30 protein-coding genes are annotated in these 41,700 nt (G+C 61.0%); 8 read left to right on the plus strand and 22 right to left on the minus strand.

Annotated elements, in window-relative coordinates; all coding sequences use genetic code 11:
- From rfbB to B0G75_RS37830, 5 genes are all read right to left on the minus strand, one after another.
- Nucleotides 1-770, minus strand: a 770-nt coding sequence (gene rfbB, locus B0G75_RS37805) for a dTDP-glucose 4,6-dehydratase (protein ID WP_106314780.1), incomplete at its 3' end; no start/stop codon positions are given.
- 1,100 nt (nt 771-1,870) lie between these two features.
- Entirely contained in the window at nt 1,871-2,983 is a 1,113-nt protein-coding gene (locus B0G75_RS37810) for an acyltransferase (RefSeq protein ID WP_106314754.1), read from the minus strand.
- A 125-nt stretch (nt 2,984-3,108) separates the two neighbouring features.
- Nucleotides 3,109-3,843 (minus strand): Crp/Fnr family transcriptional regulator, encoded by a 735-nt coding sequence (locus B0G75_RS37815; protein ID WP_106314781.1) that lies wholly within the window; start codon nt 3,841-3,843, stop codon nt 3,109-3,111.
- Nucleotides 3,844-4,312: 469 nt separating this feature from the next.
- Nucleotides 4,313-5,800 carry a hypothetical protein gene (locus B0G75_RS37825; protein WP_106314756.1) on the minus strand — a complete coding sequence of 496 codons (1,488 nt, stop codon included), beginning with the start codon at nt 5,798-5,800 and terminating at the stop codon, nt 4,313-4,315.
- Between the two features lie 388 nt (nt 5,801-6,188).
- Entirely contained in the window at nt 6,189-7,736 is a 1,548-nt protein-coding gene (locus B0G75_RS37830) for a methyl-accepting chemotaxis protein (protein WP_106314757.1), read from the minus strand.
- Between the two features lie 268 nt (nt 7,737-8,004).
- Here B0G75_RS37830 and B0G75_RS37835 point away from each other — a divergent pair, with 268 nt between their 5' ends.
- Nucleotides 8,005-9,105 (plus strand): glycosyltransferase, encoded by a 1,101-nt coding sequence (locus tag B0G75_RS37835; RefSeq protein WP_012431955.1) that lies wholly within the window; start codon nt 8,005-8,007, stop codon nt 9,103-9,105.
- 114 nt (nt 9,106-9,219) lie between these two features.
- On the opposite strand, the gene B0G75_RS37840 is transcribed toward B0G75_RS37835, so the two are convergent.
- The 4 genes from B0G75_RS37840 to B0G75_RS37855 are packed head-to-tail and all read right to left on the minus strand — an operon-like array spanning nt 9,220 to nt 13,940.
- Complete coding sequence (locus B0G75_RS37840) at nt 9,220-11,097, minus strand: nucleoside-diphosphate sugar epimerase/dehydratase (RefSeq protein ID WP_106314758.1); 1,878 nt, start codon at nt 11,095-11,097, stop codon at nt 9,220-9,222.
- Nucleotides 11,098-11,102: 5 nt separating this feature from the next.
- Nucleotides 11,103-12,134, minus strand: a complete 1,032-nt coding sequence (locus tag B0G75_RS37845) for a glycosyltransferase family 4 protein (protein WP_106314759.1) — start codon at nt 12,132-12,134, stop codon at nt 11,103-11,105.
- Nucleotides 12,135-12,141: 7 nt separating this feature from the next.
- Nucleotides 12,142-13,098 carry an SDR family oxidoreductase gene (locus B0G75_RS37850; protein ID WP_106314760.1) on the minus strand — a complete coding sequence of 319 codons (957 nt, stop codon included), beginning with the start codon at nt 13,096-13,098 and terminating at the stop codon, nt 12,142-12,144.
- On the minus strand, nt 13,095-13,940 hold the full coding sequence (locus B0G75_RS37855; RefSeq protein ID WP_106314761.1) for a glycosyltransferase family 2 protein: 846 nt from the start codon (nt 13,938-13,940) through the stop codon (nt 13,095-13,097). The genes B0G75_RS37850 and B0G75_RS37855 overlap by 4 nt, the downstream gene beginning before the upstream one ends.
- Nucleotides 13,941-14,317: 377 nt before the next feature.
- Between B0G75_RS37855 and B0G75_RS37860 the strand changes: the two genes are divergently transcribed.
- The 7 genes from B0G75_RS37860 to B0G75_RS37890 all read left to right on the plus strand — a co-directional run bounded on the left by B0G75_RS37860 (nt 14,318) and on the right by B0G75_RS37890 (nt 22,303).
- Nucleotides 14,318-15,742, plus strand: a complete 1,425-nt coding sequence (locus tag B0G75_RS37860) for a UbiA family prenyltransferase (RefSeq protein WP_106314762.1) — start codon at nt 14,318-14,320, stop codon at nt 15,740-15,742.
- Nucleotides 15,743-15,745: 3 nt separating this feature from the next.
- Nucleotides 15,746-17,062, plus strand: coding sequence for an FAD-binding oxidoreductase (locus B0G75_RS37865; protein WP_106314763.1), 1,317 nt, complete (start codon nt 15,746-15,748; stop codon nt 17,060-17,062).
- Nucleotides 17,059-17,799, plus strand: coding sequence for an SDR family oxidoreductase (locus B0G75_RS37870; protein WP_106314764.1), 741 nt, complete (start codon nt 17,059-17,061; stop codon nt 17,797-17,799). Before B0G75_RS37865 ends, B0G75_RS37870 begins: the two co-directional genes overlap by 4 nt.
- Before the next feature lie 15 nt (nt 17,800-17,814).
- Nucleotides 17,815-19,530 carry a hypothetical protein gene (locus B0G75_RS37875; protein WP_106314765.1) on the plus strand — a complete coding sequence of 572 codons (1,716 nt, stop codon included), beginning with the start codon at nt 17,815-17,817 and terminating at the stop codon, nt 19,528-19,530.
- 115 nt (nt 19,531-19,645) lie between these two features.
- A complete protein-coding gene (locus tag B0G75_RS37880) occupies nt 19,646-20,584 on the plus strand; it encodes an NAD(P)-dependent oxidoreductase (RefSeq protein WP_106314766.1) in 939 nt (312 codons plus the stop codon).
- 13 nt (nt 20,585-20,597) lie between these two features.
- Nucleotides 20,598-21,881, plus strand: a complete 1,284-nt coding sequence (locus tag B0G75_RS37885; protein WP_106314767.1) for an NAD(P)/FAD-dependent oxidoreductase — start codon at nt 20,598-20,600, stop codon at nt 21,879-21,881.
- Nucleotides 21,878-22,303 carry a GtrA family protein gene (locus B0G75_RS37890; RefSeq protein WP_106314768.1) on the plus strand — a complete coding sequence of 142 codons (426 nt, stop codon included), beginning with the start codon at nt 21,878-21,880 and terminating at the stop codon, nt 22,301-22,303. The genes B0G75_RS37885 and B0G75_RS37890 overlap by 4 nt, the downstream gene beginning before the upstream one ends.
- 39 nt (nt 22,304-22,342) lie before the next feature.
- Here the strand turns inward: B0G75_RS37890 and B0G75_RS37895 are convergent, their stop codons facing one another.
- The 13 genes from B0G75_RS37895 to B0G75_RS37955 form a co-directional block, all read right to left on the minus strand.
- On the minus strand, nt 22,343-23,485 hold the full coding sequence (locus B0G75_RS37895) for a hypothetical protein (RefSeq protein WP_146142589.1): 1,143 nt from the start codon (nt 23,483-23,485) through the stop codon (nt 22,343-22,345).
- Nucleotides 23,486-23,604: 119 nt separating this feature from the next.
- Nucleotides 23,605-24,768 carry an acyltransferase gene (locus tag B0G75_RS37900; protein WP_106314770.1) on the minus strand — a complete coding sequence of 388 codons (1,164 nt, stop codon included), beginning with the start codon at nt 24,766-24,768 and terminating at the stop codon, nt 23,605-23,607.
- A 197-nt stretch (nt 24,769-24,965) separates the two neighbouring features.
- Complete coding sequence (locus B0G75_RS37905; protein ID WP_106314771.1) at nt 24,966-26,267, minus strand: hypothetical protein; 1,302 nt, start codon at nt 26,265-26,267, stop codon at nt 24,966-24,968.
- Nucleotides 26,268-26,388: 121 nt separating this feature from the next.
- On the minus strand, nt 26,389-27,525 hold the full coding sequence (gene wecB / locus B0G75_RS37910; RefSeq protein WP_106314772.1) for a non-hydrolyzing UDP-N-acetylglucosamine 2-epimerase: 1,137 nt from the start codon (nt 27,523-27,525) through the stop codon (nt 26,389-26,391).
- Nucleotides 27,526-27,552: 27 nt separating this feature from the next.
- The gene (locus B0G75_RS37915) at nt 27,553-31,647 is read right to left on the minus strand and encodes a glycosyltransferase (protein ID WP_106314773.1); all 4,095 of its coding nucleotides are present in this window, start codon (nt 31,645-31,647) and stop codon (nt 27,553-27,555) included.
- Between the two features lie 85 nt (nt 31,648-31,732).
- Nucleotides 31,733-33,208 (minus strand): ABC transporter ATP-binding protein, encoded by a 1,476-nt coding sequence (locus tag B0G75_RS37920; protein WP_374956953.1) that lies wholly within the window; start codon nt 33,206-33,208, stop codon nt 31,733-31,735.
- Between the two features lie 89 nt (nt 33,209-33,297).
- The gene (locus B0G75_RS37925) at nt 33,298-35,751 is read right to left on the minus strand and encodes a glycosyltransferase (RefSeq protein ID WP_106314774.1); all 2,454 of its coding nucleotides are present in this window, start codon (nt 35,749-35,751) and stop codon (nt 33,298-33,300) included.
- 56 nt (nt 35,752-35,807) lie between these two features.
- Entirely contained in the window at nt 35,808-36,695 is an 888-nt protein-coding gene (locus B0G75_RS37930; protein ID WP_106314775.1) for an ABC transporter permease, read from the minus strand.
- A gap of 125 nt (nt 36,696-36,820) precedes the next feature.
- Nucleotides 36,821-38,992, minus strand: a complete 2,172-nt coding sequence (locus tag B0G75_RS37935; protein ID WP_106314776.1) for a glycosyltransferase — start codon at nt 38,990-38,992, stop codon at nt 36,821-36,823.
- An 83-nt stretch (nt 38,993-39,075) separates the two neighbouring features.
- Nucleotides 39,076-39,972 carry a glycosyltransferase family 2 protein gene (locus B0G75_RS37940; protein WP_181309438.1) on the minus strand — a complete coding sequence of 299 codons (897 nt, stop codon included), beginning with the start codon at nt 39,970-39,972 and terminating at the stop codon, nt 39,076-39,078.
- Complete coding sequence (gene rfbD, locus B0G75_RS37945) at nt 39,969-40,865, minus strand: dTDP-4-dehydrorhamnose reductase (protein WP_106314778.1); 897 nt, start codon at nt 40,863-40,865, stop codon at nt 39,969-39,971. Before rfbD ends, B0G75_RS37940 begins: the two co-directional genes overlap by 4 nt.
- 9 nt (nt 40,866-40,874) lie before the next feature.
- Nucleotides 40,875-41,426 carry a dTDP-4-dehydrorhamnose 3,5-epimerase gene (rfbC, locus tag B0G75_RS37950; RefSeq protein WP_106314779.1) on the minus strand — a complete coding sequence of 184 codons (552 nt, stop codon included), beginning with the start codon at nt 41,424-41,426 and terminating at the stop codon, nt 40,875-40,877.
- On the minus strand, nt 41,411-41,700 hold a 290-nt coding region (locus B0G75_RS37955; protein WP_374956954.1), incomplete at its 5' end, for a sugar phosphate nucleotidyltransferase. The genes rfbC and B0G75_RS37955, both read right to left, overlap by 16 nt.

Below are 41,700 nucleotides of genomic sequence, written 5' to 3' on the forward strand. Positions count from 1 at the left end.
TTCTTCTTCTCGTTCCAGCCGCCAATGTTGTACGTCTCGCCCGGCGTGCCGCGCGCGAGCACTTCGCGGATCGCGCTGCAGTGGTCGCCGACGTACAGCCAGTCGCGCACGTTCTGACCGTCGCCATATACCGGCAGAGCCTTGCCGCCGAGCGCGTTGGCGATCATCAGCGGAATCAGTTTCTCAGGGAACTGGTACGGACCGTAGTTGTTCGAGCAGTTCGTGGTGAGCACCGGCAGGCCGTACGTATGATGGTAAGCGCGCACCAGATGGTCGGAACCTGCCTTGGTGGCCGAGTAAGGACTGTTCGGCGCGTACGGCGTGGTCTCGGAGAATTGCGGATCGGTAGCGGAGAGCGAGCCGAATACTTCGTCGGTCGACACGTGCAGGAAGCGAAATTCCGCTTTAGCGGCGTCGTTCAACTTGCTCCAGTACAAACGCGTCGCTTCTAGTAGCGTGAAGGTACCCACGACATTGGTCAGTACGAACTTCTCCGGCCCGTAAATAGACCGGTCGACGTGAGTCTCCGCCGCCAGATGGATGATTGCACGTGGCTTGTATTCGGCGAGCAATTCGTCCATCGCGGCGCGATCGCAGATGTCGGCGCATACGAAAATATGCAGCGGATTGTGCTGCAGGGATTTCAGCGTGCGCAGATTGCCCGCATAGGTGAGCTTATCGACATTCACCACGGCTTCATCGTAGATTTGCAGCCAGTCAAGCACGAAGTTGGCGCCAATAAAACCGGCGCTGCCTGTCACCAAGATCATGGAAGTCCTTTGGAAGCCGCCTTCATGCAGTTGCGCGGAAGGTCGATTGGAGTGTGGCTTACATCCGCGGAACGATTCGGCCGCGAGACATCGGTAAGCAGCTTTCGTATAGCTTTCCATCGCGACTTCCATCGCCGCGAACGGATACAACCCGCTTAGTGTAAGGTTCTAGAGACAGTGTTTCAGTGCGGAAAGCAACATACGCGCTGTCGCCTGGGCTAACGGGGGTGAGGAAGGGAGCTTCGCGCGGCCGGGCAAAACTTGCAGTGTTCCCGTTGCCCGTGTCTCGACCGCATACGATTGATGTTGTCCGGCCGATCGCCTTCGGCCGGATATTTTTTGCTTAGAGCCGCGCCTGCGTCGTCGCAATGACGGCTGCGGCCTTGATGGTTCGCGGCGAACAGAGGAACCAATGCGCCTCAGGACGACGCCCGCTTACGCGCCCCGACGAAAGAATCATTCATCGTCCCGTGGCGTTCGAGAACGTGCGACACATAATGCGCATACGAAAACGCCTGTGACCACGCCGCATACGAAACATAACAAATGTGTCAAAACGCTCGACATTTACCTGGTCCTTTGAATTGAGGCGAGATTAGATTTATAACGATTCACCTCTTCCGCGATTTACCGAAACCGCCGCGCGACGCCCGCTAGGCCAATTGCCAAAAAGACAGAGAGCCAGCAGCGACGGTATCCCCGCGCCAAACATCATACTTTACTGGAATCGCGACCAGGCGAAAACGAGGACAGCTGAAGCAGACGCCTGTAGCGTCGCATTGGACACCCAGGCAGGACACGTATGACCGCGCCGGTTCGAGTTGACAACGTGGAGCCCGCCACGTATGCGAGCATGGCAGGGTCGGCGATAGTGCGGATGTGATGCGACGCGGGGTTAGAACTGCGGGCCGCCGCGGAATGGCAGTTTGACAACAAAGCAGACGACTACTGACTTCCGGTGAAACCGCGCATAGTGCAAAGCCGTAAGGCCGATGAGCCGTGCGCGGGTACTCCGCGTGGCGACTACCGGCGTCGCGTGAACAGCGCGCTGCACGGGGTAAAGCACGCGCGCGATCCGACCACCGCGGATCGCGGCGTGTTCAATCGTTGGCCAGCGCCTGACCTTTTATCTCCACACGCGTCTTCTTCCGCTCCATGCGCCGCGGGTAGTCGATCGCAGGCTTCTCGATGTAGCGATACGTCAAATACGAGAGCACCAAGGTTGCGGGCCACAGTATCGCCAGATGCGCCCAGCCTTCGATATTGGCCAGTCCAATCAGATTCTGGACAGTCGGGTGCACCAGGTACAGCGAATAGCTTATTGTCCCGAGACCTAGCAGCGGCTTGAGTTGCATGATCGCTCGCTCGCGTACTGCATAACAGCCGATGAACAGCAGGTAGGCGACACCCCAAGAAATGAACACAGACTGGACTGTCGCGACGTCCGGGCGTTGAAACACGCCAAATCCTACGTAAAGCGCTGGAACGATCGCAAGGATAATCGAGCCCACCAGAATCAGAAACGCCCGCGGGTCGAGTTCACGCGTATGCCGCCGATAAAACAGCAAACCTACGACACAAGTCGCCATGATGCCGAAGCGGCCAAGCGGTATCCGCAAGTGCAAAACGTATGATGCCAGGGACAATGCGAGCAACGCGGCTACCGTGAGCACAGTCAGCAAGACGCTGCGCCGATTCGCCCGCACTGCAAACGCGAACGACAGCAGGATGTACCAGGCGAACTCCATGGACAGCGTCCACGACGCACTAACGAAGTTGGGTAGATGCGCGTAGTCCTGAAGGAAGAAGAGGTGCAACAGAAAAAAATGGCCGAAACTATGTACCGAGCCTGGAGGATAAGCACCGTATCCGAGAAGATAAAGCGCGAATTCAAACGTGAATACCGCGAGGTAGAGCGGATAAATCCGAAAAATACGGTGTTTCCAGAATCTACCCAGTGCATTTGCGCGTTCAAGACTCAGTGGAATGACAAATCCACTGACAAGAAAAAATGTCAGAACCCCGACCTGCCCAAAGTTGATCCACGGACCAAAACCTGTTGTGATCGAGAACCAGCCCGCGCCCTCGCCGCCATGCTGGAAAATCACGAGGAGCGCAGCCACACCACGGAGGATGTCGATGAAGGCGTAGCGGCCACCGGAGGTCGTCGCCCGCACCGCATTCGGTAACCCAACTCTTTCCGCTGTCGGCATCAGGGTTCCTCAAGACGGGTTATCGCCGCAGTTTATCTTCGTAGAATCTCGGGCAATGTACGCAAGCACACAAATGCATCGCTACGCGCCGCAGCTGTCGATTCGGCTTGCGGACATACCCACCGTCAGCGAATCGCTTCCATCACGTTGGGACGCGGCAATAACCGGTCGAATTCGCGTTTCACGATCTCATAACATTCGCATGAGCGCGCCTCGAGTCCGGTCCGATCAAGGATCCGGACACGGCCACGACTGTGATGGATCAGATCGGCGTCGCAAAGCTTGCCGGACGCCTCGGTCACGCCTTCACGGCGGACGCCGAGCATGTCGGCAATGACTTGCTGCGTGACTTGCAAATCGCTGGTGCCCGAACGATCGATATCGACCAGCAGCCACCGGCACAGTTGCTCGTCCAGGCGATGCAGCCTGTTGCACGCCGCAGTCTGCGCAACCTGGGTGAGGAGAGCCTGCATGAACAGTAGCATCAATGAGCGCAACGTTGCGCAATTGCGCAATGCTTCGCGCAGTGCTGCAGCGCTGATTCGATAAGCAAAACCCCGGCATTGAGCCTGAACGCTGGCTGGCATGGTGTCGCCTCCTGTCAGGATCGGCACGCCGGTCGTGCCATCCCTGCCGATCGCGGCGATTTCCACCGAGCTGCCGTTCTCCATGGTCTGCAGCAGAGACACGATCGCTGTGGCCGGAAAATAGACGGTTCGTATGAGTTCGCCGGATTTCGACAGAAGTTGCCCCGGACTCAATTCGACGAGTTCAAGATGAGGAAGCAGCGCCTCCCATTCATGCGTTGGGAGGGCCTCGAACAGACGGTTGCCACGGCGGTATGACTGGAATGTCGTCATCATTTCCCTCACGTAAGTATCGCAGCCCGCCTTGGTATGGCAGGCCTCGCTCGAATCGAGAAGTCAATGAAGATGCATTGCCCTCATTCGCGCGGTCGGCAAACAGAAACGGTAATGGAGACGATCAAAGCTTCGCATTGGTCATCGCGTTGCGTTCGATGTCGCAGTGCAGCGTAGCCGCCGAAGAAGGTCGCGCCAATAATCCTGGCGGAATAGCCCGCACGATCGTCGGATTTAAGAGGACTTATTTGCGTCAAGCGTTCGGTGAAGCGCTGGACGCCAACGCCACTTTGCTTCAGATCGAAAAGAGCCCGACAGTAGCAGAAGTGTCAATAGCTGGCAGTGTGAAATTGCAACATGTCCGGCTTATTAAGGACGTCTATAGGACGAGATAAAGCGTTCGATATGCATTGCCTCGGCGTCTCGAATCGGTACGTCAGACTGGCGTGTGGCCAAGGTTGCCCGTCCGTTAGCGGCGATGGTCCGCTCGACCGCGATGTGGCGGGACGCCAGCAGGTGTGTCGTCATCCGCAGTCGCGATCATTTCTGTTTCCTGCGTAACGACCCTCTCGGCCAGCGCTTTCAGAACGCCGGTCAGAATCCGCTTGCCGATTTCATGGTGAAAGATCCAGACGCCATGGATTCGTCCGGTGAATGCGGCCTCGCTCCCAATCTCCGGGTCGGGCCGAAAGCCAGCACCCAGCCCAAACGTGAAGAGTCCGCGCATCACGTTACCGCTGATGTCGAACGGACGGCCGAACTTGTCGATCTCGATGCCGCCCTGACGGAACTGCAGAGGAATCTCCGCCCCTCGATGGTCGACCAGTGCGGACATGCTGGGCCCGTAGCCAGCGCTATGAACCACGCCACATGACTGCGCGAGACTGGTGGCGGCACGGGCGCGTTCCGCTTCTCCGCTGGCGGCATCGATCAATTCGATACGCGGCGTTGTTCCCGCGACCCGGCCGTACGACATCACCGAGCATGCGATCTCGAATGCGCGGTAGCGCAGACCGCTCGAACGATTGACGCGCCGCGTGATCGGGCAAATGTCGTTGACTGGATCGACCGTATATCCCCATGCACGCGCTTCCTCCTCGGTTTCGAAAAACAAGCGGATCGGCGAGCGGTGAATGATGGCGATTTCATCGAGCCCGGCGCCACCAAGGTCAGTTGCAAGACGCTCGGTCATTGTGAACGCGCTGTGCGAGCCGCCGATAATGGTGATCCGGTTCGCACGCCCGGCTGTGGCAGGGACGAACATAGGCGCGAAGGTGTCGACCAGTTGCGTGCTCGTGAGGCGAAGCAGTTCATCCGAGGTGCAAGTGATGACGTTGTTGCCCGGCAATGGAATATCTAGCGTGCGGCACAGATCATCGACCTCTTCAACGCGCTGCGTTCCGCCGAGATTCATCACGACGGTGTCGCTGATCACCGTCCGGCGTGCCGCCGGTCTGCGCGTGTCGTGATAAGCGATTTCGAAGCGGCCGTCCTGGCTGTGGCGAATCGCATCGATTTCGTGTCCGCGCAGCACATCGACGTCGAAATGTTCGACGAGGTGGGCGATGAGTCGCTCGGCCGCCAGCGTGAGCAGTTCGCCGACCTCCGAGAGCAACGGAGCACCGTAGGGGTCGGCGGCCATTTTTTTATGCAACTCGTTGTATTCGCGCAGATCGCCGAACACCTCGTCGAAGCGTTCGTGCTCGAGACACGCAAGGAAAGACTTGGCGACCGAGTTGCCTGTGACGTTCACATAGTCACCGAGTTTGCCAGCTCCGAAGCGCATGCGTCTGTCGATGATCAACAAGCCGTTTCTGGCCACCTCTGCCAGCTTGCCGTTCTTGAACGCGTAGAACAGGAAGCCCATTCCTGCCGGACCGGCGCCGCACAACACACACGAGTAATCGCTTGGTACGCTGCCGGAATTATCCGGCTCTACCGCTGAGGACCTCTGCATGACTTTGGGGCTCGATAGTTGTCCGCTGTGAATGATGTGCACCCTGTGCGCTGCCGGCCTCAAGGACACTCCTCGAATCGGATTCAACACACAATATCCTTTAAAGCGAAGCATCACTCTGTGCGCTCGCGCACGGACAATATTTCGGAACCTTACTGTAAGGCTTCATTGCAAAATATTCTGCTGTACGGAAGGATTTTCCGGACCGCGATAGCGTCGGCAAAAATGCCTGTAACTAGCAATCGACATACCACTCAACAAATTGAATGGTTACACCTATACGTTGATTTTACAAAATCTAACAATTAGGATGTCTGAATTAAATTTCCGCTTGATGCCCGCTGAAAAACGGCGCTCACCAACGAGGCGAGCGCACGTCCCTACGCCATTACGCCATCTGAAACACCGCCACCGCATCCCGCAAAATCGTCGCCTGCTCCTCCAGCGATTTCGCCGCTGCAGCGGCTTCTTCCACAAGTGCCGCATTGTGTTGCGTGACTTCGTCGATCTGCGAGACGGCCTTGTTGACCTGTTCGATACCGTCGCTCTGTTCGAGCGCGGACGCCTCGATCTCGTTCATCACGCCGGTCACATGCTCGACGGCGCTCATCGCTTCGTGAATCGTCTTCTGCGCGTCGGACACGAGAGAGGCGCCCTCCTGAACCTTGGCGGCCGATTCACCGATCAACTCCTTGATCTCCTTCGCCGCCGCGCCCGAGCGTTGAGCGAGGCTGCGCACTTCCGAAGCCACCACGGCGAACCCGCGCCCCTGCTCGCCGGCGCGCGCTGCTTCCACTGCCGCGTTCAACGCCAGAATGTTGGTCTGAAACGCAATCCCCTCGATCATGCCGATGATTTCCGTCACCTTGCGCGACGACTCGCTGATCCCATCCATCGTCTCAGTGACACGCGACACCACTTTGCCGCCACGCGTGACCGTGTCGAGCGCGCCATGGGCGAGACGGTTAGCCTGCTTCGCGTTGTCCGCGTTCTGCTTCACCGTGGCCGACAACTGCTCCATGCTCGCGGCGGTCTGCTGAAGCGCCGCAGCCTGCTGCTCGGTGCGTGAGGACAGATCCGCATTGCCCGACGCAATCTCGTTGGCCCCCTGAGTAATCGCCGTCGTGCTGCCGCGCACTTTCGACACGGTCTCGACGAGCCCGTCGCGCATCTTCGTCAACGCGCCCAGCAATTGGCCCATCTCGTTGCGCGATTTGATCTTGATGGCGACGGTCAGATCGCCCGCGGCGATGCGCTCAAAATGCTTGACGGTGGCGTTGACCGGCTTGATCAACGCCACTGACAAACCGATGCGCGCCGCCACGCCAATCACGAGCGCGATGGCGCCGATCGCGGCGAACAGCAGCGTCGCGATCTGGAAGCGCTGCGCGGCCGTTTGTGCTTGCTGATGCTGGCTGTCGATGCGCGAGCGTTCGAGCGCGTCGATCGCTTTCGAATAAGTGGCGTAAAAACTGTTCGCTGTCTCGCCCTGAATATTGCGGAAGGTATTGAAATCGAAGTCCGCAAGAGCCTTGAATTCCGGCTCGATCGCCTTGTCGACCAGCGCGCTGCGCGCCTGCTCCACGGCCTGTGCGAGCTTCTGCTCGTTATCGTCCGCAAATGGGCCGGCCATGTAATTGCGGAAGTCTTTGTTCGATTCGACCAGCACCTTGTGCGCGGCCGGCAACAGGTCGTCGGTCTGCTTGCCGACGCTAAAGAGCGTCTGATACGAACCCAGCGCGAGTTGCACTTGCAGCAGCTTCTCGGAGCTCGCCTTCAGATGCGACAACGCCGCCGCACTGCGCTGTGTGTCGTCAAGGCTGCCGTTGGCGAGCTTGAGCGCGCCATAGCCGACACCGATCACTGTCAGCAGGAAAGCGACGAATACGCTGATCACCAGCGTCAGGCCGCCACGAATTGTGATGTTATTTAGCATTGGGTCTCCGGAACGTCTTGCCGATCGGCGGTGAAACGGGTTGGCAGCCGTGCGCGTCTTTTTTGCGCATGACTTACTCTTCGCCGCATCCAGGTTAACGACCCCGCACGGCCGCTGCTAAATAGGTGGAATCCATGACTGGCGGGCGTTTGCGAGCGGCTTTCACCTCACTATCTGGGATCTTCGGACAACGACGCGGCACCGCTGCTTTTCCGGGCATGGTGCGTTTCGTTTGTATAATTCGGCGTCTTCGTTCAGGCCCACTTTCATGCTTAGTTTTGCGCTCGGCTTTCTCGTTTCACTGCTGATCACGCTGTTGATCGTGCGCTACGCGCATCTGCATGAAAAATTCTCCACCGACACCGATCTGGCCGGCGTGCAGAAATTCCATGTGCGCCCGGTGCCGCGTATCGGCGGGGCCGGCATTCTGCTCGGGCTGATCGTCTCCGCCGTGCAGTTGCATCACGCGTATCCCGCTGTGTCGGGCGGCATTCTCGGGCTGATCGCGTGCGGCATGCCGGCCTTCGGCTCTGGACTGGTCGAAGACCTGACCAAGCGCGTGTCGCCGCTTGCAAGGCTGGTCTGCACGATGGCGGCGGCCGCGCTCGCCTATTTCCTGCTGAACATCGCCGTGACGCGCATCAGCGTGCCGCCGCTCGACTTCCTGCTCTCGTACGCGGTGATCTCGTGCGCGGTCACCGTGCTGGCGGTGGCCGCGCTCGCCAACGCGATCAATATCATCGACGGCTTCAACGGACTGGCGTCGATGGTCGCGTTCATGATGTTCGCCTCGCTCGCCTACGTGGCGTTCCAGGTGTCCGATCCGATCGTGCTGTCCGCCTCGTTCATGATGATGGGCGCGGTGCTCGGCTTCTTCATCTGGAATTTCCCGGCGGGGCTGATCTTTCTCGGCGACGGCGGCGCGTATTTCATCGGCTTCATGCTGGCCGAGCTGTCGATCATGCTGGTGATGCGCAATCGCGACGTGTCCGCTTGGTATCCCGTGCTGCTGTTCATGTATCCGATCTTCGAGACCTGCTTCTCGATCTACCGGAAGAAATTCATCCGCGGCATGTCGCCGGGCATTCCCGACGGCGTGCATCTGCATATGCTGGTGTACAAACGGCTGATGCGCTGGGCGGTCGGCACGCGTACCGCGCGCGAATTGACGCGGCGTAACTCGCTGACGTCGCCGTATTTGTGGCTGTTGTGTCTGATCGCGGTCGTGCCCGCCACGCTGTTCTGGCGGCATACGCTGCATCTGTTCTGTTTCGTGGTGGTGTTCGCCGCGACGTATGTGTGGCTCTACGTGAGTATCGTGCGGTTCAAGTCGCCACGCTGGATGGTGGTCAGGAAGACCCGGCGGTAACAAAAAAAGGCGCTCGAATGAGCGCCTTTTGCTTTGTGATTTTCTTCACCGCAGTCTTCACTGCAGGCTGACGATTCAAGGCCGCCGCGAAAAGCAGCCGTCACCGGTCCATGGTCACGAAGCCCGCGTCGCCGACGCCACGCTATGCAACGCCGGCGCGGCAGCCGGCTGATACTCCGGCACCCAGCGCCGCAGATCGCGGCGCACTTCCTGGTCGCTCGGCACACGATGCTGCATCAGCCACGGCAGCAGTTCGTCGAGGAGATTGTCGGGCGCTTCACGCGCCTGCGCGATGCGCAGCTTCGGATGCGGCGTGCGCGTGGTGGCTTCGTCGTCGGCCAGCAGTTCCTCGTAGAGCTTCTCGCCCGGACGCAGGCCCGTGAACACAATGCGGATGTGCTCCTCGCTGAAGCCATACAGGCGAATCAGGTCGCGCGCGAGATCGACGATCTTGACCGGCTCGCCCATGTCGAGAATGAAGATCTCACCGCCATGCCCCATGCTCGACGCTTGCAGCACGAGTTGCGAGGCTTCGGGGATCGTCATGAAAAAGCGCGTGATCTCCGGGTGCGTGACCGTGACCGGCCCACCCTTCGCGATCTGTTGTTGAAACTTGGGAATCACGCTGCCCGCGCTGCCGAGCACGTTGCCGAACCGCACCGTTTCGAACTGCGTGCGCGTGCTGGTCTGCTGCAGCGCCTGGCAAGCCATTTCCGCGAGGCGCTTGCTCGCGCCCATCACGTTGGTCGGGTTCACTGCCTTGTCGGTGGAGATCAGCACAAAATGCTTCACGTCGTGACGAATCGCCGCGCGTGCGACACGGTATGTGCCCAGTACGTTGTTGCGCACCGCCTGCCATGCGTTCAACTCCTCCATCAGCGGCACATGCTTGTACGCCGCGGCGTGAAAGAGAATGTGCGGCGTGTAGCGCGACAGCACCTGATCGAGCAGCAGGGAATCTTTGGCGTCGCCGATCACCGGCACCACGGAGAGCTTCGGAAAGCGGTCATGCAGTTCTTCCGTGAGACGGTACATCGCGTATTCGGACAGATCGAACGCGATCAACTGCGCGGGTTCGAAGCGCAGAATCTGGCGGCACAACTCCGAGCCGATCGAGCCGCCCGCACCGGTCACCATCACCACGCGGCCGCTCAACAGCGCTTCGACGTGCGGCATGTCGATACGTACCGGCTCGCGGCCCAGCAGGTCTTCCAGATCGATCTGACGCACGCGCGACAGGAACGCTTCGCCTTGGGTCAGCGTGGTCAGCGCGGGCAACACCATGGCCCGCACGCCGGCGCGCACGCACAGCGTTGCCACCCGACGCTGCGCATCGACCGAAGCCGACGGAATTGCGATGATCGCGTGCTCGACCTTCATGTCTGAAGCCCAGTGCTGCAGGTCGCTGATCGGCCCCCACACCTTGTAGCCGTAAATTTCGCGGCCTTGCTTGGCGGGGTCGTCGTCGAGCAGGCCCACCAGCCGCCATTCGCTCGAACGCGACAGTTCACGGGCCAGGTTCGCGCCCGCGTTGCCCGCGCCGAGCACCACGACGGGCTTGCCCTGTCCGACAAGGCCGCCATACAGATAGAACTCTTTCGACGCGCGATAGAGCGCGCGCGAGCCGCCCATGGCAAGGAACAGCAGAAGCGGAGAAACAGCGAGTACGGAGCGCGGAATGATGGGATGCGGCTGGGCCATGACGGCCACCATCATCATCACGAATGCGCCGGCCAGCACGGCCTTGGCGATGCGCATCAGGTCCGGCAGGCTCGCAAACACCCACATGCCCCGGTAGAGGCCGAAGATGCGGAACATCACACCGTAGACAGGAAGGACCCAGATGAGGGTTCGGACGGCGCCGGACCAGAACTCGACCGGAACGTAGCCATTGAAGCGGATCAGATACGCCGCGAGCCAGGTTCCCGCGACGGCGCAAAGGTCGAAGGCGAAAGCGCTAAATGATAGCCATGAGGCTTTGTGTCGAAACATCGGCGTCACACCTCAGGTTGTTCGGAGTCTGCTATCCGGAATCGACGCCAGCGTGAATCGACTCCGATACCAATCAATACCAGCACGATCACCCATGCGCCCACGCTACACCATTGAACGGCTGAAGGCCAGCCAAGCAACACGACAGCAAGTACTATACCAGCCGCCATTACTACATACCATAGGATGGCCGTCTTCGAATGCCCGAGTCCGTACTGGACCATGCGTTGGTAATAGTGCTCGCGGTGTGCCTGCCAGATTTTCTCGCCGCGCAGGAGCCGCCGCAGCAGCGTGACCGACGCGTCGCCGATGAACGGCGAAAACACCAGCGCGGGAAACCAGATCGGCCAGACGCCCTCGCTCCAGCCCCAATAGCCGAAAGCGCCCGCCAGGAAGCCGAGCGGAATCGACCCGGCGTCACCGAGGAAGATTTTCGCGGGGTGGAAGTTGAAGACCAAAAAGCCCGCGGCGGCGCCCGCCACCGCCGCCGACGCCCACATAAGTTCCGGCGACGGATGCGCGGTGAGCGCGGCCCCGGCGGCGTAGCCCGCGAAGCCGAACAGCGTCATGCCGCCGGCCAGGCCGTCTGCGCCGTCCATAAAATTGTAAAGATTGACCAGCCAAAGCAGTAAAAACGACAGGGCCGCCAGCAGCCAGAGCGGCGCCGGCGCGGGGTGCGCCCAGACGAAAATCGCCACCGCGGCCAGATGCGCCGCGAACCTGACCCGCGCGGGCAGTCCACGCCGGTCGTCGATCTGCGAGACCGCCGCCAGCACCGCAGCGCACAGCGCAGCAAGCCAGAGGTGCGGCGCGGCGATCAGCGTCGCCACGACCACCACCGGAACGATGCCCCAGCCGCCGACCCGCGGCGTGGGCCGCGTGTGCAACGAGCGGTCGTTGGGAATGTCGGTGGCCAGACGCCACGCGAGGCCGGACCTGAGCAGCGTCCACAGGATCGCCGCGCAGGCGCAAGCAGAGCCGAGCGCGATCAGGATCGCGGTCGTCCAGCCCGGCATCGTGGAAGGGGACATCAGCATGCGCGCCTCAATGCGTGGATCGGTACCAGCGGGCTGTCGCGGCCAGCCCTTCTTCGGTGGAGTACGGCGCCTGCCAGCCCAGCACCGTGCGGATCCGGCTGGTGTCGAGCTGCAGTGAGCCGACGAGCCGGTCTACTTGCGCCGTGCACCCCGTCAGGCGGCCGGCGAGGCGCAGCCAGCTCTCGGGCACGGGCAGCAACAGCGCGGGCCGGTCAAGGTGGCGGCCAAGCGCGCGCGCCAGTTCGGCGATCGTCAACGCGTCGTTGTCCGCGACGTGGAAGCACTGCTGGGCCGCGCGCGCGTCGCTCGCGCAATGCACTAAAGCGTCCGCGAGATTGTCGACGTAGATGAGGCTGCGTCTTGCACGAAGCGCGCCGAGCGGCAGTGGCATGCCCTTCCATACGGCGTTCATCAGGCTCAGGAAATTGGCCCGCACGTCCGGACCATAGACCAGCGGCGGGCGCACGATCACGATCTCGAGACCAGTCTGCGCACCCAGGCGGATCAGCGCTTCTTCGGCAGCACGTTTCGAGCGACCGTACGGATCTTGCGGCGCCGGGGAATCGTCTTCGCGCACTGGGCGGCCCGAATCGGCTTCGGTCATCGCCTTGATGCTGCTGACGAAGACAAAGCGCCGCACGCCGTGCCGCCACGCGGCGCGCGCGACACGCAGTGTGCCCTCGACATTGGTCGCCTGGAAAGCAGCCTCTGGATCGGCGGCGTCCTCGAGCATGACATGCACACGCGCCGCCAGGTGCACGACGCAATCCACTTGCAATGCTGCAGGCCAACCTGCGTCGATGCCCGCGAAATCCACGCTGGGGTCGACCCATTCGTCCACGCCGTGTTCGCGCTGCATCTCCCGCCGTACAAGGCCGGTGACCGTGTTGCCGGAGTCACGCAACGCGCGGCACAGCGCGCGGCCGACAAAGCCGTTGGCCCCCGTGACGAGCACCCGGCTCATAGCCATTTCCAGCCGAACCGGTCGAAGAACTTATACGCCGAAGACATGAACATGCGGATATGCACCGAGCCTTTGCGCGCTGCACCGCCGCCGTGATGCAACACGCGCACCGCGGGCGCGTAGACGACGCGGGTGACGTCATGCGCGCGAAGACTCAAATCGTAATCTTCGAAGTAAAGGAAATAACGGGCATCGAAGCCCGCCAGTTGCTTCAGGACCGTCATGCGAAACAGCATGAAACAGCCGCTGACGATCGGCGGATCCCACACCGTGTCGCGCGCATTGATCCGGTCGCGCATCTCATAGCGTGCGAGTCGGCGGACAAACAGTCGACGCATTCCCGAAGGCAAAAAGCCGCGTACAAACAGATCGAGCAACGTGGGGTAACGTCGGCACAAGAACTGCTGCTCGCCATGCTCGTCGCCGATCCATGGCGTGATGAGGCCCGCTTCGGGGTGTGCATCGAAAAAATCGAGCGCTTCGCGAAGCGCGTCGGTTGCCAGATCGATGTCGGGATTCAGCACCAGGTGATAGCGGCTGGCGCTGCTTTCGATTGCCAGATTGTGGCCCCTGCCGTAGCCTACGTTTCCCTGTCCCGCGATGATCGTACAAACGATGCCGCGAGCCCGGAGTTGCTCTAGCGTTGCCGGGATGTCGGGCAGGCCGCCGTTGTCCACCAGATATAGCGTCACCGGGAGTTCGGGTCGGCTGATGTGCAGCGCATCGCACGCGACGGCAAGGCCCGTGAGCGTGGACACCAACTGTTCTGTATCCGGGTGATAGACCACCACCGACACGGACAACCCGTCGGATAGGGGATGCAGAGTGCGCGTTTCTTTCATGTAGAACTGCGTGCCTTATCGTGGGCACTTCGGTGGGCACTTCGGTGAGCACATCGGGTGGGCGCTTCCACAACCTACGTTGCGTAGACGCAACAAACCCGAAGTTTGCTCAAATTTTCGCAGTTCGGCAACCCGTCTTTCCCTTTGTTACGCCCGATACGATTCCGTTAAACGGTATTCATTATGTTTTGATTCGGCATTCTTGCCTCAGAATCAGGCACTTCGCCTGTAAGGTTGTGCGCATTATCGCGGAATAGTAAAGTAACGCCGCCAAACTCCGGCCGTTCGCAATCGGACGAAATTCGGGCTACAGCGCAGCGCCACAGACGGCAGCCGTCCGCTCAACAAATCTGACAACCGCCCTCAGGGCAGAATGAATGCGCAGCAGACCACTCGTCGTCGACCTCGATGGCACATTGATTCGCTCAGACATCCTGATCGAGTCAGGATTTGCCTATCTGAAGGCAGCCCCGCAACGCTTTTATGAGCCGCTGCTGTGGCTCGCGCGCGGCGGCAAGCCGGGTTTGAAAGCGCGCCTCGCCGACGCGACGAACGTGGACGTGGCCGTGCTGCCCTACGACGCCACGGTCCTGCAATGGCTGAAAGTTGAACGGGACGCCGGCCGCTCGCTGGTGCTGGCCACGGCAAGCCACGAACGTTACGCGCAGGCCATCTCCACCCATCTCGGCATTTTCGACAGGACGTTCGCAACGAACGGCAGCATCAACCTGTCCGCTCACAACAAGCGCGATACGCTGGTCGCCGAGTACGGCGAAAAAGGCTTCGACTACGCCGGCAATTCGCACGACGACCTGGCAGTCTGGCAATCCGCCGACCGCGCGTACGTGGTGAATCCGTCCAATGGGGTGGAACGCGCGGCCCGCAAGATCGGCAATGTGGAGCGGGTGATCGAATCACGTCCACCCGCCGTCAAGACATGGGCCAAATCCTTGCGCCTGCACCAGTGGCTGAAGAACCTTTTGATCTTCTTGCCGCTGCTGGCCGCACATAAGCTGTCTTCGCCCGAACTGACTCTCGCTGCGGTGTTGGCGTTTCTCACGTTCGGCTTGTGCGCCTCGAGTGTCTATCTGCTCAACGACCTGCTCGATCTTGAAGACGACCGTCATCACCCCGTCAAACGCAAACGTCCGCTCGCTTCCGGCGCGCTGCCGCTCACATGGGGACTCGCGCTCTTTCCTGTCTTGCTGGTGGTCGCGTTCGTCACGGCGTGGCTTTTCCTGCCCTGGCAATTCTCCGCGGCGCTGTTCGGCTATTACGTATTGACGCTCGCGTACTCCACGTTTCTGAAGCGCCAGGTGATGGTCGACGTGGTGGTGCTGGCCATGCTGTACACGATGCGCATCATCGCCGGAACGGCGGCGGTCGACGCACAGCTGACCTTCTGGCTGCTCGCCTTCTCGATGTTCATCTTCCTGAGCCTCGCGCTCGTCAAGCGCTACGCCGAACTGCACTCGATGAAAGCGCGCGGCCTCGTCAAGACGCGCGGGCGCGGCTATGTGGCGAGCGACCTGTCGCTCATCTCGTCGCTTGGGACCTCGTCCGGCTATCTGGCCGTGCTCGTGCTTGCGCTCTATATTCAGGACGCGAAAACCGCCGGCATGTACCGCCACCCGCAAGTCATCTGGCTGGCCTGCCCGTTGCTGCTCTACTGGGTAAGCCGCACCTGGATCATTGCGCATCGCGGTCTGATGCACGACGATCCGATCGTTTTCGCGGCGCGCGACCGGGTCAGCCTCGCAGTCGTCGTGCTGTGCGGCCTGATTTTCTGGGCCGCGATCTAGACGATGAGTCGAGTTCTGTCATGGGGACGTTATCCGCCAATACCGCAGGAAGCGCATGCGGTTGCATGGCGTGATGCCGCGCGCGCCGCGTGGTCAGACGCGGCCCGGGAACACGGCACCACGCTCGCCTTCGGCAATGGCCGCAGCTACGGCGACAGTTGCCTCGCCGCCTCCGGCCATGTCGTGCAAACGCTGCCGCTCGACCGGCTGATTGCCGCCGACTGGCAAACCGGTGTCTTGCGCGCGGAACCCGGCGTCACGCTCGAGCAGATACTCGACGTCGCGATTCCACGCGGCTGGATGCTGCCGGTCACACCGGGCACGAAATACGCGACCTTGGGCGGAGCGATTGCCAACGACGTCCACGGCAAGAATCACCATGTGCGAGGCACCTTCGGCCGGCATGTGCGCCGCTTCGCGCTGGCGCGCAGCGACGGCTCGCAGTTCGAGTGTTCTCCCGACGAGCAAGCCGAATTTTTCGCCGCCACGATCGGCGGTCTCGGGCTCACTGGGCTGATCCTGTGGGCGGAGATCCAGTTGATGCCGATCCGCTCGAGCCTGATCGACATGACCAGCATCCGCTTCGGCGATCTGGACGAATTCTTCGCGTTGTCGGAAAAGCTCGACCCGTTGCATGAATACAGCGTGGCGTGGGTGGATTGCCAAAGTCGCGGCTCGGCGCTCGGACGCGGCATCTTCATGGCCGGCGACCATGCGACGGACGGACCGCTCGAAGTCACACGGCGAAAGAAACGCACCGTGCCCTTCACGCTGCCGATTCCGGTGTTCAACCGCTTCACGTTGCGCGCGTTCAACGAGCTGTACTATCAGAAGCAGCAGCGCGGCGAAGTCGTTGCGCGGGTCGGTTACGACGCCTACTTCTACCCGCTGGACAGCTTGCTGGAATGGAATCGAATCTACGGGCGCGCGGGCTTTCAGCAATACCAATGCGTGGTGCCGTCGGCCACGGCGCGCGACGCGACGCGCGCGATTCTCGACGCGATCGCCGAAAGCGGCACGGGCTCATTTCTCGCCGTACTGAAACGCTGCGGTGACTTGCGCTCGCCGGGCCTGTTGTCGTTTCCGATGGAAGGCACGTCCCTCGCTCTCGATTTCCCGCAGCGCGATGCTTTGAACACCCGGCTCTTTGCGAATCTCGATGCAATCGTGCGCGAAGCCGGCGGCCGCATCTATCCGGCTAAAGACGCGCACATGCCAGGCGCCGACTTTCGCGCCGCTTACCCTCAATGGCAGCAACTCGAAGCGCTGCGCGACCCCGCGTTACTCTCGCGTTTCTGGGAACGGACCACTCGAACATGAAAAACATTCTTATCGTCGGCGCCACGTCGGCGATCGCCATCGCCTGTGCGCGCCAATGGGCCACGCAAAGCGCACGTTTTTTCCTCGTTGCCCGCAACGGCGAGCGCCTTCAGCAGGTGGCCGCGGACCTGACCGCACGCGGCGCGCAACTGGCAGCCTGTCATCAACTCGATATCGATCGCCTGGATCTGCATGCGGGCATGCTCGAACAATGCCAGAGAGAACTCGGCGCGCTCGACATCGTGCTGGTCGCCCCCGGCACCTTGCCGGACCAGGCCGCGTGCCAGGCGGACCCCGCGGTGGCCGTGCGTGAATTCAACACGAATGCCGTTTCTGTTATCGCGCTGCTGACGCCGATTGCCAACATCCTGGAAGCGCAAAAACGCGGCGCGCTGGCGGTCATCTCGTCGGTGGCGGGCGATCGCGGCCGGCCCTCGAATTATCTGTACGGCAGCGCGAAGGCCGCGCTTTCCGCGTTCTGCGAGGGGCTGAATGCGCGGCTATTCAAAGCCGGCGTCCACGTTCTGACCATCAAGCCGGGCTTCGTGGCGACGCCGATGACAGCCGGGTTGCCCTTGCCCGGCCCGCTTGTCGCGACGCCCGATCAGGTGGCGAGCGACATCGTGCGCGCCGTCGACAAGCGCAAGGACGTGCTGTATACGCGCTGGTTCTGGGCAATCATCATGCTGATCATCCGCTCGGTGCCGCGCTTCCTGTTCAAGCGCGCGTCCCTGTAAAGGGAAATCGGGACGATGAGTCGGCGAGAAACTCTTGGCAACTACGCGGTATTGGCGCTCGGCGTCATCACGTTCGCAACAACGGTTTTCGCGGTGTGGCAGCACTTTTCGCCGTTGCCGTACGGCGACTCGTGGGACGGCTCCATTGGCTTCTATATGCGCGCCGCGCAAGATCCCTGGCACGCGTTTTTCGAACAGCATAACGAGCATCGCCTGACGTTCTCGCGACTGATATTTTTCGCCGACATCCGTTATTTCGGCGGCCGAAATGTCTTTTCCCTCATTTCCAATCTGGTGCTCGCGGGTGCGCTTGCGGCGGCTTTTTTCCGCATCACGATCCACTACCGCCCTACTCTCTCGCGGCAGACGCGCTTCGGACTGGCCGGCGCCATCCTCGTATTCGCCTTCTCGTGGATGCAGCGGGAAAACTTCGCATGGGGATTTCAAAGCCAGTGGTTCGCCGTTTATCTCTTTGCGCTGCTCGCGTTCCATTCAATCGATCGCACCGCCGAAGCCAATGCCGGCGACAAATCAGCCAAACGCCTCGGCTGGCTGACGGCGGCGTTGGTCAGTGCATGGCTCGCGGCATACTCGATGTCGAGCGGTGTACTGGTGCTTCCCGCGCTGATCGTACAGGCACTCTACGTGCGGCTGAAACCGCGCGAACTGCTGGCAATCGTCATCGTGACCGTTGCCGTATGGCTCGCCTATTTCATCGACTGGCACAAGCCGGGTAGCAGCGGCAATCTGCTCGCCGGCGTGCGCGAACACCCGATTGCCGCGATTCGCTACGTGCTGCTCTATCTGGGTTCGCCGGCCTTTCAGATCAGGACCGGCCTCGCGGGCGCCTATGTCGCGGGTATTCTCGTGCTGGCGGCGCTCGCGGCAAACTGCTTCAGACTATTGCTCGCCAGTGCCGATCGTCCGCAAGGCGTAGCCCTGCTCGTATTTGCGTTGTTCATCGCGGGCAATGCGTTGCTGACGGCGAGCGGGCGGCTTTGGTTCGGGCTGGAGACAGCATTGGCTTCCCGCTATACGACCGCCTCGCTGATGGGCTGGCTCGCGCTGATCCTCTTTGCCGCGCTGAACAGCCGCACGCCGGAACAATTGAGGCGTGCCGTCTTCGTCGCCGCACTCGCGACCTTGGCCGTCGCGTCGGGTCAACGCTTCTTCGTCCGGGCGGATCGTGACGAGACTTACGGACGTTTCGTCGCCGGCCTTGCGCTGCGGGCCCATGTCTATGACGCGGAGATCATCCGCCCGGTCTATCCGTTTCCTGATGCTCTGCCGAACATCGCGCGGCAAGCCGAGGCCGAACACCTGTCCATTTTCGCGCCGGATCAGCCCGACTATCTGGTGCCGCCGAGCCAGGTCAACGCGTCCCTGCCCTGCGCCGGCAGCATCGACGACATCTCGGCGACGACGACCCCCGGCACATATCGCGCGACGGGTTGGATTTACGATCAGGCAGACAAGCGCACGCCGCGAGCAATCGTCGTTACCGACGCCACCGGCACGACGCTTGGCACCGGCGTCATCGGCGCCGAGCGAGGCGACGTTCGCAACATATTCGGACGAAGCGCCCGATACAGCGGCTGGACGGCTTTCTTCAAGGCGCCGGCAAGCGGCGGCATACGCGTCGGTGGACAAACAGCCACTGGTGCGTATTGCGCACTGCAGGCCGAAAAACCAATGCCCGCAGCATTGCCTGCGGCAGCGGCAGTTCAATAGACGCGGGCCGTAACGATGGCCGGCGGTTTCCAGGCCGTTTCTGGAGATGCCCCGGCTTGCTAGTATCATCTAGCCCTTACAAAGTTGCTGAACGCCCCATTCAAAGAGTTAACGCATGAACCAAACCCGCATCCTTCTTCCAGGCGGCGCCGGCCTCGTCGGCCAGAACCTCGTTGCGCGCCTCAAAGCGCGCGGCTACGACAATCTGGTCGTGATCGACAAGCACAAGGCTAACCTGGAAGTGCTTCGCAAGGTCCATCCTGACGTGACGGCAATTTATGCCGACCTGGCCGAACCGGGCGGTTGGGAGCAGCACTTCGAAGGCGCGGATCTCGTCGTGATGCTGCAGGCGCAGATCGGCGCTCCGACCATCGAACCGTTCATTCGCAACAACATCACGTCGACGCGAAACGTGCTCGACGTGATCAAGCGCAACCAGATTCCGTACACCGTGCACATCAGTTCTTCGGTGGTGAATTCCGTGGGCGAGGATTTCTATACGGAGACGAAACGCGAGCAGGAAGAGATCGTGCACGCCTCGGGCATCGAATGCGTGGTGTTGCGGCCCACGCTGATGTTCGGCTGGTTCGACCGCAAGCATCTCGGCTGGCTGTCGCGCTTCATGCATCGCGTGCCGGTGTTCCCGATTCCCGGCAGCGGCAAATACATGCGTCAGCCGCTCTACGTCGGCGACTTCTGCAATGTGATCATCAGTTGCATCGAGTCGCGCATCAAGGGCCAGTCGTTCAATATCACCGGCCTGGAACGCGTGGACTATATCGACATCATCCGCCAGATCAAGCGCGCCACTCGCGCACCGTGCGCGATCGTGCGAATTCCGTACGGTCTCTTCTATGTGCTGCTGAAGGTGTATGCCATCTTCGACAAGAACCCGCCGTTCACCGCGGACCAGCTCAAAGCATTGACGGCCGGCGACGAATTCGAAGTGATCGACTGGGAAGGCATCTTCAAGATCCGCGCTACGCCGTTCGCAAAGGCTATGGACGAGACCTTCAACGATCCGACGTATAGCCACATTGCACTGGAATTCTGAGTAGAGCCACATTATGAGCGAACAACGCATTGCAGTACTCGGCGCCGGGCCGATGGGTCTCGGCGCCGCCTACCAGCTCGTCAAGGACGGGCGCAAGCCGGTCATATTCGAAGCAGACGACCGGGTTGGCGGGATGGCCGCGTGCTTCGACTTCGGCGGCCTCTCCATCGAACGCTACTACCACTTCCACGCGATTTCCGACCACGCTTTCTTCGAGGTGCTGCGCGAGCTCGGACTCGAAGAAAAAATGCAGTGGCGCGAAACGAAGATGGGCTACTTCTATCAAGGCCGCGTGCAGCCGTGGGGTAACCCGATGGCGCTTCTGAAGTTCAAGGGACTCAGCCTGCAAGCCAAATTCCGCTATGGCCTGCACGCGTTTCTATCGACCAGGCGCAACGACTGGAAGCCGCTCGATCACGTCGAAGCGACGGGCTGGATTCGCCGCTGGATTGGTGAAGAAGCGTGGGAAGTGTTGTGGCGTCGTCTGTTCGACTACAAGTTCTACGACTACGCGTACAACCTGTCCGCAGCCTGGATCTGGAGTCGTATTCGCCGTATCGGCCGTTCGCGCTATAACCTCTTTCACGAGAAACTCGGCTATCTCGAAGGCGGTTCCGATACGTTGCTGGAAGGTATGCGCCGTTATATCGAGGCCAACGGCGGCGAGTTTCGTCTTGGCACGCCGGCGCAGAAGGTCGTGATCGAGAACGGTAAAGTCAGGGGCATCGAAGCCGGCGGCGAGTTCCTGCCGTTCGACAAGGTCATCAGCACGATTCCGCTTCCGTATGTGCCGCGCGTGATGCCGGATTTGCCCATCGAGATACTCGACGCATTCCGCAGCGTCAAGAACGTGGCCGTGGTGTGCATTATCGCGAAGCTGAAGAAACCGGTAACCGAAAACTTCTGGCTTAACACTAACGATCCGGAGATGGATATTCCGGGCATTGTCGAATACACGAATCTGCGGCCGCTCGATCATCACGTGGTCTACGTGCCGTTCTATATTCCGGGCGAACACCCGAAGTACCAGGAACCGGATTCGGCGTTCATCGACAAAGTGAAACGCTATCTGATGAAAATCAACCCGGCGCTGAAGCCGGACGATTTCATCGACGTGCGCGCGAGCCGGTATCGCTTCGCGCAACCGATTTGCGAGCCGGGTTATCTCGACCGCCTGCCGCCGATCCAGTTGCCGGTGGAAGGCCTGCTCGTGGCGGATACGTCTTACTACTACCCGGAAGACCGCGGCATCTCGGAGAGTATCGGCCTATCGCGCAAGATGGCGAAGATGATATGACCCGGGTTCATGCACTCGCCAAGCGCACCTTCGTCTCGAAGAGCTTTCTGCTGTTCCTGTTGACCGGCGGCTTTGCCGCAGCGGTCAATTGGGGAAGCCGGATTGTCTACAACAAGTGGATGCCTTATTCGGCCGCCATTGTCGTCGCGTATATCACCGGGATGATCACCGCGTTCATTCTGGCGAAGCTGTTCGTGTTTACGAAGAGCACGCAGTCGACGGGCCGGTCGGTGTTCTTCTTTACCCTCGTCAATCTCGTTGCCGTCGTGCAGACCTGGGCTGTGAGTGTTGGATTGGCGTACTACGTGTTTCCGCGGATGGGCATGACCTGGCATGCGCGAGATCTAGCGCATGCTGTCGGCGTCGCCGTACCGGTGTTCACGAGCTACATCGGGCACAAGAAGTGGAGCTTCAAGCACTGAAAGTTCAGCGTGAAGCAGCCGATCTATCCGCCAATACGATCAACGCACCGGTTTGACTTCAGCCCGGAACACATCGCCGGGTGGCGCGTGGACAAGGAAAACGCCAGCTTGCGTCGATACGATCTCGTACGGATACCACGGAACCGCGAAGCGCAACGCGCTGTTCACCAGCATCAGCAATAAAAGCAGCGTAGCGCCGTAGCGGGCAAGCGCGATTCTGCTTTTGGCGGCCGCGATGACGAACGTCCACATGCACAGAATGAGCGGAAAGAAGGTGTACCGCGCACTCACGCCCGACCACCGGACGGGCAACTCCGGCGCGTCGCTCCGCACCACGCCGAGCATCCAGAAGGCGACGGCGAGTGCGAGCGCAATCACGCAGACGTTGCGCCACTTGCCGGGCAAAGTCGCCACACACACCAGCACCGCGGCGAATAGCGCGAATGAAACGTAAAACATGCCCTTGCCCAAACCATTGATCCACCGGTCGGCGAGTAAGAAGTCGAGCACGAAATAGTGGAAAAAAGCGCCCAGCCAGCCGAAGTGCAGATACTCGCTTGCAGCGTGAGCTGCCGGATGGTTTGGCGGGCTTGTCAGTAGCGTCACCAGTTGAACCGCGCCGCCGGCCACGACCGCCAGCAGCGGCAACCAACACAGGCGCTTTGCAGACCGCTTCAGGTGAGCCACGATGCCCAGCGCGGCAATGGGCGAAAACAGAATGCTGAACGGGCCGGTCAGCGAGAGGAGACCGATGGCGACACAACGGCCGAAGATCCGGCTCGTGTCGGTGCGCTGCGTGCAGTCCCAAACCATCGCAACAAGCACGGGCGCGAGCACCCATTGGAGATTCGTGACGGTCAACCAGGCCTCGCCGTTGTGAGGAATGAGAACGGGCGACAGACCGATCACATAGGCGCCGGCACGCGGCAAATAACGCGCGGCGATCACATACAGGTACAGACAGGAAACAAGCGTGGTGGACGTGGTAAGCCAAACGAATGCATGCGGCGTGGAAGTAACCGTCCCGAACCACGTATATCCGTATATCAGCAGGCGCGGCACCGCATGCAGATATCCTGCATAAGGCGTGATGATGGCTCGCGCGCCAAGTTCGAAACCTTCTTTGATGAAAATGGGCGCGTCTTCCGCCCAAAGGTAACCGCGAGTGAGTCGACCGTGCATGCGGATAAATAGCACGACGAGAGCGAGAACGAAGACGAAAGCACCATCGACTAAAGACCTGCGTCGTGACAGCTCATTCTCGATGCTAGAAACGGGGTCTATCTGAATCTCGGCCATCGTTATCGTTGAACAAGGTTCGCACTATTTGCTGAACGCTCAACCGCCTTTGGCGACCAGCGGCGACGCAAAGCCCGCGCCCAGTTTTGCGACGGCACCTCGACCAGCCTGTTCATTGCGAACGCGAGAACCAGTGCGCCACAAACCGTCGCGATCCAGACAGGAACCGGCCCGAAGCGGGGATAGAGAATCACCAGCGACACGCTCAGTATCACGTAGTGGTTGAGATACAGGCTGTAGGAGATTTTCCCCAACCAGTGTCCAATCGAATAAACGCGCCCTTTCTTGATGGTGAAGGACAGCGCCATTAGCAGAAATGCTCCGATTGAAACCCCGAGGTCGCCGAAAATGCGTCCGCCGATGCTCCACGGATTGTCGAACGGGTAGGAGAACAGGACCAACGCCGCGACCCACCACATGGCGCGTGACTTGGCCGGCAACGCAGTAACTCTGTCGACAATCTCAAAACGACGCGAATAAAACCACGCGCCTATGATGAAAAACGTGCCGTAGTGCGTCGTCAGAAGCGCATCCTGAAGCGGCCAGGGAATATGGGTAGGCGATCCGGCCAGCGCCGCAATACCGATGAGCGTCGAACTCACTACCGCTGCAATGACAGCCTTGAATCGAAAGCGGTTGACGAGAAAGGCAATGATCGGGAATGCCAATGACCACCTCATTTCATGCACGATCGACCACATCGGTGGATTGATCGCGCTGGTGTCGTAGCTTCCAATCATTTTCAGATGATCGAAGATCACCTGCTTGTCGAGTGCGGGATGCGCCGTGTACATCCAGCCGCGCTCCCAGACATAACCCGCGCGGCCGACGAGCCAGTACAGACCGACGGCGACCACGAGCGACCCAATGAACGGAGGATAAAGCCGGATGATTCGCGCGGCGGCAAACGTAGGGTAACGGCGCGACCTCAGTTCGCCATACATATGCGCGAGCGCATAGCCGCTGAGCATGAAGAACACGACCACTGCCTGGTGGCCGGCCCACAAAACACGCAGGGGAGTCCATTTCAGCCATCCCCACAGCGGCTCGACCTTGTAAAGCCCTGCTACCGTGGTATGCGCGAAAACGACGATCAAGGCCGCATAGCCCCGCAGCATGTCCAGCGACGGCGCTCGGTCCTTTCCCGCGCTTACCGAATCCACCATAAATCGCCTCTCCCGCCGCCTATTTCTGAGACAACGATTTTACCAGTGATTTTCCGGCATTTTTCCCTTCACACCAATCGGCGGGAGCGGAATCTCCCCAATGCCCGACTTCAATTGATGGAGCGAGCCTTTTTGCGCAGCGCTAACTGCCGCGAACACAGGCCGATTTTCCGATGCCATGCGACGGCTTAAGGGCCTTACCGCGCGGTCCTGATGGTCGTGCCGAATGAATCGCCGGGTGGAGGCGATAACCGGTACGAAACGGCATTACCGGTCACTAGCGACGTAATATTCGTCGCGGGCCATTTCCCGCTCGCAAAACCAGTCGCGCTGGAAATACAGATCAGCAGCAGGGGCGCACCCGCTGCCAATTTGGCACCAACGCCATTCGCCTTTGAAAGGCAAATAACCAGTGTCCAGAAGCAGAACACGAATGGCACGTAGAGATATCTCGATCCACCCATCGACCATCGCATGGGGAGATCCGTGCGGCCAAACCGGGCTATGCCAAGTGCCCAGAACAGCACAGCGAGAAAAACAAGCGCGACACATGCAAAACGATAATTGCCGGGCGTCTTGTACAGCGCAAAACCACAACATGCGATAGCGATAAGCGACGCGCCTATGCGCATGCCAACGCTCCATTTATCGTTCAACGAAGCCGGACTTATAAAATCGAGAACAAAATACCGCAGGAAAGAACTGATCCAATGGAAATCCGCCGGATTGAAATTGACCAGCCCGCCTTGCGAGCTCGCGTGCAGCAGGCACGCCATTTGGGCCGTCAGCGCCAAACCGTATGCGACAAACAGGCCCCATGTGCGACGTGTCCACTCGCGCCGCCCCTTGATGAAAGCAGCCCCAATCACGAACACACTGAACACAAGGCCAAACGGACCCGTGAGAGCCAGCAGAACGATTAGCACCGCGTCGAGATAAAACACTCGCGCTGGAAAAACCTGTCCGGCCACGAATTCCCGCCAGAGCAGAACGAGAAGCAAAGGCCCGAGGATCCATTGGAGATTGGTGACGGTCAGCCATATTTCGCCATCCTGAGGGACGACAATCAGCGCAAGCGCGAAGCACATGGCCGCAACGCGGCCGACATGGCGATACACGGCAGTGAAGAGCAGTGTTGCAGCGCCGGCCAGCACGATCGCGCAGACCCACGCCAGGACCAGCGGCGCGTGGACAGGCGACCCCAGTGATGCATATGCCGCGACGAGCAGGCGCGGAACGGCGTGAAGATAGCCCGCGTATGGCGCGAATATCGACCTGAAGCCCTCCTCATAGCCGCCCTTGAGAAAGATCGATACGTCCTCCGCCCAAAGAAAGCCTTGTGTCAGGCGTTGCGGCATCCGCGCAAACGTCAGCCCGAGGGTGATTGCAAAGACGGCTAGCAGCCAGATCCCGTTAGAGGTCTTGTCATCGATCACCGGAGCATTCGGGCCGGCCGTGATGGGCGCCCCCGCTGCCCAGATGCGGTCTTTGGATTTCATATTTTTTTATCGATCAATACGACTTTGCACACTGACAGCGGTCCGCCGAATGCGGGCTGAACGCAAGCGCGAGCGGGCGAGTTCAACGATGCCCGGCCCGCGACTGTCAGCGACATGCCAATCAGGACTGCGCGAACTTCGCCTTCAGAATGGCGACGATCTGAGCGCCCGCAGTCCCGTCGCCAAACGGGTTCTTGCCGGCGGACATGGCCTGATAAGCAGCGGGATCGTCGAGCAAACGCGCCGTCTCACGAACGATCGTGGCCACATCCGTGCCGACCAGTTTGTTGACACCGGACTCGACGCCTTCCGGCCGCTCGGTCACATCGCGCATTACGAGAACCGGCTTGCCCAACGCGGGCCCTTCCTCCTGGATCCCGCCCGAATCGGTCAGGATAATGTGACTCGCCGCCATGAGCCGCTGGAACGGCTTGTAGGTCAGCGGCTCTTCCAGATAGACGCCCGGCTGATCGCTCAACACGCGGTTGACGACCTCCCGGACTTTCGGATTCATATGCACCGGATAGACGATACGCACGTCGGGATGCGCCTCGGCGATCGTCCGCAACGCTGTGCAGATATTCTCGAAGCCAGGTCCGAAACTCTCGCGACGATGCCCCGTCACCAGCACGATGCGCCGCCCTTCCGCGAGCGCGGCCTCGACTCGCTCCGGCAACTCGACATGCTCGTTCTTCAGGCGTTCGAGCATCAGATACAGCGCGTCCACCACGGTATTGCCGGTCACAAAGATCTGTTCCGCGGGCACCTGCTCCGCCAGCAGATTCTTCTTCGACAGTTCCGTCGGTGCGAAATGGAGATCGGTCACGAGCGACGCCACGCGTCGATTGAGTTCCTCCGGAAACGGCGCGGCCATGTCATGGCTGCGCAACCCGGCTTCGATGTGCCCGACGCGAATGCGACGATAGAAAGCCGTCAACGCCGCCACCTGAACGGTCATCGTATCGCCCTGCACGAGGATGATGTCGGGCGACTGCGCGGCGAGGAATTCATCGATCGCGGTGAACAGACGCGCGCTCAGCCCAGCCAGCGACTGATTCTGCGACATCACGTCCAGACTCGCGTCCGGCGTCACGCCGAAGTCCGCGAAAGCCTGCATCAGCATTTCCCGATGCTGTCCGACCGAGCACAGGCACACGTCGAAATCGTCGGGCGCCGCGCGCAGCGCCTGCACCACCGAGATGACCTTGATCGCTTCCGGCCGCGTGCCGGCAAACACCACTACTTTTTTCTTTGCCATGGTAAATATCCTTTTATTCCGGCAGCTTCAGACCACTTCGGGCCGCGCATCGGTCAACTTGAAGTAACGGCTTTGACGCTGAGGCAGATACGACGCATAGCGAACGTAATCGGCGTTCGTGCGAGTCAGGACGGCCGCGAAAATCTCCGCGTGCCGCGTGTAGGCTTCCGTCGGCGTCATCGACTGGAACGACTGCTGCAAACTCTCGCGTGGCTGGCGCACCGGCCGCTCGGCGTGCTCGACCATCGTCCTGGCCAGTTCGTCGCGAACCGCGTGCAGTTCCCATTCGTTGACGATGGCCTGATAGAACTCGGCGCCGTCCAGCGTCGACCAGTCGTCACGATAGGCGCGAATCACCGTGCTTGCCTCGCCGATCAACTGTTCGCGGGCACCGCCGACATCGGTGGCGATGACCGGCGCGTTGCGCTGAAGCGTCTCCGATATCGCCAGACTCCAGCCTTCGGTAAAGGACGGCATTACGACTGCGCGCGCCAGATCGACGAATCGATAGACGTCGGACCGATAGCCGGGCATCGACACCACGCCTTGCAAGCCGTGATGCGCGATGCGCTCCTGGAGCCGTGCAGCGTAGCCGGCATCCGAATGCTTGCCAAGGATCACGAGGCGGATGTCGGGCCGCTTCGCATGCGCGATCGCAAACGCGTCGATCAACAGACCCTGACCCTTCACCGGATTGATCGAGGCGACGTTGACGAATACGGGACTATCCGCTGGAAATCCGAGCTCCTCGCGCAGCGCGAGGTCGCGCTCCGGTTCGAGCAAGGGCATCGCGCTGCCCGAGTCGCAGCCGTTCGGCACGACGATCATGCGCTCCGCGCTCAGGCGCAGATTCACATCGGCGAACATCGCGACATTGGCCGACACGCAGATATACGCGTCCGTCACTTCATCCACGCGACGCCACTGTTCCTTGCCCGCGGCATCGAGCCACATGTACATGTTATGCACGGTCTGGACGAACGGTATTTTCAGCGAAGCGCACACGTCACTCAGCGTCAGCGAATAGTGAGCATTGACGAGCGCCACCTTCCGCTCGACCAGCACCGCGCGAAGCTCGGCGGGATCGCCCGGCAGGCGCACGTAGTCGAACTGGCGCTGCTTGAGTTCGGCCTCGGCCTCGGTCGCGATGTCGCCCGTGACGCCGAGCATCGGTTGAAAGCCCGCCTTGCCCAAACGGTCCAGCAAGTCGAAGACAACGCGTTCGAGACCGCCGACCATGAAGCTGTCGACCTGCAGCATGACAACCGGCGCGACCGAAGGGTTGAAGGCGGCGGCGTCCGGCACGATCAGCGGCTGCGTGCTGTTGATCGCCTTCCAGAAACGGCGCGCGGAGTCGACGACGTTCGCGGGCGCCGCTTCGATCACCATGGGGTGAAGCAACGCCAGTCCAAGGAACACTTTGTGGTCCAGTGCAATACACAAGTCCACATGATCGTAGACGTCGCTGCGCAATGCGTACGGGTTGTCGCCCGCCTCGAACACGGCGACGATCACCACGCCCGGCGCTTGCGGTCCCAAAGACCGCAAATCGGCGGCGGCGACGATTTTCAGTTGCGCGTCGTCCGCATTCAGGTCGCCCGTGCCGCGCTCGCTTGCCGGCAAGACAGACGCGAGCGCCTGGCTGGATGCCCAGCGCGGCGCATCCGCGTCGAACTGCCCGAGCCATTGCGCGACGCGCCCTTCGTCAAGCAACAACGGCGCATTGGGGAAGCGCTTGACGGGAGCCGGGACCGGCGCGGGAGGCGGAGCGGCCGGTGCGGGCCGGCGGGCGCGGCCCGTCATACCTAGCCGCCGCGACAGCGCGCGAGTTGCGCGCAGCAACCTGGCCTTCAAGGTCCGCGCAACGGCGGCACGCAGCGCCTCGCTAGTCAGCACCTGTTCATTGAGCGCGGCCGCGAGACGAGCCTTCTCTGCTTCGTCTGCAGCAGCGGTCTGTTTGAGAGCAGCCACTTCGCGATCCTTCTCTCTAATCACGGCTTCGAGGCGGTCTGCCTCGATCCTGCCCGCCTGAATCAAGCCCTCAAGGCGAGCCTCTTCATCTTTGCCTTGCCGGATGACGCCTTCCAGCCGGTCGGCTTCGCCTTTCAAGTGCCGGGCGACATCCTCCAGACGCTGTGTCTCGCCGTACAGGAAGGTGTTGCGGTCCAACAAGGCTTCGAGCTGGGTGTCTTTTGCTTCGAACACACGCTCGTAAAACCCCCGGTGTTCACGCCACACCAGCCCGGGCCGATACTCGGCATCGGCAAGATAATTCAGGAGATAAGCGCACCGTGCGCCCAACTCGGCCAGTTGCGACACTTCCGGCAACCCGAAGCTCAACGGCTTCGCTGTGTCGCCGAGAATGTTCACCCAGTCGCCCGACAGAACCCGTTGGACTTCCTGCACCGCCCGCTCGAGATACCGGCGCGCGGCCTCATAGTCGCGGCGGGCTACGGCAAAGCTGGCCGCCAGATCGAGCGCGGCAACCGTCTTGGTTGTCAGCAGCGGGCTAAACGGAACCGGGTCCATCGCGGCGCACTTCAATGCCCAAGCCTCGGCACCTTCCAGATCGCCTACCGCCTGCAACAGTTTCGCGGCCACATAACTCTGCGAGATCGACCACCGCAGATATTGTGCGTCCTTCTTATTCGTATCCAGGTACGCCTGAATCTCCGCCACGCAAGTGCGCACCGTGTCGGTCGAGGCCCGTGCGGCAAGCACGCGATACGCGTGGCCGCACAGCGCGGCGCCGTAGTCGGCGGTGTCGTGCGGCGCCTGCTCCAGCACTCGCGCTTGCAGGCTTCCCAATTCGGCGTCGTTGTTCATGCGCGTGCCGATGGTCACCATGCTCCGGAAGAGCCATGGATTCACCATGTTGCGTGCGTCCGGCAGGACATTGAACGCCGGCGAATCGGCGTGCTGGAACATCGTATCGACAAAAGCCGAAGCATCCGCACCGACGGGATCGCGCATCGACACGACAATCAGATGACCATCGCTGGCCACGAGGCGCTCGTCGAGTGCCGTCTTGCGCCAGGCGACGTCCGACGGCGCACCCGGCGGCAAAATAAACGCGCATTCCGGCAGCCAGCTTGCGTGGGTCGAACCGGTACTCGCGCGCAGCAGTTCGACCGGCGACTGTAATTCGACAGATGCGTCGCCCGCACTTTCCGGCGCCTGAAGGCCGAGAATCAAGCGGCCGCCCGGCCGCACGATGTCGGCGAGCCGTGGCCAGTCGAGCGGCGCGAAGCGGCGAAGGTCGCGGCAGATCACCACGTCGAATGAATGGCTCGCAAGGTCATGCAATGCATCACTGGCCCACGGCTTGAAATCGACGCGTCCGGCCTCGCCATACTGAGTCGACGCGTAACCGCACCGCGACGCGTCCGGCACGAGGCCGAGCACGTGGCGCGCGATTGAATTCTGCGCAACGATGTAAGCGCCACTGCCGGCCGTATCGTCCAGCACGAGAACGGTGTCGCCGACTCGAACGAAACCGTCGATCTGCGTGAACTCGGCGGCTGCGGTTTGCGACACCGGGTCGATATGCCGCAAGATATCTTCGGCCGGTGCGGGGTGGTGTTCCGCCGACGCGTTCGCAGCACGCTCGAACGCGCAGACTTCGTAGCCGCCCAACGGCGGCAGCGGATGAGTCAGCCGCGCGAACGTCGAGCGGGCGTGAATGCGAAACCCAAGTTCGAAGGCCTGTTTTTTGGCCTGGCCGGCTGATGCTGCGTCGCTGCGGTTCTGCGCGGCCGGTGTCACCAGCGCGACGTTCCTGATCCCCGCCTGCGCAATCAGCTCGAGCCACGTTGCCGCTTCGGCAGCCAACCCGTTCAGCGGGAGAATCACGATCGCCGCGTCGAAAGATTCACGCCGGGCAATGTCGAGAGCGGGCGCCGTGACGGACGCCGCTTCGAGCCGGTCGGACACGAACCGATGATCGGCTTGCGCCCCGCCATCCGCGTCGAGCGAAAGCGCGTACGGATCGGTTCCCGCGGCCAGCAGGAAGTCGAGCGCATCAGCGGCGTGCGCGCCGATGTACAGTACCCTGCCGTGCCCGAAACAGGTGACGCACTGGCGCAAGCATGCTCGCACATCGTGGCTTGAAAACACGGTCATACAGTCGATACCAAGGTTTTGTACGGCGAGCCGTTTTGTCGAAGAAGGTCAGCCGCCCTGCTTGTTGCGACTGACAGGCGTTGACTTACGAGGCTTCGCCGGTGGGTGCTTCAAGTTCGGCGCGCATGTGCAGATCGCACACGCCACCGAAGAAATGCGTGTCGACGCGCGCGCGGACCATGAAGAACGCGGCCTCGTCGATCCAGTGCAAGATCGCCTGATCGGAGAAGTTCATCGACTCCTGGTGGATCAGCGAAGCCTGCACTTCGTAGAAATTTTCGCCCAACGCGCAGGAGTCCATCGTGAAGACGACGGAATGCTCTTCGCCCGCGCGGAATTTGCGGTTCCAGAAAATGAACCCATCCTGCTTGCCGGCGATCAGTTCGGCATCCTGGTTGAACGTCCCCCAGGAGTACATCTTGATGCCTTCCTTGTTGCGGATGCGCAGGTTGACATAGAGCTTGTCCATGTCCTCACGAATCGAGAATTTCACCACGATCTTGACTGTATCGCCGGTATAGAACGTGGTGCATTGCTCGCCCGCGCCGTCGAGCACGGAGACGTCTGTAATCAGCGCCTCGAGGCTGCCGAATTCGAACTTGCCGCCTTCGTTGCGCGCCTCGGTTTCCATCTGATCCGCTGCGTCCGAGACGTTCGACACGGCTTGCCCGAGATGGCCTTCAGCGGCAGCGGCCTCGAGCGGCTCGGCCGTCGCGGCGGGCGCCGTCAGCTGCGGCGATTCGACGGGCGCCGCGACCGCCGGTGCGGTGTTCGCCTTGAGCGCCTGCTTGTGCTCGGCGATCTCTTTCTGCTTGGCGAGGTTTTCCTCGTCGTGCAATAGTTTGCGATAGGCCAGCACGACTTCGCCGGACGGCCCTGCCGCCATGACCTCGCCGTGGTGGAGCAAAATCGCGCGGTCGGTAAACGTTCGGACCGATTCGATGTCGTGCGACACGAACAGAATCGCGACGCCGCGATCCCGCAACTGGCGAATGCGCTGATAGCAGCGCTTCTGGAACAGCGCGTCGCCGACGGCCAGTGCCTCGTCGACGATCAGCACGTCCGGGTTCAGCTGCACCTGCACTGCAAAGGCAACGCGCACCATCATCCCGCTCGAGTAGTGCTTGACGGGTTGATCGAAGAAATCGCCGATCGCCGCGAAGCGGATGATCTCCGGCATGGCGGCGTCCATTTCCTTGCGCGTCAGGCCAAGAATCGAGCCGTTCAGATAAGCGTTCTCGCGGCCGGTAAACTCCGGGTTGAAACCGCTGCCCAATTCCAGCAGGGCCGCGACCCGGCCATGGACTTCCACGTCGCCCTGGGTGGGCGACAGGACGCCGGCGATGATCTGCAGCAGTGTCGATTTACCGGCGCCGTTACGGCCCACGATACCCACTGCCTCGCCCTTCTTCACGTTGAAGGAGATGTTGCGCAGCGGCCAGAATTCGCCGAAAAACTGCCGACGCCCGCGAAGCAGCATCTGCGCCAGCCGATGGTGAGGCTTCGCATAAAGTTCGTAACGCTTGCTCAAATCGCGAACGTGGATAGCTATATCGTCCAAGACCACTCTCTTTGTTGATGAACAGCTTTACACAAAGCTGTGATCGGGAGCCGCCCGCCTCTCTTTGCGCGGCGGCCCCGGTTAGCCGACTAGGTCAGCGCCTCGATGAGTTCCTTCTCGCCCGTGGCCTTCTGCTCGACCAGCCGCTCGCAGATGGCCCGATTGTGCGCGGCCATCTCCATGCGCGTGGCCGCGTCCGGAATCAGCCCCTTGGCAAAATCCTCGACACTCACGTAACGCATGCCGTACGTGTTGAAGTCGCCGATGTTGGGCGTGCCCACGATGGGCACGATGCCGAACGCCAGATACTCGATCAGCTTCGTCGGACAGGACACGTGGTTCACCACCATGTCGTCGCGCAGAATGAAGCCGAAATGGCACTGCTGGTACACCTCGTTGAGCTCGGCACGCGTCGCGCTGGCCACATGGAAGTTCGGGTGGTTTTGAACCTCGGGCGCCGCCGCGTTTCTCATCACCTCGACATCCGGCGTGTACATCCACCAGTCGGCGTGGTCCAGTGCTCGCGCAACCACGTTCATCATGGCGGGTACGTTTTGCCACTTCTGCGTGCCACCGGCATAAATGACCGTGGGCCGGCCATCCTTGTAGGGCCGCGCCCCTTCGCTTCCTTCTTCCAATGCGAAGATCGGCAAGACAATCACTTTCGCGCGCAACAGCTCGCGGTACTTGTGCGCGAGATAGTTGCCCATGGCCTGCGACACGACAATTACACGGCTCGCTTTCTCCACCGCCATGCGCTCGCAATCGTCATGGATACGCGCGGAGAAGAAATCGTTGTGCATCCGGAACTCTTCGGGCACGACACCGTGCACGTCGAGCACCCATTTCAGGCCCGGCGCGCGAAGCGCCGCTTCCGCTGCCGCATTCGGCATGCGCAAGACGCTGTGGAAATAAACGCGTTTGAAGCGGCGCGCCAGCAGCGCTACGAGCCGGCGCTGATTGGCCGACCTCAGGTGGATATTCAGCACCCATGCGTTGTGCGCCGCTCTTTCAATAAAGGGCTTGGCCTCTACATGATCCCGCACATCGCAATACACCCTGTGTTTCGAGGGAAACAGCGAATCGATTGCCTTGACGCGCTGAAAATAGCCATCGCGCTCACGCTCCTTGGTCGGATACGGAGCGAAGAAAAGAATTCCGTCGCCATGCCGCAGCAGTTGCAACAATTCGTATCCGCGTACGAGGCGGCTCACCTTCGAAGTGGGGAATTGCGCGGCGCGAGCCAGCCGGTTCGTCACGCGCTGCTTGAAGCTGAGCGGCTTGTCCTGCGACTTGGCGGCTTGCATCGCGGTCAGCTCGCGAGCCGTACGCGACGTCCTGGCGACTAGCGCATCCAGTTCATTAGCGAACGACTCGAATCGAACCTTCATACGCTGCACGACTTGCGGCGAGACCCCTTCGCCGTCCGTCGACAGGTATTGCTCGATATCCGCGTCGATGCCGTTGATCACGGGCAACAACGACGCCACAGTCACGGGTTCGTCGACATGACGCCCCATCACCAGCGAACGCAAGTCGTTCAACTGCTCAGCCTGCCTGCGCGCGATTTCGCCATTTAGATGCTTCGAATAGGCCTCGAGGCCTTCCACGAGCGTGCGCATCTGGCGCGCGTAGAGATGATGCGTTTCGAGGTGAATCGGAAACCGTTTCGGCGAGGCAATCGCAAACAACGAATCCTGCATCCACGCGGTCACGGACAGGCGCGTGCGGTCCTGCCATGCGCGGCCATGCTTCTCTTCGAAACGCGCGCGATTCTGCGCGGCGAATCCCTGCGCCTCGACGACATCCAGCTTGCCGAACGACGCCGAGCCCCAATGGTGGATGTATACATCGCGCGCCACGTGCATCTTGAATCCGCCTTGCAAAATGCGGACGCAGTGGTCGTCGTCTTCGTATGCGCCTGGAAAGAAGCGCTCGTCGAGCACGCCGACGCGTTCGATCAACTCACGCGAAAACAGCACGCAGTAGTAACTCAGGAAGTCGCTGTCCACCGTCAAGCCGAGCCAGCCTTCGCGCCGGCGGATCGCGAACTCCTTGAGCACCGGCATATCGAGCGCGGCGCTGCCTTCGCCCAGTCGGTTGCGGTCGCCGAGATGGTAGGGAATGGGAATGCCCTGCTCATTGTTCGACGCGTTGGTCAGCGGACCGATCGCATCCTTATCCGCCGCGACGAGATAGTCCAGCCAATGGTCGGTGACGATGACGTCGCTATTGAGCAGGCAGATATGCGTGATCGTCGGATCCGCCAGGCAGTATTGGATCCCGATGTTATTGCCACCGGAAAAGCCGAGGTTCTTGTCTTGCTGAAAGAATTTGCCTTGCAAGCCTTGCTGGGCGACGGCATGTTCGAACGTGGCCTGCACGGCGGCACGCTCAGCCGGCCGGGATGCGTTATCGATCGCGGCCACCACGAATTCCGTATCGCTTCGGGTCTTGATCAGACTCTCGATCGCAAGCGCGAACACCTCCGCTGAATTGAAGGTTACGATAACAATGCCAACACGCGCCTTCTTGCTATTCATTATATTAATCCAATACCTGCCGACGTTAATTCGACTTATACCTTTAAGCGAATTTCCTAAAGCACATCAGGAAATCCTTTTTTGGATTTCATGAAAAACCAATAGCACGCGCACAGAAAAGCAATCGACACGGCCAACTGAATAATCATGCCGACCACATCCGGCCATTGGCCAAAGAAAAATACGTGCCGAACGTTTTCCAGCACCGGTGTAAAAGGATTCATCGCCACCGCGAAGCGCAGGATTTGCGGCACCATGTCGAGCGGATAAAACACCGGGCTCAGATACATGATAGCCATGGAAATCGGCGGCACCAGCAGCTTGATGTCGGGCAGATACACGCCGAGCGACGCCAGCAGATACGTCACGCCCAGCACGGCGAAAAACATCGGCAACAGAACGACCGGCAGTGCAATAGCGGACAGCGGCGGCAGCCCGACGAACACCAGGTTGAACAGGAGCAGAAGGCCGTAGCCGATCGCCGCGTTCACGACTGCGGACAAGGTAATGGCGAGCGGCAACACCTCCAGCGGGAACACGACCTTTTTGATAAAGTTCGGATTCTCGCGCATCAGCATCGGCGCGCGCAGAAAGCATTCGGAAAAGAACGTGTAAGTGATCAGCCCGCTGAAAAGAATCAGCGCGGACGCCTTGCTGTTTAACCCCTCGCCGGCCCAACGCGCCTTAAACACGACGCTAAAAACAAAGAAATAGACCAGCAAAGTCAGGATTGGCGTAACGATCATCCAGACGGAGCCGAGCGCCGAACCGCGGAATTTGGTCGCCAGGTCACGGCGGACAAAGTCCCACAAAAGCGACCGATGCCGCAAAACAGAAATTTGCATTGATAGGTTCCGACAAACCGTCTGCAATTCGATTGTCAAACCGATGCAAACGGTGCTAAAAATTCCGGCGGCGTGTTGACAGGCGCGCCGGAACGTCATGATTATTCGTGAATACAGCCGCCGCCATCTTAACCCGGCATTCTGCCGTAGCGGACTGAACGCCGTCAAATCAAGCCCCAGCACGCCTCACGCGGCTTCATGCAGACACCAAAGCGCCTGCGCCGCTATTCGAACTGGCCGATGCGCGGCGGCGACGCCAGCGTAAACGGCCGCACCTCGCAGCTGAGCGACAGATTGGGGTTGTACGCCGGATCGCGTTCGAACCAGCCTTCCCAACGTGCCTCCATGCGGCGGATTTCGCTCACGAACCGCTCGTACTTGTCCGGATCGAGGTCCGAGCCGCGAGTCGCCGATTCGTGGTGGTACATCTCGGCATACGGCGTCCAGATATTGCGGTAGCCCGCCTTCAGCAGCTTCATGCAGAAGTCCACGTCGTTGAAGGCGACGGCCAGGTCTTCTTCCAGACCGCCTACTTCGTCGTAGACCGACTTCTTGACGACGAGGCAAGCGGCCGTCACCGCCGACAGATTCTGCGTCGCCGCCGCGCGACCGAAGTACCCGAAGTGCCCGCGCTTCATCATGTGATGCATGTGGCCGGCAATCCCGCCGAGACCGAGCACCACACCGCCGTGCTGCAACGCGTCAGTCGGATACCACAGGCAGGCGCCCACCGCGCCGGCGCGCGGCAGATTGGCCAGACTGACCATTTCATTCAACCAGTCCGGCGAGATCACCTCGATATCGTTGTTCAGGAGACAGAGGAATTCACCGGTCGCCACGCGCGCCGCGTGATTATTCAGCGCCGAGAAATTGAATGGCGATTCATCGCGCAATACACGCACATTGGGACGCTGCGACACTTCGTCGAAATATTTCATTGTCTCCGGCTTCACGCTGCCGTTGTCGACGATGATGATCTCGAAATTCTGATAAAGCGTGTAGGCAAAAACACTGTCCACACATTGCTTGAGCAGCGCAAGCCCATCGCGCGTCGGAATGATGATCGACACTTTGGGTTGCGGACTCGGCAGCGTATAACGCACGCGCAGCACCCCGAGCGATTCCACCGGATGCTCGACCGTCGCGCTGATGTTCGCGCGCTTCAGGTGATCTTCCAGCGCGCGAATCGCGGCGACTAGCGCATACGGCTTTTCGCTGCCGCTGCCCGCCGTGCTGCCCGGCACGATGCGCCAGTGATACAGCACATGCGGAATGTGGATCACGCTGTCGTCGCCGGCGAGTTCCACGCAACGCAACGCCAGATCGTAATCCTGGCTGCCTTCGAAGCCCTTCCTGAAACCGCCCGCGTCCCGAACCAGCTTCGTCTCGAACACGCCCAGATGGGAGAACATGTTCTGCGTCAGGAACATCTGCGGGTTCCAGTCGCACTTGAAGTAAGGCGTGGTGCGTTTGCCCTCGGTGGTGAGCTTGTCTTCGTCGCTGTAGAACATCCGGCCTTGCGGATGCAGATTGATGTAGCGCGCCACCATGTACAGCGCGTGCGGCGGCAGCAGGTCGTCGTGATCCAGCAAGGCGACGTATTCCCCCGTTGCTAGCGCGAGCGCGCTATTGCTGGCTTCGGAAATGTGGCCGTTCGTCTCACGGAAGACGACCTTGATGCGGCTGTCGGCCGCGGCGAGCTCCTGCAGGACGGCTTTGACGTGCGGCTGGGTCGACGCATCGTCCGCGATGCACAGCTCCCAGTGCGGATAGATCTGCGCCTGCACCGACGCCACCATTTCGCGCAGCAGACGCTCGCCGCTATTGAACGTGGGCACGACGACGGAAATCAGCGGCTTGCGCGCCAACAGGCCGATTTCCGCTTCGATTTCGCGTTGCTTGGTCGGCGTGACCGTATCGTACTGGCTGATCCACTCGTGGTAGACCTCGTCACGCGGCGGACCGTCGGCGAATCCGCGTCCGCTTTTGAGCCGGCGCACGCGCGCCACGACGCCCGGCAGACCTTCGCGCCCGATCACCGACGCGTAATAGCCCAGCGCGCTGCCCAGCCCGCCCCTGACCTCGGCCTGCCGGCCAATGGTGCTGAATGCGAGGCGGACCGCCGCCGCGATACGGCCCACTGAACGCAGCGGTGCCGTCACACGCCACGAAGTCGACTGGAGCAAAGTGGCCTGCTCGACTTCCAGCTGCAGAATCCGATTGTTGAGCTTGGCAATCGACACGCCGTCGTTGAGCGCGTCGGTGAGCTGTTTCTCGAGCTGTGTCACGCGCGCCTGAAGACGGCGTGCATCCTCGGCGCCGGGCGACAACGGCTCATCTCGGGACACGTCCTGACTGACTGCTTCCTGCTGATGCTCATCAAATTTTGTGTTCATGCAATTCATTCCTACGCATCCGACGAGACGCCTGTTGCCCGTGGAGTTTTGGCCAATGGCACCGACTGCTGTCGCACCGCGTTTTAAAGTCTACCCAGCCGCCCGCGAATGCCGTCCCACATACCGAGCAAGGCCATTTTCAGATGGGCCAGCCGCTGCGAAGGCATCAATGAATAGATGACGAGCCGCACCGGAAACTTGACCAGTTCGGACGACTTCCACGTCCAGGGCACATAGGAGCGGCGAATCAGCACGATGGCGTTGCGGAACAGGTAGTAGTGGCGCAACGGGCTATGCATGGGATACGCGCGCCCCAGGATGCGGACCGGCTCGCCGCCAAGTTCATGGCTCATGTGCACCCACGGCACGCCCAACACCCGGTAGCCCTTCTGCTTGGCACGCACACACCATTCCAGGTCGACGAAATCGATGAAAAGCGCGTCGTCCATCGGACCAACGCTCGACCACCAGCGCAAATTGATGCACGACCCCGACGAAATCAGGAAGTCGACCTCGATAGGCTGATCGCCCTGCGGCACGATCCGCTCCAGCGTGCCCCACTTGAAGCGCACGAACGGCGCAAGGCCGCGCAGGCGCGCGTCTTCATAAGCCGGACCCGCCAGCGCGACCCGCTCGCCCGACGTGTTGGCCGCGTCGATCACCTTCGGCAACTCCGTGAATAGCGACGCTGGCGGCTCGCTGTCCTGATCGAAGATGATCGCCATGTCGAAGCCGCCGCGAATCAGCGCTTCGACGCCCTGATTGATCGCCGTCGCGATGCCCGCGTTCTCGCCGTTGGGCAGGTACTCGATCGCGCCGGCAAGTCCCAGCTCGCTCGCCGGGCGCACGTCCGGCGTGTTGTCGACCACCACGCAGTGCATCCATGCGGCGAGCCGGTTGGCCCGCTCGATACAGGCCGCATCGGGGTTGTAGAAAACAACGACGGCACCCGTACGCGATGTCAGCGGGGTGCCGCTCAACGCTCGCCCAGGCAAAGTTGCAAGGCGTCGCGCCAATCCGGCGCCTGCACGCCGAACGTCCGTGCGAGCTTGTCATTCGACATGCGCGAGTTGCCGGGCCGCTTCGCCGGCGTCGGATAGGAAGCAGCCGGGATCGGCTTGACGGTCGGCGTTTTCGCCAGGCCCGACAGTTCGAAAATGGCCTCGGCAAAACCGTGCCACGACGCCGAACCCGCCGCGGTCAGGTGATAAACACCCGAATGCTGCTGCCACCAGTCGCTCTGCCCCGGCGCCGCTGCTTGTGCGAGTACGTTTGCCGTGAGCGTGGCAATCGTTTTCGACCAGGTCGGCGCGCCGACCTGGTCGGCGACCACGCTCAATTCGTCGCGCTCCGCGCCCAGACGCAGCATCGTCAACAGGAAGTTCTTGCCGCGCGTGCCGTACACCCAGCTCGTGCGAAAAATCAGGTGGTCACATCCGCTCGCGGCGATGGCCTGCTCGCCGGCCAGCTTGGTGCGCCCGTACGCGTTTTGCGGATCGGCGGGATCGTCTTCGACGTAGGCGCCGTCTTTCTCGCCGTTGAAGACATAGTCGGTCGAATAGTGAACCAGCGCCGCACCCAGCTTTTTCGCTTCTTCAGCGAGCACGCCCGGCACTTCGCCGTTGATGCGCATGGCGAGATCGAGTTCCTCTTCCGCTTTGTCCACCGCCGTATAGGCCGCAGGATTGACGATCAGCGTCGGCCGGATGTTGCGCACCACGGCGCGAACCTGATCCGGATCGGACAGGTCCATCGCGGCGCGATCCACCGCGACCACGGTGCCGAGCCCTTGCAGCGTACGCGCGAGCTCGAAACCCACCTGGCCGTTTACACCAGTGACGAGGATCGTCCGCCTGGCATCATGTGCGCTCATGCCAACCCCTTATGCGAAGACGTCGGCATCGGCCAGAAGCTTGGCCGCGGCGTCTTTCGCCGCCAGCAGCGGCTCCTGGTCGATCGGCCACTCGATGCCGATCGCCGGATCGTTCCAGAGGATGCTGCGCTCGTGCTCGGGATACCAGTAGTCGGTCGTCTTGTAGAGGAACTGCGCGGACTCGGACAGCACCACGAAACCGTGCGCGAAACCGGGCGGCACCCACAACTGACGATGGTTGTCGACCGACAGAACCACGCCCGCCCACTTGCCGAAATTCGGCGAACTCTTGCGGATGTCCACCGCGACGTCGAACACTTCACCTTCGACGACGCGCACGAGCTTGCCCTGCGCATTCTGGACCTGGTAGTGGAGCCCACGCAGCACGCCCTTCGCGGAGCGCGAATGGTTGTCCTGCACGAATTCGACGCCCGGCTCGACCTGCTCGGCGAATTCCTTCGCATTGAAGCTCTCGAAGAAAAAGCCTCTCGCATCGCCGAACACTTTGGGCTCGATGATCTTGACTTCAGGCAGCGTGGTAGCGGTTACTTGGATGGCCATGCTACTTGGTCCGTAAGAAGGTTTTGTAGATACTTGCCGTAGGCGTTCTTCGCGAGCGGTTTGGCGAGCGCCTGCAACTGCTCGCCGTCGATCCACTTCTGCCGGTAAGCGATTTCTTCCGGACACGCGACCACCAGGCCCTGGCGCTTCTGCAGCGTGGCGATGAAGGTCGCGGCTTCGATCAGCGAGTCATGCGTGCCGGTATCGAGCCACGCGTAACCACGGCCCATGATTTCCACTTCGAGCGCGGCGTTGGCGAGATAACGCGAGTTGA

Source organism: Paraburkholderia sp. BL18I3N2, assembly GCF_003001875.1.
Lineage (GTDB): Bacteria > Pseudomonadota > Gammaproteobacteria > Burkholderiales > Burkholderiaceae > Paraburkholderia > Paraburkholderia phytofirmans.

Excerpts from the sequence above, each read along its gene's own strand:
- B0G75_RS37810 (WP_106314754.1), bottom strand. The coding sequence starts at position 2,983 with ATGCCGACAGCGGAAAGAGTTGGGTTACCGAATGCGGTGCGGGCGACG.
- B0G75_RS37815 (WP_106314781.1), bottom strand. The coding sequence starts at position 3,843 with ATGACGACATTCCAGTCATACCGCCGTGGCAACCGTCTGTTCGAGGCC.
- B0G75_RS37825 (WP_106314756.1), bottom strand. The coding sequence starts at position 5,800 with ATGCAGAGGTCCTCAGCGGTAGAGCCGGATAATTCCGGCAGCGTACCA.
- B0G75_RS37830 (WP_106314757.1), bottom strand. The coding sequence starts at position 7,736 with ATGCTAAATAACATCACAATTCGTGGCGGCCTGACGCTGGTGATCAGC.
- B0G75_RS37835 (WP_012431955.1), top strand. The coding sequence starts at position 8,005 with ATGCTTAGTTTTGCGCTCGGCTTTCTCGTTTCACTGCTGATCACGCTG.
- B0G75_RS37840 (WP_106314758.1), bottom strand. The coding sequence starts at position 11,097 with ATGTTTCGACACAAAGCCTCATGGCTATCATTTAGCGCTTTCGCCTTC.
- B0G75_RS37845 (WP_106314759.1), bottom strand. The coding sequence starts at position 12,134 with ATGCTGATGTCCCCTTCCACGATGCCGGGCTGGACGACCGCGATCCTG.
- B0G75_RS37850 (WP_106314760.1), bottom strand. The coding sequence starts at position 13,098 with ATGAGCCGGGTGCTCGTCACGGGGGCCAACGGCTTTGTCGGCCGCGCG.
- B0G75_RS37855 (WP_106314761.1), bottom strand. The coding sequence starts at position 13,940 with ATGAAAGAAACGCGCACTCTGCATCCCCTATCCGACGGGTTGTCCGTG.
- B0G75_RS37860 (WP_106314762.1), top strand. The coding sequence starts at position 14,318 with ATGCGCAGCAGACCACTCGTCGTCGACCTCGATGGCACATTGATTCGC.
- B0G75_RS37865 (WP_106314763.1), top strand. The coding sequence starts at position 15,746 with ATGAGTCGAGTTCTGTCATGGGGACGTTATCCGCCAATACCGCAGGAA.
- B0G75_RS37870 (WP_106314764.1), top strand. The coding sequence starts at position 17,059 with ATGAAAAACATTCTTATCGTCGGCGCCACGTCGGCGATCGCCATCGCC.
- B0G75_RS37875 (WP_106314765.1), top strand. The coding sequence starts at position 17,815 with ATGAGTCGGCGAGAAACTCTTGGCAACTACGCGGTATTGGCGCTCGGC.
- B0G75_RS37880 (WP_106314766.1), top strand. The coding sequence starts at position 19,646 with ATGAACCAAACCCGCATCCTTCTTCCAGGCGGCGCCGGCCTCGTCGGC.
- B0G75_RS37885 (WP_106314767.1), top strand. The coding sequence starts at position 20,598 with ATGAGCGAACAACGCATTGCAGTACTCGGCGCCGGGCCGATGGGTCTC.
- B0G75_RS37890 (WP_106314768.1), top strand. The coding sequence starts at position 21,878 with ATGACCCGGGTTCATGCACTCGCCAAGCGCACCTTCGTCTCGAAGAGC.
- B0G75_RS37895 (WP_146142589.1), bottom strand. The coding sequence starts at position 23,485 with ATGCACGGTCGACTCACTCGCGGTTACCTTTGGGCGGAAGACGCGCCC.
- B0G75_RS37900 (WP_106314770.1), bottom strand. The coding sequence starts at position 24,768 with ATGGTGGATTCGGTAAGCGCGGGAAAGGACCGAGCGCCGTCGCTGGAC.
- B0G75_RS37905 (WP_106314771.1), bottom strand. The coding sequence starts at position 26,267 with ATGAAATCCAAAGACCGCATCTGGGCAGCGGGGGCGCCCATCACGGCC.
- wecB (WP_106314772.1), bottom strand. The coding sequence starts at position 27,525 with ATGGCAAAGAAAAAAGTAGTGGTGTTTGCCGGCACGCGGCCGGAAGCG.
- B0G75_RS37915 (WP_106314773.1), bottom strand. The coding sequence starts at position 31,647 with ATGACCGTGTTTTCAAGCCACGATGTGCGAGCATGCTTGCGCCAGTGC.
- B0G75_RS37925 (WP_106314774.1), bottom strand. The coding sequence starts at position 35,751 with ATGAATAGCAAGAAGGCGCGTGTTGGCATTGTTATCGTAACCTTCAAT.
- B0G75_RS37930 (WP_106314775.1), bottom strand. The coding sequence starts at position 36,695 with ATGACGTTCCGGCGCGCCTGTCAACACGCCGCCGGAATTTTTAGCACC.
- B0G75_RS37935 (WP_106314776.1), bottom strand. The coding sequence starts at position 38,992 with ATGAACACAAAATTTGATGAGCATCAGCAGGAAGCAGTCAGTCAGGAC.
- rfbD (WP_106314778.1), bottom strand. The coding sequence starts at position 40,865 with ATGAGCGCACATGATGCCAGGCGGACGATCCTCGTCACTGGTGTAAAC.
- rfbC (WP_106314779.1), bottom strand. The coding sequence starts at position 41,426 with ATGGCCATCCAAGTAACCGCTACCACGCTGCCTGAAGTCAAGATCATC.